Genomic DNA, 53,634 nt, shown 5'->3' with positions numbered 1-53,634 from the left:
ACTTCCGACGAACCTTCTCGTCGGGATGGTTCGCCGCGCGGGCCCGGTGGTAGGCGAGGGCCTGCACCACGTCGGCGGCGTGCGCTTCCGCTTCGGCGTCGCGGCCGTCGCGGTAGACGACGATCCGCCGGGCGAGGAACGCGGCGCCCTCGGCGGACGCGGTCATGCCCATGGGGGTGAGGGCGTAGATGACCATCTCGCCCGGTGTCTTGGCGGCGGTGGCGGACATGGCGGACGCGGCGGCGGGAAGAGCCCACAGCCCCGCCCGGATCACCTTCGGGGAGGACTGCCCGAGCATCGTCAGCCCGAGCAGCACGATCGCCAGCACGGCGGTCGCACCCTCACCGGCCGCGACCGCACCCACCGCCGTCCCCGCCCCGAAGACGGCCTTGATGTTCGTGTAGGTGCCGTACCCACCGGCGACACCGGTACCGAGCATCGGCACGAACGCCGCCCCCAGTACGACCTTCTGCGCCCGCCTCAGGGGCTTGCCGGTCACGCTCACGACGCCTCGCCACCCTCGCACTCGTCGGCACGGACCAGAAGGCGGTGGACGCCGAGCACGCCGACTTCGGCGAAGAAGCCCAGACCGAAGAGGTCCCAATTGCCGACGAGCGCTCCCCAGACCACGGCGGCGACGCAGGGCATCAGGAGCACCCAGTAGACGACGGGGTTCATGCGGCACCCCCCGGCTTGGGCGGGTTGGTCAGGCCGGTCATGGCGGCGATCTGGTCGCCGGTGAGCTTGGTGTTCTCGTCCATGGCGTGGGCGACGGTGCGGATCTCGCGCCACAGTCGGCCGACCTTGAAGCGGGCCATGCCCCGGACCATGCCCCACGACTTCCCGCCGGCCGGGACGTGGTCGCGGCCGAGCAGGTAGCCGAACTGGGCGAGGACGTCGACGGCCCGCTCGCGGTCGTGATCCGCGGCGCAGGCGAGCGCCCGTTCGGGCGTCCACAGGCCGTAGGCCATCAGGTACTGCACCTGCGCGATCTCTCCGGCGGCGCACTGGGCGGCGTAGTGCCAGGCATCAACGCAGTCGACGTCGAAGGTGGTCAGGCCGCTGACGGTGTACCGGTCGGGTTCCGGGAACCAGGCCACGACCTCGCTGGACACCACGTGCACGCCGTAGGTCATCGCGAGCACCGCGTGACCGGCCTCGTGGAACGCGAGGCCGAGTCGGGCCTGCTCGTAGTCGAGCGGCATCTCGAAGGTGGGGCGGGTGTTGCCCCGGTGGTCGAGCAGCAGATCCGAGGTGGGGGCGGTGGCCATCACGCGGCACCGCCCGTCAGCATCACGCCGGCGCGGTTCGACAGGTCCCGGCGCTCCGCGAGGACCCGGTTGCGGGCCCGGCGGATCCGCCGCTCGTCCAGCTCGGTGGCGGCCCGGTCGAGGGTCATGATCTGCGCGTCGAGCAGGGCGACCTCCGCCAGGATCAGCGGCATCTCGGCCTCGATCGCGTCCAGCTCCGCGTCCGACGGCTCACCGCCGAACCCGGTGGCCGTAACAACGGCCTGAAGTGCAACGATGGACTTCATTGGGTGGTTCCTCTCACTCAGGAACGGCCCGAAACGACCCCCCGGTGTTCCAGCACCGGGGGGTCTCGCCGTTGTGGCGCGGGCCAGCGCCCCGACCGGGAGTCGAACCCGGCCTTCGACCATCAGGGCTAAGGGGTTACAGCGCGGCACCGGCCGCATGAACGAGCCGATCGGCCGCTTCGATCGCCGCGGCGCGGCGGGTGTTGAGGGTCTCGGCGTCCGCCGCGTTCCGCAGGGCGTAGGCGGCGCGGGCGGCGGTCGACGCGGACTCGGCCAGCGAAGGGGCGAGGATCTGCACGGCGGTGAGCGGGGCGGTGATCGCGGCCCGCGTGGCGTGACTCTCGGCACGCGCCTGCTCGTAGGCAGCCGACGCGGCGCCGGACAGTCGCAGGTCCTCGCGGACCCACATCGCCCGGCGGTGCTCGGACAGTGCCGCGACCAGGCTCGTGATCGCGGCGAGCCGCTCACGGCGTAACTCGCCGGCCTGCACCTCGGTGCGCTCCCGACGGGTCAGACGCTGCTGGAGCAACCCGGCGACGACCGCGCCGAGCAGGGTGCCGAGAACGGCGATGACGCTGGCGATGGTTTCCATGACTCTCCTTCGAAGATCGTGTGGAGCGTTCCGGCTCCCCTCTGCCCTGCCCGTACGGAACCCCGCGTACGGGGCCGGACGGGCAGGGGAGGCAACCGGCCGCAGCAACCGCTGCGCAGGTGACCTGACATCCGCGAATCACCGGATAGTCCTGTGCGCCGAGACGGCGGCGGATCAGGGGGACGCGGTGGGCGCCGCCGCCGTGCCGGTCCAGCACTGGCGGCGCGCCCAGAGTCTTCGTCGGTACACATCAGCCTCCCGATTTCGGTCGGACGGGTGCGGGTGGTGCAGGTGTCTCGCCTTCGGGAACACGAGCTCCCGGTTCAGGCATGCGAGACGGCGACCTTTCGGTCTCGCCCTCCGGTTGACCAGGGATCCGGGGCCCTCAGCCCCGTCTCTCAGGGGCTCCTTGTCGAACACACCAGCCAGACCCTTTCGGGACTATCTGGTGCGCACCAATAGATTGGCATCTGGTGCGCACCAGATGCAACCCCCAATGTGGATTGCGTGTCGGTGTGCTCTTCTAGAGAACGGCCGAAGTCGGGTGTCTCGGTAGCCAACTGGGGTTAACCTCAGGGGTGTTAACCGGCTCTCACCTGGGGCTTTGCAGGAGGCGGCGTGGCTATGGGGTTAAGGTCCGTCAGGAACGCGCGAGGTTGGTCGCAGGACCGATTGGTCTACGAGATGCGGCGGTTCGCGGAACAGCGACTGCTCGACATTGCGTCGGCAGCGAGCCTCAAGACCTACATCTCGGAGTGGGAGAACGGGCGCCGGAGCATCACGGACCGGTACGCGACGATCCTCCGGCCGCTCCTCGGCGTCACGGACGCCGAACTGCGGGGCGCGGCCGAGTCTCAGGAGCCACAGGCGGATGGGTACGCGGACCTGCTGAGTCGGATCGATGCCGCGAGCAGCCTGAGTGAGTCCGTGGTTCCGTCGTTCCTGGCCCAGACTGAGCTGCTTCGCACCATGGACCGGCAGATGGGCGCGACGGGCTTGGTCGACCAGATGAACGGCCACCTGGCCGCGATGGAAGACGCACTGACTTTCGCTGTGCTTCCAGGTGCACGCCGGCCCATCGCGACGGCCCTCGCCGGAGCGTCGACCCTCGCTGCCTGGCAGGCGCTGGACGCCGGTGCGGTGGACAGGGCATGGCGACGGTACGAGCTGGCCAAGAAAGCCGCTCAGGACGCCGAGTCGCCGCTGTATCTGGCGCACGCCATGGGGGAGCAGGCGTACGTACTCGCGGACGCCGGCCGACCGCAGCTCGCGGTCGAACTGGTGCGGGACGCGCAGCGCACCCAGCCTGAACGGCAGTCGCCGCGACTACGGGCATGGCTCGCGGCTGCCGAGGCGGAGCTTTGCGCCGCGGCCGGTCCCGACATGGAGTCGCCGGCGCGGTCGGCCCTTGAGCGCGCTACCGCGCTCCTTCCGGACGACGGCGAGACGCGCGACGCCGACATGCTGAGTATCTTCCTCAACACCGGACACTTGGCGCGGTGGCGTGGGAACGTCCTCGCCAAGCTCGGAGACGCCTCAGCCATGGAAGAGCTGTACGCGTCACTCGCCAGCGCTGACGCGTCCTTCGTGCGCGCGAACTCCGGCCTTCATTGCGACCTCACTCAGGCGCACCTCGCCCGGGGGGAACTGGAGGACGCGCGGTCCCATCTTCAGCAGGCCAGGCTGCTGGCGAACCGCACGGGATCCGTGCGGTTTCGCCGTCGCGTGGAGATGCTTACCGGTCGCCTCTAGTGCGGGACGCCAGGATGTGGAGCAGGGCCACGAGTGTGCCCGAGCCCATGAGCTTACCCTCAGACATAAGCCGGGGGATCTGGTCGAGGGGGATCCAAGCAATCTCGCCCGCCTCCTCGGCGTCTGTCGGCTCGCCGATCTTCTCGGCTCCACGGGCCACAAAGATCTCGTGCGGCGAGTCAACCATGCCGATCATCGGCTGGTAGCTGACGACGTGTTCGACGGCGCTGGGGCGCCACCCAGTCTCTTCCTCGGTCTCGCGGGCCGCCGTGGTCGCAGCATCTTCGCCCGCGTCCACGATTCCGCCCGGCAGCTCCCAGCCCCACTGCTCCGGCACGAAGCGGTAGCGCCACAGCATGAGCACACGGTCTTGGTCGTCGATCACAGCAGTGATGGCTACGCGGAAGAGCCGAACGACGTGGTGCTCGAAGCGGTCAACGCCGGGCGGTTCGACGTCGACCAGGTCCAACGTCACCCAAGGGTTTTCATAGACGTGGCGGGAGCCATAGATCTTCCACGGTTCCATCTCTGCCGGCATAGGAATACTTTCGCCGCCAAGAACACGGTAGGAACTGCGGTCGTAGGCCTTGATGAAGCGCTCGTTCGCGAGTCGATTCAAGACCTGCCGGAGGGCAGTACGGCCAATCTCCAGCTCTGCACTTAGCGTGCGCTCTGAGGGCAACTTGTCGCCCGGGCCGTACTGTCCCGCTTCAATCCATGACCGGATCTGCTCGTAGACCCTCTGTGTCTTGGGTCCCATTAGTGGCGTGCTCCTGACTCGTTGATTTGGCGATAAATTCTAGATCCCGATGAGCAGCAGGTTTCCGCGATCCGTGGACTTTAGCGCGAGCAGGTCTTGCCTGTCGCACAGAGCCTTGAATGCGGAGGTGGCGATCTCGATCGACCTGTCTTTATGATTCGAGGACTCGAAGAAGTCAGGCTCCTTGGTTCCATGGACCAAGTTACTGCGAACGGAGTACATCTTTTTGACTTCGTTGAATAGTTCTCTGCGTGCTGACGAGTCGTGGGGCTCCAACACGTGGGCGATCGACCCTGCGATTCGGAAGCCCACCTCTCCTTGGTTTGTGCCAAATAGATTCTCCCAGCAGATGACCGCATCTACGAAGGAGTCCATAGGGTCGAACCTTTCAGACGCAGCCGACAGGATACGCCTCATCCCCATGTCCAAGTTTGCAGGATTCTTGCTGACCTTTGTGGACCACTCTGCAGCTCTGACTGCCGTTTCTGCGTCTATTTCGATGGGTGGGTGGTGGCTTGAGATCGAGTGATGGATTGAGAAGCTCACCGAGTTACCGGCTTCGATGGGATTTACAACGGTCGTTGCGACACCAATGGGTGCCTGGGGTGAGCCTTCGCGCGCGAATAGGATTGCAAGCCGCTCAAGGTCGATCATGCGGCGCAGTTCCGTGTTGGACTTGATGAGGCGACTTCGGAATTGCTCCCAATGGGAGTCGGGGTCCGTGGCAGGAAAAATATCCAGAATCTCGATCTGGTAAGGAATTTCCAGGACAGACTGGATTCCGGCGGCATCAATGAAAGATTGATGGTCGCTCGGAGTGAATGGGCGAATCGTGCCGCTGTGAAGGCTGACTTCGGAGCCCTCTGGGATAACTACATTGCTCAATCCGACCAGTGCTTTGGTGTTTGCCTTTCGCGTACGGGCTAGTTTGCGGGCGTCCTGAAGTGACTGTCGAACTAGATCGAAGAATCCTGTAGGTGTGCAATCATTTGTTGACTTCTTGAGTGCAGCGCGCAAGAGCGCCCCGGCGAGAGTTGCTAGTTGAAGGGTCGAGCCCGACCCCGTCGACCAGTAGATCATTGACGAGATTTCAATGCCGACCCCATCATAGGTTTTCGGATCGGGTGCGTGCGGGAACAGCTTCTTGAGGTCGGAATCCTCTAGGATCAATCTACTCAGGTCTTTTGTCGATTGAGTGCCACGAAATGCGATACCTCCCGTCATCGCTGACGACATCCCTCCAGGGTCGCCCAGGGGGAGGGTTGTGAAAAGAGTGGCAGGGTAGGCGTCGCTGGCGATCGTAAACAATGCTGCTTCGATAGGGTCGGAGCTTTCCTTTGTTTCGATTCTCCCTCCGCAAAACTTGCGGAGGGCATTAGCGATGGATGATTGTGAAGACTCGTCGTACTGCATCACGTGCATCCTGGCCATGAAGGCCTGGTAATCATCGCTGCTGGACTGGGCAGCCCGGCAGGTATATTCCAGGGTTTCGATGACTTCTTGCTGGTTCCGTGAGAGGTTTAGTGACGGCATCTCTTCTGCTGGCGCATTAATGCAGTAGCTGATGAATCGATCGCCGAAGAACTCCCTGGCAGTCTCCATGGTGCGATCATAGTGGTGGCTGTCCCCAGGGGGCCGCTGAACAGCCGTAATCAATGGGGCAGTAGATCCCTGCGGCGTTGCGAGAGCCAGGCCACTTTCCACCTCTGCGGTCGTGTCGACAGTGAGTGGGGCCGTCCCTGGGCCGTCCGAAGACGGCCAAGGGACACCATCGGCCACCGAGAACCACCACTTGTGTGACGCTTCCACCTGTGACGACAGGGATCGGGAGAGGGAAGCGGGGCACCCCGTCACTTCCTCCGCAACAAGAAGCAGCGGACAGCCGTCAACGTGTTGCCCCTGCTCCCGAGCCGGCAGGCTGGCGATCCCGTACCCGCCGGCCCCTGCCAACAGGGGGAGCCACACGGGGAGCCACAGGCGGCGACACTCGGCGGACGTAGGCGGACTTCGGCGAACGTTGTGGCTCCCTGTACATGGGGGAGCGGGTGGGTTGAGCGAGGCCGCAAGACGGCCCGCATTACCTCACGGGTAATCGACCCCCTCCGCGGCGGACGGCATGCTCGGAGACACCGGAACCCGGGCGGCGCACTCCGTCCGGGCTCCGGGAACACCATCGGTTCGAACGTCCCCCATGGAGGGTGATCCGCCATGTCCCAGGCCCTGCTCGCCGGTCTCGCCCGCACCACGCGCCCCCAGGAGGCGGTGCGCCGGTTCCTCGCCCTCGACGCCGTCGTGACGGGGGCGAACGGGATCGCGTACCTGACCGCGTCCGGACCGCTCGGAGAGCTCCTCGGGGTCGACGCGGGGCTGCTGCTCGGACTCGGCGTGTTCCTGACTGTGTTCGCGGCCGGGGTGGCGTGGCTGGCGAGCCGCCCGCAGCCGCCGGTGGCGGCCGTGAAGCTCGTGGTGGACGCCAACGCGCTGTGGGCGCTGCTGAGCGTGGTGGCGCTGGTCGCCTGGCTGGAGCCGACCGCCGCGGGTCTGGTCTGGACGCCGATGCAGGCGGCCACCGTCGCCGGGTTCGCCGGCCTCCAGTGGGCGGCGCTGCGGGCCGCTACCCGCTGAGCGACCTGAGGTACGCGACCGTCGCCGCGTCGGCCGGGAGGAGCGTCTCGATGGCCAGCTCGGCGACCGTCACGTCCAGCGGGGTGTTGAACGTCGAGATCGACGACACGAAGGACAGCACCCGCCCGTCGTGCGCGATCCGCAGCGGCAGCGCGAAGTACGGATACGGCTCCTCCGCCGGGGAGTCGTCGGCCTCCGCGCCCGGCGGCAGCGGATACGCCGCCACCTCCTCGTACAGCGCGCGCAGCGACTCCGAGCGCGCGAGCGCGATCTGACGCTCCATCTGGGCGAGCAGGTGGCCGCGCCACTCCCGCAGGTTCAGGATCCGCGGCGCGAGGCCCTCCGGGTGCAGGGTGATGCGCATCGCGTTCAGCGGAGGGGTCAACAGGTGCTCCGGCAGCCCGTCGAGGAGCAGTCCGATGCCCTGGTTGGCCGCCACCACCGTGTACGAGCCGTCCACCACGAGCGCCGGATACGGGTCGTACCCCTGCAACAGCCGTTCGATGCCCTCCCGCAGCGCCTCCAGGCGCGGGGCGTCGAGCGGCGACTCCGTGTAGCGGGGGGCGTATCCGGCGGCGAGCAGCAGCGCGTTCCGCTCCCGCACCGGCACCTCCAGGTGCTCGGCGAGCTTCAGGACCATCTCCTCGCTCGGGCGGGAGCGGCCCGTCTCCACGAACGAGATGTGCCGCGCCGACGAGTCGGCGCGCAACGCCAGCTCCAGCTGGCTGAGCCGCCGCTGCTCACGCCACCCGCGCAGCAGCGGCCCTACCCCCGTGTCGCTCACGACAGTTGTCATGGTCAGACGGTATCCCAGAGGGGGACCCGGGTAGCTTTCTCCCGGGGGCCCGTCACCCGTCATCGCACCGCTCGACCGGAGGGAACACCACCGTGGCCACACAGCCGTTGTCGCAGAAGGAGATCGAGGACCGACTGCGGGAGCTCCCCGGCTGGTCCGTCGAGGAGGACCGGCTGACCCGGACCTACCGGCTCGGCGACCACTTCGCGGCGACGGCGCTCGTCGTGCACGTGGCCCAGATCCAGCAGGAGCTGGACCACCACTCCGACCTCACGCTCGGCTACAACACGGTCGCCCTCGCCGTGAACACCCACTCCGCCGGCGGCACCGTCACCGAGAAGGACTTCGAACTCGCCGAGCGCGTCGAGGGGATCGCCCCGGGCCACGGCGCGCACTGACCCCGGCGACACGGCCTCTCATAGGATCATCCGCATGGGTGAGACCGTGCTCGACTACGAGGCAGAGGCAGCGCACTACGACCGGACCCGGGGCGGAGTGCCCCGGGCCGAGGCGGCGGCCCGGGCCGTCCTGTCCCTGGTGCCGCCCGGCGCCCGCACCCTGCTCGACCTGGCCTGCGGCACCGGCCTCGTCACCGAACGGCTCGCCAGGCCGGGCCTGAGCGTGTACGGGGCAGACGCCGCCCACGCGATGCTGCGGGCGGCCGCCGGACGCGTCCCCGGCCGGACCGTGCGCGCCGACGCCCGGCGGCTCCCGCTGGCCGACGCCTGCGTGGACGCGGTCTCCGCCGTCTGGCTGCTGCACCTCGTCCCCTTCGCGCCGGACATCGTCGCCGAGGCGGCCCGGGTGCTCCGGCCCGGCGGCGTCCTCGTCGCCACCGTCGACAAGGACGCCGCCCACGACGTCGGCAGCGACATCGACGACGTCCTCCGCCCCCTCCGCTCGGCCGCACCCGCCTCCGACCGCGCCGACCTGATCACCGGCCACGCCGCGGCCCACGGCCTCGACCCCGCGGCCGGCACCCGTTTCACCGGCCACGGACAGGGCGCTACCCCGCGCGCCACCGCGAGCAAGCTACGCGCCGGCTACTTCGCCTCCTGGTTCGACGGCGACGCGGCGACCACCGAGACCCTCGCCGCCGCCCTCACCGCCCTCCCCGACCAGGACCACCCCCGCCCCGACCCCCGCTACCGACTGGCGTCCTTCGTCAGGCGCGGCTGAGCCCCCACGCGTCGTCGGGCCGAGCCCTCGCGTGTGGGCGGGGCGAGCCCTCACCGTCGGCGCGGTCGAACTCCATCACCCAGTTCGTCACCCACTGCGCCCCGTCTCCGGGCTCGTCCGGCGCGAACGCCTGCTCCCAGCGGGCCGTGTCCGGACCGATCCCGGACCAGCGGAACCGCACCCGGACCGGACGTCCCGCGTAGCTGTCCGTCCCCTCGAAGACGCCCGTCCCGTCCTCGGTGAAGCGGCCCCTGACCGGTGGGAAGAGCGTTCCCGTACGGTTGTCGGACCAGTTCAGCGTCCACTCGCCGGTGTCCGGCTCGTACAGACGCAGCGTCAGCCCGCTGAACCCCTTCGACGGGAAGACGATCTCGTCGACGTGGGCGCGCCCGTCCCAGAACAGCCGGCCCGTCGTGTGCCCTTCGAACTCCTCCCAGCCGCTGTCCGGGTCGAGGAAGTCGGCGAGGCGCCGGTTGCGGACGGTCCAGGCCCCGTCGAGGAAGTCGAAGCCGCCGTGCGTCACGAGCCCGCCCCCGTGTCCGTCGTGCCGGAGGGGAACGCGTCCCCGAGGTAGGCGGCCAGGTCAGGGGTGCCCGGCGCGAGCACGTGCCGTATCCAGGCGTCCCGTTCGTGGCCGAGCGGTGCCAGCTCCCAGACGCAGCCGATCCAGGGGCGTTCGGTCGGGACGAAGTGCGCGGGGTCGGTGTCGGGGCAGTCGAGGGCGGGCTGGCCGGCGGCCGCGCCGCGGAAGTGGAGCACGTTGTCCCAGACCCAGCTGTACGTGTTGAGGTAGGCGCCGGTGTCGCCGCCGCGGTGCAGCACGACGAAGCCCGCGGCCGGAGTGCCGTCCGGCTCCGGCAGCAGCTCCGGCAGGAGGGCGTACGCGGCCCGCTCCACCTCGGGTTCGATGCCCGCGGGGTCGGAGGTGACGTGGTAGCGCTTGAGGTGCCGACCGGCGATCGCGACCGGCGGCAGCGTGAGGAGGGTCTTCTCTGCGAATGCCATGACTGGACCGTACGAACCCTTCACTGACACCTTGTGTCAGTGAAGTCCAGCCGTCTCCTCTCGATCCTCCTGCTGCTCCAGACCGGCGGCCGGATGACCGCCGGCCGGCTCGCCGAGGAGCTGGGCGTCTCCGTCCGCACCGTCTACCGGGACGTCGAGTCGCTGCACGCCGCCGGCGTCCCGCTGTACGGGGACGCGGGGCACCGCGGCGGCTACCGGCTCCTGCCCGGCCACCGCACCCGCCTCACCGGCCTCTTCGCCCCCGAGGCCGAGGCACTGGTGCTGGCCGGCATGCCCGGCGCCGCCGAAGGCCTGGGGCTCGGCCCGCACTTCGCCGACGCCCAGCTGAAACTGCGGGCGGCCCTCCCGGACGCCCTGCGCGAGCACGTCGACCGGCTGCGGGCCCGCTTCCACATCGACGCCCCCGGCTGGTACGACGAGGACGACGAGACCCCGTTCCTGCCCGAGGTCGCCGACGCCGTCCGCACCGGCCGCGTCCTGGAGGTCCGCTACCGCCGCTGGAAGGAACCGACCGACGTCGACCGGCGCCTGGAGCCGTACGGCCTCGTGCTCAAGGCCGGCCGCTGGTACCTCGTCGCCGGACCCGAACCCGGACCCCGTACCTACCGCGTCGACCAGATCCTCGCCCTCACCGTCACCGACGAGGAGGCCGTGATCCCGGAGGGCTTCGACCTCGCCGCGCACTGGCGGGCCGGCCGGGCCGACTTCCACCGGCGGCTCCACCAGGGCGACGCCGTCGTACGGATCTCCCCGCGCGGCGCCGCCCGGCTCACCGGCGCCGCCGCCCGGGCACTCGCCGCCACCGGCACGGCGGAGCCGGACGGCTGGACCCGCGCCACCCTTCCCGTGGAATCGCCGCAGCACGCCCACGACACCTTCCTCGGACTCGGCGCGGAGGTGGAGGTCCTCGCCCCCGAGGACCTCCGCGACCGCATCGCCGCGACCGTGCGGACGCTGGCGGACCGGTACGCCTGAGCCCCCGGGCCCGTGCGCCCCAGGAGCCCGCGGCCGTACGCGTCAGGCACCCGGCCCGCCCCACGCCTCCGTCGCGAAGTCCGCGAAGGAACGCGGCTCGCGGCCCAGGATCCGCTTCACGCCGTCCGCCGCCGAGGAGTTGTGGCCGTCCAGGAGCGTCGCGAACAGGGCGGCGAGCCACTCCGCCTCGGGGGCGGGAAGCCCGAACCCGGCGAGCAGCCCGGCGTACTCGGCCTCGGACACCGGCTCGTAGACCACCGGGCGCCCCGAGGCGCGGGAGATCTCGGCGGCCACCTCGGCGAAGCCGACCGGCCGGGGGCCCGTCACCTCGTACACCCGCCCGGCGTGACCATCAGCCGTGAGGGTCTCGACGACGACGTCCGCGAGGTCGTCCGCGTCGACGAACGGCTCGGCCGTGTCACCGGCCGGGAAGACGACCGCGCCTTCGGCGACCCCCTCCGCGAGCAGCCCCTCCGAGAAGTTCTGCGCGAAGAACGAGGCCCGCACGACGGTCAGTTCGACCCCGGACGCCGAGGCCCGCAGGGACTCCTCCGCCAGGACCGCCGCCGGCTCCCCGCGCCCGGACAGGAGCGTGATCCGCCGTACGCCGTTCTCCGCGGCCAGCCGGCCGAAGGCCTCCATCGCCTCCACCGCGCCCGGTGCGGCCAGGTCGGGGTAGTAGGCCACGTACGCGGTGTCGGCGCCCCGCAGGGCCGGGGCCCAGGTGTCCGGGGCCTCCCAGTCGAAGGGGGTGGCGCCGGTGCGGGACCCGGCGCGGACCGTGGCGCCGCGCGCCGCGAGCCGTTCGGCCACGCGCCGCCCGGTCTTGCCGGTGGCGCTGGTCACCAGGACCGTCGAGGTGCGGGCGGTCGATGCGGGCTGCGTGTTCTGCGTGTTCTGCGTGTTCTGCGTGTTCGTCGTCATGTCTCAAGACTCCCGGCCGGGGGCCGCCCCGCCCATGCTGCGCCGTCTCACGGACCTACGCCTCCGTCTCACCCGCACGCACCCCCTCGAACCCGTCCCGCCCTTTCCGCCGGGCCCGGCGCGAAGGGCCGGACACGCCCTACCCTTGCCCACCATGGACGCACTCGCCGGACTCCTCGACGGGCCACGCGCCAAGGGCGCCTTCCTGCTGCGCATGATCATGGAGCCGCCGTGGTCGGTACGGATCGAGGACGAGGCACCGATCTGCCTCATGTGCGTCACCGCCGGAGAGGCGTGGATCGTCCCCGACACCGGCGAACCCGTCCTCCTGCGCCCCGGCGACATCGCCATCGCCCGCGGCCCGGAGCCGTACACCGTCGCCGACACCCCCGACGCGCCGCCCCGCGCCCGGATCGGGCCCGACGGCACCTGCACCACCCTCAGCGGCGAGCCCCTCGCCCAGTCCATGCGGCTCGGCGTCCGCACGTGGGGCAACGCCCCGGACGGCGGCACCACGGTCCTGGTCGGCACGTACCTGATGGACGGCGAGGTCGGCCGGCGGCTCCTGGACGCCCTGCCGGGGCTGGTGCACCTGCCGGCCGAGGTGTGGAACTGCCCCCTCATGCCCTTCCTCGACGAGGAGATCTCCCGCGACGAGCCCGGCCAGTCCGTCGTCCTCGACCGGGTCCTCGACCTGCTGCTCATCGCCGCCGTCCGTGCCTGGTTCGCCCGGCCCGGGGCCGAGGCACCCGCCTGGTACCGCGCCATGGGCGACCCCGTCGTCGGCCGGGCGCTCCGGCTGCTCCAGAACGACCCCGCCCACCCGTGGACCGTCGCCTCGCTCGCCGCGAAGGCGGGCGTGTCCCGGGCCGCGCTCGCCCGCCGCTTCACGGCCCTCGTCGGCGAGCCCCCGATGGCGTACCTCACCGGCTGGCGGATCGCACTCGCCGCCGACCTGCTGCGCGAGCCGGACGCCACCGTCGAAGCCGTCGCCCGACGGGTCGGCTACAGCGGCGCGTTCGCCCTGAGTGCCGCCTTCAAACGGGTGCGGGGGGTCAGCCCGCAGGAGCACCGGGCCGCCCGGGAGTGACGTGGGCGGTCGCGCGGCGCGGCCGGTCCGCTTTGCCGAACCGGCAACATTTCTCGCACCGACGGCCACCCCGGCGCACCCTGGACGCATGAGCCAGCATCGCGGATCCCACCAGGGTCACTCGCACGGCGAGGGCCACGGCACCCAGCACACCGACGCGCACACCGACGCCGCCGACCGGCACGCCGCCGGGCACACCGACGGCCACCAGCACGGCCACGGCGGTCATCACCACGACGGCGCCCACCTGGACTGGTCCGAGCTGGCCCCGCTCCTGGAGCGTCAGGCCGAGGTCGCGAGCCAGGCCTACACGGACGCCGCCGCATGGCTCGGCACGCTCGCCCCGGTGCCCGGTGTCCGCCGGATCCTCGACATCGGCAGCGGGCCGGGCGTCATCACGAGCCTGCTCGCCGAGGCGTTCCCGGCCGCCGAGACGGTCGCCGTCGACGGCAGCCCGGAGCTCCTCGCCCTGGCGACGGCACGCGCCGGAGCCCGCGGACTCGGCGCCCGCGTCTCCACCCTCCACGCCGAACTCCCCGAGGAAGTCGCCTCCTTGGGGCGTGCCGACGTCATCTGGGCGGGCAACTCCATGCACCACATGGGCGACCAGGGCGCCGCGCTCGCGGCCTTCGCCGAACTGCTCAACCCCGGCGGCCTGATGGCACTCGTCGAGGGCGGACTGCCCACCCGGCACCTGCCCTGGCACATCGGGATCGGCCGGCCGGGCCTGGAGGCCCGGCTCGATGCCCTCCACGCGGACTGGTTCGGCGAGATGCGCGCCGACACCCCCGGCGCCAAGGACGAGCCGGACGACTGGCGGGCCCTCCTCGCCGGTGCCGGACTCACCCCGTCCGGGACCCGCACCTTCCTCACGGACGTGCCCGCCCCGGTGTCCCCGGTCGTACGGGAGCTGGCCGTCGCCCACTACACGCGCCTGCGGGAGGGCGTCGGCGCCCGCCTCGACGCGGAAGACAAGGCGACGCTCGACCGGCTCCTCGACCCGGCGGACGAGCTGTCCCTGCACCACCGCCCCGACCTGTTCCACCTCACGGCCCGCACGGTCCACACCGCCCGCAAGGGCTGACCGCCCCGGCGCGCCGCGTCAGGACACCGGCTCCAGCCGCCACCACTGGAACGGGGAGTCGGTGTCCTCCCACTGCCGCACGTCGCCGCCGTCCTCCTTCGACTCGTCGGCGACCTCGAGGAACAGCCCGCTGATGAAGCTCACCAGGGCCACCGTCCCCGGCGACTCCAGGTCCTGCTCGATGATCCACTCCTGCGCGCCGAAGTTGTTCGCCTTCCACTGCTGGATGTTCGCGCCGTTCTCCGTGGACGCGTTCGCCACGTCGAGACGCTTCCCGCTCGCCGCGTTGACCAGGTGGTGCAGGCCGCCGCCGTTCGGCACGGGAGCGATGTGCCAGTGCTGCCCGGCGGTGCCGTTCCCGATGCCCTGCTGCACGTTGGCACCGCTGCGGCTCGACCCCTGGTACACCTCCAGGAGCAGCCCGCTGGCCACGTTCCGCACCCGGTAGAGGCCCTCCTCGACAGGACCCGGAGAACCACTCACCGTACAGACTCCTTCGATTCGCCTGGCTGTCGGACGCGCGGCGCGCGGGCCGCGGGGGCCGCCCCGCCGGGCCGTCACCGACTCTACGTCGCGGGTACGACAACGGGCCGGGCCCGACACCATGGGGGCCGGTGACCGATCCCGATCCCCGTTCCCTGATCGACGACCCCCGGGAGGTGTTCCTGCACCCGGTGACCGGCGCTGTCGGCATGCGGCAGCCGGACGGCAGCCACGGCCCCGGCGGCGACGCCGCCTTCCCGCTCGTCCGCGACCTGGACTCCTTCGTCCGGTTCCTGGAGGGCGTCCGCCGGTACATGGGCGCGTGCTGGGATCCGTACGAAGGGGAGGACGGGGAGAAGGCGTTCCTCCGTGCCATGGCGGAGACGGACGCCGGGGCGCCGGCCGAGGGCGCGCCCGGCGCGGAGGTGTGGGAGCACCTCTTCGCCTCGATCACCGAGTCGGGCGTCGACGGGTACTGAGCCCGCGTCACCGGGCCCGCCGTCGAGGGGTACTGAGCCCGCGTCACCGGGCCCGCCGTCGACGGACGCCGGGCCCGGCACCCGCGGTCACCGGGCCCGGCGTCCGTACCCGAGGCGCCGCCGCACCGCCGAGGCGGCGCGGTGCGGCAGGCTCCTCCGTGTCCTTCAGGCGCCGACGTTGAACTCCGCCGGGTCCGGGCCGAGACGGCGGCTCTCGTCGAGCGCGGCGATCGCGGCCAGGTCCTCGGCGTCCAGCTCGAAGCCGAAGACGTCGATGTTCTCCCGGATGCGCGAGGGGGTGACCGACTTCGGGATCACGACGTTGCCGAGCTGGAGGTGCCAGCGCAGCACCACCTGGGCCGGCGTCCGGTCGTGCTTGCGGGCGATCGCGACGATCGCCGGGACCTCCAGGAGGCCCCGGCCCTGACCGAGCGGCGACCAGGCCTCGGTCGCGATGCCGAGGCGGGCGTGCGCCTCGCGGGACGCCTGCTGCGGGAGCTGCGGGTGGAGCTCGATCTGGTTGACGGCGGGCACGACCGAGGTCTCGCCGGTCAGCCGCTCCAGGTGCTCGGGCAGGAAGTTCGAGACGCCGATCGCCTTGGCGCGGCCGTCCGCGTAGATCTTCTCGAAGGCGCGGTACGTGTCCACGTACGCGTCCTTCGCCGGCACCGGCCAGTGGATCAGGTACAGGTCGACGTAGTCGAGGCCGAGCTTGTCGAGCGAGGCGTCGAAGGCCTTCAGCGTCGAGTCGTAGCCCTGCTCGCTGTTCCACAGCTTGGTGGTGACGAACAGTTCCTCGCGGGCGATCCCGGAGGCGGCGACGGCCTGGCCGGTGCCCACCTCGTTCTGGTAGATCGCGGCGGTGTCGATCGAGCGGTAGCCGGCCTCCAGGGCGGTCGCCACGGCCGTCGTCGCCTCGGCGTCCGGCACCTGCCAGACGCCGAAGCCCAGCTGCGGCATCCGGACGCCGTTGTTGAGGGTGACCGAGGGAACGTTGCTGTCCGTGCTCACGTCGGATGGATCCTTACGTCGTCGTCACTGGCTGTACGGAGGTACTCCCAGCGTCAACGATCACGGACCGTTCTGCATTCCTGCCGCCGGTCAGCCGTACAGCGCCTCGACCTCCGCCGCGTAGGCCCGCTCGATCGCCTTCCGCTTCAGCTTCAGCGACGGGGTGAGCAGCCCGTGCTCCTCGCTGAAGGGATGGGCCAGGATCCGGAAGGTGCGGATCGACTCGGCCTGCGAGACCAGCGTGTTCGCCGCCACCACGCCCCGCCGGATCTCCGTCTCCAGGGCCGGGTCGCGCACCAGCTCGGCCGGAGCGAGCGGCGCCCGCCCCTGCATCGCGAGCCAGTGCTCGACGGCCTCCTGGTCGACGGTCACCAGGGCGGCGACGTACGGCCGGTCGTTGCCGACGACGATGCACTGGGCGATCAGCGGATGCGACCGCACCCGCTCCTCGAGGCCCGTGGGCGCGACGCTCTTGCCGCCCGACGTCACCAGGATCTCCTTCTTCCGCCCGGTGATCGTCAGGTAGCCGTCGTCGTCGAGGGAGCCGAGGTCGCCGGTGGCCAGCCAGCCGTCGTTGAGGACGGCGGCGGTCGCCTCCGGGTCGTTCAGGTAGCCCGAGAAGACCTGGCCGCCGTGCAGCCACACCTCGCCGTCCTCCGCGATGTGCACCGTCGTGCCCGGGACCGGCTGCCCGACCGTGCCGTACCTGGCCCGCTCGGGCGGATTCGCCGTGGCGGCCGCCGACGACTCGGTCAGCCCGTACCCCTCGAAGACCGTGATCCCCGCGCCGGCGAAGAACAGGCCCTGCCGGCGGTCCATCGCCGACCCGCCCGACATCGCGTACCGGAGCCGTCCGCCCAGGGCGGCGCGAACCTTCCCGTACACCGTCTTCTCGAAGAACTGGTGCTGCACCCGCAGCGCCGCGGACGGCCCGGGGCCGGTCCCGAACGCCTTGTGCTCCAGGGCCTCCGCGTACCCGACCGCCACCTCCACGGCCTTGTCGAACGGGCCGGCCCTCCCCTCGCTCTCCGCCTTGCGCCGGGCCGCGTGGAAGACCTTCTCGAAGACGTACGGGACGGCCAGCACGAAACTCGGCCGGAACGCCGCCAGGTCCGGCAGCAGTTCCGCGGCCGCCATCACCGGCTGGTGCCCCAGCTTCACCCCGCCCCTGACCGCCGCGACCTCCACCATCCGCCCGAAGACGTGCGCGAGCGGCAGGAACAGCAGCGTCGACGCCTGATCCCCGGCCCGGGAGCGGAACACCGGCTCCCAGCGGCCCAGCAGCATGTCCGTCTCGAACATGAGGTTGGAGTGGGTGATCACACAGCCCTTCGGGCGGCCGGTCGTCCCCGACGTGTAGATGACCGTCGCCACCGTCTCGGGGGTCACCGCCCGCCGGTGCCGGTGCACGACCTCCTCGTCGATGTCCGCGCCCGCCGCCGTCAGCTCCGCCACCGCGCCCGCGTCCAGCTGCCACAGTCGCTGGAGCCGGGGCAGCCGGTCGATCACCGAACCGATCGTCATCGCGTGGTCCTCGTGCTCCACCACGCACGCCGTGACCTCGGAGTCGTACAGCATCCAGAAGACCTGCTCGGCGGAGGAGGTCGGATAGACCGGCACGGGCTGCGCGCCCACGGCCCACAGCGCGAAGTCGAACAGCGTCCACTCGTAGCGGGTGCGGGCCATGATCGCGACCCGGTCGCCGAACCGGACCCCCTCCGCGAGCAGCCCCTTCGCGAGGCCGAGGACCTCGTCACGGAACCGCGCGGCGGTCACGTCCCGCCACTCCCCGCCCGGCCCCGGGCCCCTCCTGCCCAGCACGATCCGGTCGGGCTCCGCCACGGCGCGGTCGAACAGGGCGTCCGCCAGGCCGCCGACCTGAGGCGCCGCCTCGACGGGCGGCACGGTGAACTCGCGCACTGACCTGCTCCTCGACGGCTCGATGGCTGGAAAGCCCCTTGTCGCACTCCGTACGGCGCGGGTGACGGTACCCCACCCGCCTGCCCGGCGGGAGGGCCTTCACCAAGCCGGGACATTCCGCGTTCCCACAGGTCAGGCCAGGTGAGGCGGTCAAGTCGCGGGCGCCCCGAGGCGGTTACCGACCGGACGGTACGTCCGTCGGGCCCGAATCTCCACGGAATCTGTACCGACCGCTCACGCCCCGAACCCCCAGGGGTCGCCGCGCCGCCCCCACGGCCCGCACGCCCCGACCGCCGACCGGTCGCCGCGCCGTCCCGTACGGCCTCCGCGCCCGACCGCCGCGGGGCCGCCGCGGGGCCGCCGCGGGGTCCCGTTGAGGGCCCGTCAGCGCGGCCGGTGCAGGCGGTCGCCGCCCGCGAGGATCGCCTCCGCCAGCGCGTCGGCCGCCTCCTGTACGGCCCCGCCCCGGCGGCCCGCCCGCAGCACGAAGCCCACCTCGCCGAGCTCCGGCAGCCCGGCGCGGGCCGGCACGGGCACGAGACCCGGTGGCACCAGGCCCCGCGTGTGGGCCATCACCCCGAGGCCGGCCCGGGCGGCCGCGACGTTCGCGCTGAGGCTGGAACTCGTACACGCGATCCGCCAGGCCCTGCCCTGTGCCTCCAGGGCCTCCAGGGCCCGCGCCCGGGTGATGCCCGGCGGCGGGTACAGGATGAGCGGCACCGGCCGGTCCGGGTCGAGCCGCAGGTCCGGCGCCCCGATCCAGATCAGCGAGTCCTCCCAGACGAGCCGGCCCCCGCTCTCCGCTCCGCGCCGCTTGGCGAGGATCAGATCGAGCCGACCGGCCGCCAGCCGGGCCTGGAGCGTGCCGGACAGCTCGACCGTCAGCTCCAGGTCGACCTCCGGATGCTCGCGCCGGAACGACTCCAGGATCTCCGGCAGCCGGGTCGTCACGAAGTCCTCCGACGCACCGAACCGCAGCCGCCCCCGCAGCCGTGTCCCGCCGAAGAACGCCGCCGCCCGCTCGTGCGCCTGGAGGATCGTGCGGGCGAACCCGAGCATCGCCTCGCCGTCCTCCGTCAGCTCCACCCGGTGCGTGTCCCGGGTGAACAGCGGCCGGCCCGTCGCCTCCTCCAGGCGCCGCACGTGCTGGCTGACGGTCGACTGGCGCAGCCCGAGCCGGTCGGCCGCCCGCGTGAAACTCAGCGTCTGGGCCACGGCGAGGAAGGTGCGCAGCTGCGTGGGCTCGTACACGCCACGACGTTATCGCGAACCGCGATGACAGTCAGAGCGCTGTACGGGATTCCCGATCACCGGGCGCTGGAGCAGGATGGACCCGCGCGACCGCTCACCGGTACAGCGCGCCCGTACCAGCGCGGCACCACGCGCGCCCCCGCAGTGCAGAGCAGTGGAGCCATGACCCGCGACACCCCACGCCGTGCCCTTCGCCCCCCGTCCCGGCTTCCCGTCGACGCGTACGTCCTGGCGCTGCTCGGCACGGTCGTCCTCGCCGCGCTCCTGCCCGCCTCGGGGACGGCCGCGAACGTCGCCGAAGGCGCCTCGACCGGGGCCGTCGCCCTCCTCTTCTTCCTCTACGGCGCCCGGCTCTCCACCCGCGAGGCCCTCGACGGCCTCAAGCACTGGCGGCTCCACCTCACCGTCCTCGGCTGCACCTTCCTGCTCTTCCCCCTCCTCGGACTCGCCGCGCGAGGCCTGGTGCCCACGCTGCTCACCCCCCAGCTCTACGGCGGACTCCTCTTCCTCTGCCTGGTGCCGTCCACCATCCAGTCCTCCATCGCCTTCACCTCGATCGCCCGGGGCAACGTGCCCGCCGCGATCTGCGCCGGCTCGTTCTCCTCGCTCGCCGGCATCGTCCTCACCCCGCTCCTCGCGGCGCTGCTCCTCGGCGGCAGCGCGGGCGGACTCTCCGCCGACGGCCTCCTGAAGATCGTCTTCCAGCTGCTCGTGCCGTTCCTCGCAGGCCAGTTCCTGCGCCGCTGGGTCGGGGGGTTCCTCGTCCGCCACAAGAAGGTCCTCGGGTACGTCGACCGGGGCTCGATCCTGCTCGTCGTCTACACCGCTTTCAGCCAGGGCATGGTCGCCGGCGTCTGGCACCTGGTCACCCCGGCCCGGCTCGGCCTGCTGCTCGCCGTCGAAGCCGTCCTGCTCGCGGTGATGCTGGCCCTGACCTGGTACGGAGCCGGCCGCCTCGGCTTCGACCGGGCCGACCGGATCGCCATCCAGTTCGCCGGCTCGAAGAAGAGCCTGGCCGCCGGACTGCCGATGGCGAGCGTCCTGTTCGGCCCCCAGGCAGCCCTCGCCGTGCTCCCGCTGATGCTCTTCCACCAGATGCAGCTGATGGTCTGCGCGGTCATCGCCAAGCGCCGCTCACGCGACACGGAGACCGGCGGTACGGAGACCGGCGACACGGAGACCGGCGGCACGCAGGCCCCCGCCGCCGGGACCGCCGCGCCGGAACCCGGCACGGTCGCCGGGGCCGCCGCCGGAGAACCAGGGGCCGCCGCCCCGAGACCCGCACGCGCCCCGGGGGCCGCGGCCGGCACGTGACCCCGCGCGCCCCCGGGAACGCGGCAGGCGAGTGACCCCGTGCGCCCCCTCCGGCGGCCGGATCACACCCCCGGCCGCCCCGGGATGATCATCCGGGCCGCTACGGTGCTCCCATGCCCGCACTCGATCCCGGCCGCACCGCGCTCGTCCTCGTCGACCTGATGGAACGCATCGTCGCGCTGCCCCTCGCCCCCCGCCCCGGCACCGACGTGCTCGCCGCGTCCGCCCGGCTCGCCGACACCTTCCGGGACGCCGGCGCGCCCGTCGTCCACATCCGCGTCGAGCGGCCGAACGTCGACCGGCAGCCGCCCGGCAGCGAGCTCGTCCCCGACCTGGTCGGGGAGGGCGAGCCCGTCGTCGTCAAGCGGAGCATCGGAGGCTTCCAGGACACCGGACTCCACGAGCTGCTCGCGGGCTTCGGCGCCACCACCCTGGTCTTCGGCGGCATCGCCACCAACCTGGGCGTCGAGTCCACCGCCCGCGCCGCCGCCGACCTCGGCTACGACCTCGTCTTCGCGGAGGACGCCATGTCGGCCCTCACCGCCGACGAGCACCGCGCCTCCGTCGACCTCGACTTCCCCCGCCTCGGCACGGTCGCGCCGGTCGCCGCGATCACCCTGGACGGACCGCGATGACGCCCGTCCCGATACGTTACGGGGCCCGCCCCTGCTCGCTCGTCGTCTGTCGCGGCTGCTGCTGCGGCGACGACCGCAAGAACCCCGGCACCGACCACGCGGGCCAGCTCGCCCGCCTCCGCGAGGCGGCCGCGGCCTCCGGGGGCCGCCTCGTCGTCCGTACCAGCGACTGCCTCGGCCCCTGCGCCCAGGCGAACATCGTCGTCGTCCAGCCCTCCACCGAGGGCCGGCGACGCGGCGGACGGGCCGCCTGGGTCGGCTTCACCCTGGACGAGGACTGCCTAGACGACATCCTCGCGTGGACGGCGGCCGGCGGCCCCGGTCTCGCCCCGCCCCCGGCCACCCTCGCCCTCCAGCTGATCGACCCCCCGAAGAACTGACCCCGGCCCACCGCCGCCGGGTCAGACGGCGATCCGGTGCTCGCCCGCGTACACGTTCATGTCCGGTCCTCGCAGGAAGCCCACCAGGGTCAGGCCCGTCTCGGCGGCCAGGTCCACGGCGAGCGAGGACGGGGCGGACACGGCGGCGAGCACCGGGATGCCGGCCATCACGGCCTTCTGCGCCAGCTCGAACGAGGCCCGCCCCGACACGAGGAGCACCGCCCGCTCCAGCGGCAGCAGCCCCTCCCGCAGGGCCCGCCCGACGAGCTTGTCCACGGCGTTGTGCCGGCCCACGTCCTCCCGTACGTCGAGCAGTTCGCCGTCCTCGGCGAAGAGGGCCGCCGCGTGCAGGCCGCCGGTCGTGTCGAAGACCCGCTGCGCCGCCCGCAGCCGTTCGGGCAGCGCGGACAGCAGCGCCGGCGTGAGCCGTACCGGGGGAGTGTCGGCGATCGGGAAGCGCGCCGTGGTGCGGACGGCGTCCAGGCTGGCCTTCCCGCACAGGCCGCACGACGAGGTCGTGTAGACGTTCCGCTCCAGGCTGATGTCCGGGACCGCGACACCGGGCGCCAGCTGGACGTCCACCACGTTGTAGGTGTTGCCGCCGTCGTCCGTGGCGCCCGCGCAGTACACGATGTTGCGCACGTCCGAAGCGGCCGCGAGGACCCCCTCGCTCACCAGGAAACCGGCGGCCAGCGCGAAGTCGTCACCCGGGGTGCGCATGGTGATCGCGATCGGGCGTCCGTTCAGCCGGATCTCCAGCGGCTCCTCCGCCACCAGGGTGTCGGGCCGTGCGTTGACCGCACCGCCGCGGATCCGCAGGACGCGCCGTCGCTCGGTGACCCGACCCATCGTGACCGTTCTCGTTTCTCTGTGCGGGAGGCCGGGAGCCCCCGGCGGGCCCATTCTCCTCCACGGGTCCCGGCGCGACATCCGGGTCCTGGGCGGTACGGGACCCCGGCCCACCAGGGCCCTTGTCACGGTCGGCCAAGCGGTACGGGTGAATCTTGGTGGTTTACGTCACCTGTTACCGATCAGTCGCTGGCAAGACTGGGGGGTCCTGCCGGACGAACGAACCACCTAGGGGGTCCCGAGTATGACGGGCACTCGCATCGCCGCGCTCGGGCACTACCAGCCCGCCAAGGTGCTGACCAACCACGACCTCGCCGGGATCGTCGACACCGACGACGCGTGGATCACCAGCCGGGTCGGCATCCGCACCCGTCACGTCGCCGGGCCCGACGAGCCGGTCGACGAGCTCGCCGCGCACGCCGCGGGCAAGGCCCTGGCCACGGCCGGCCTCACCCCTGACGACATCGACCTGGTCCTCGTCGCGACCTCCACCGCGATCGACCGCTCGCCGAACACGGCCGCCCGCGTCGCGGCCCGCCTCGGCATGACGTCGCCCGCCACCATGGACCTCAACGTGGTCTGCGCCGGCTTCACCCACGCCCTGGCCACCGCCGACCACGCCGTACGGGCCGGCGGCGCCCGCCGGGTCCTGGTGATCGGCGCCGACAAGATGACCGCCGTGACCGACTGGACGGACCGCACCACCTGCGTCCTCGTCGGCGACGGCGCGGGCGCCGCGATCGTCGAGGCCGTCGAGGACGCGGGCGACGAGCCCGGCATCGGTCCGGTCCTGTGGGGCTCGGTCCCGGAGATGGGCCACGCCGTCCGGATCGAGGGCACCCCGCCCGTCTTCGCCCAGGAGGGACAGGCCGTCTACCGCTGGGCCACCCAGCAGCTCCCCGCGCTGGCCCGCAAGGCCTGCGAGCGCTCCGGCATCGAGCCGGAGGACCTCGCCGGCGTCGTCCTGCACCAGGCCAACCTGCGGATCATCGAGCCGCTCGCCGCGAAGATCGGCGCCGTCAACGCGATCGTCGCCCGTGACGTCGTCGACTCCGGCAACACCTCGGCCGCCTCCATCCCGCTGGCCCTCGCCAAACTGGTCGAACGCGGCGAGCTCCCCTCCGGCGCCCCCGTCCTGCTCTTCGGCTTCGGCGGCAACCTCTCGTACGCGGGCCAGGTGGTCCGCGTCCCGTAGGAGACGTCCGTGAACCGTGCCCTCCACCCGGAGGACCCGGCGCGTCGGGCGTGCCCCCGTTCGGCGGAGCCCGGTGGCGGCGTGCCGGGGGCGGACCTAGCTTCGATCGCGGTGAGGGTCGTTTCGCAGCGGCCACGGAATCGCTCCGTGTCCGACCCCTCCCGTGAACCGGAGGACCGTCCATGCGCGCGATACGTGCCGCTTCCGCCGTCCTGCTCAGCGCCGTCGCCGCGGTGACGGTCGCCCCGAGCGCGCTGGCGGACGATGTCGACCGGAACATCACGTCGTTCGGCTTCTCCGTCACCCCGGCGACGGTCGCCCCCGGCGGCACCGTCACCCTCACCTCCGACGGCTGCGAAGTGCCGTCCGTGACCGTCACCTCCGGCGTGTTCGACACCGTGACCCTCACCGAGGGCCGCTCGGGCAGCGCGACCGTGGACGTCGACGCCAAGGCCGGCACCGAGTACGAGATCACCTTCGACTGCAAGGGCGAGCGCGGCACCACCAAGCTGACCATCGCCCAGGGCGAACCGCGCCCGGAGCCGGACGCCCACGACCAGGGCCTGCCTCCCGGAGCGCACAAGGGCGTGAAGGCCGGCTTCGGCACGGCCGCCGCCTCCGGCGCCGACGACGGCGGCCTCGTGACCACCGAGGTGGTCACGGGCGTCCTGCTCATCGCCGGCGCGCTCGGCGCCGCCGTCGTGCTGACCCGGCGCCGCGCCACCGGCGGCCGCGCCTGACGGCCGGGACCAGGGGGGCCTGAGAACGGCCCCTCCTTCCCGGTGTGACGAGGTCCGGGACGGAGGGGCGCCAGCAGAGGGCGGGATCGCTGCCGAGGAGGGCGGACGTGGGGCGGTCGGGCGGTACGGGAGGGCCGGACGGCGCCGTCCGGTCGCGGGCCGAGCGGGAGGCGGACACCGAGCGGGCGGACCGTCACGCGCGGCGCGGCGCCTGGGGCGTCGTCGCCGTCGTCCTCCTCGTCGGCGTGCACCTCGTGCGCGGCGGTACGGGCGCACTCGACGCCGACGGCCCGCCGCAGCCCCTGGCCGTGGCCGCCCCCGACGGCACCCGCGCCGACGCCTCCGCGTTCGGCCCCGCCTCCGTACCCGATCCGCTGCCGTCCTCGACCCCGCTCCGGGTCCGCGTCCCCGCCGTCCGTATCGACGCGCCCGTCACGGACGTCGGGCTCGACGCCGACGGCTGGATCGAGGCCCCGCCACCCGAGGACGACCGGGTCGCGGGCTGGTTCACCGGCGCGGTCACCCCCGGCGAGCGGGGCACCGCCGTCGTCGTCGGCCACGTCGACACCCCGAACGGCCGCGCCGTCTTCTACGACCTGGGCGCCCTCGCCAAGGGGGACCGCGTCGAGATCGCCCGCCGCGACGGTCGGACCGCCGTCTTCGCCGTGTACGGCGTCGAGGTCGTCCCCAAGGACGCCTTCCCCGCCGACCGCGTCTACGGCGACTCCGGGCGTCCCGAGCTGCGCCTGATCACCTGTGGCGGCGCGTTCACTGAGGACGACGGCTACGCCGGCAACGTGGTCGTCTCGGCCCGGCTGGTCGAGGTCCGCCGATCCGGGACCTGACGGACTCCCGCCGGGGTATTGGCCCGGACCGCACCGCGGTCGTCACTGTGGCCCCCACGGAGCCGGCGTCGGGGGGCGCCGGGCTCCCCTTTCCAGCGGTTTCTCCGCCTTGTGGGCTCACGATCGACGGTCGAACGCATGCATAACCGGACAAGGGCGGTCGAAATCCAGGCGACGGTGCCCCCGCACCCCACTGACCACGGAAAACGCTGGTGAACGGCACCTCAAACCCCTGGTAGAGTTACATCTGTCGCCGCGAGGGAAACCACAAAGCGACAGACACCTTGTCCGGGTGGCGGAATGGCAGACGCGCTAGCTTGAGGTGCTAGTGCCCTTTATCGGGCGTGGGGGTTCAAGTCCCCCCTCGGACACCACACGGAAGTGCCGGTCGATCTCGAATCGACCGGCACTTTTCGTATGCCCGGAAACGGCGCCCCGGGCCGGCCGCCCTGGGGCGGGGGCCCCGGGCGGGATCACCCGGCGGGATCACCCGGCGGGCTTGCGCGCCACCACCAGTCTGCAGACCGGGCTGCCGTCCTCTCGGCGGCCCAGGGACTCGACCGCGGTGAGGGAGACGTCGAAGCCCGCTTCCCGCAGCCGGTCGTGGACGTCGGTGAGGCGGAAGGTCCGGTAGTACATGACGAACGGGGGACGCCAGAGGGCGTTCCTGACGCGCATGGCCGCGTCGAACCCCCACAGGACCCAGTAGAGGCGTGAACCGACGGGCGGCGGGGCCGCAACGGGGAAGGCGAAGGCGCCGCCGGGGCGCAGGGAGGCGTGGACCTGGGTGAAGAGGGTGCACTGGGCGGCCGGGAGGAAGTGGCCGAAGGCGCCGAAGCTGACGGCGAGGTCGAAGACCGGGGCGAAGGGCAGTGCCAGGGCGTCGGCGCGGACGAGGTCGGCGGCCGGGTGGGCGGCCCGGGCCCGGGCCAGCATCCCCGTACTGAAGTCGACGCCCGTGACGCGGCCCGCGCAGACCGAGCGGAGCACGTCGAGTCCTGCGCCGGTGCCGCAGCAGACGTCGAGTCCCGAGTCGAACGGGCCGAGCGTCTCCAGGGTGCGGGTCACCCCGGCGAGGAGGCGGTCGGAGGTGCGGAACGGGGTCGCGTCGAACTTGTCCGCGAGCAGGTCGTAGCCGTGCTCGACGGAGGAGAGGGCCTGGACGGTCAGCTCGCGGAGGCTGGGGCCCTGCGGGGTGAACATGTCCCCGACCCTATGCCGCGGCGGCCCCGGAAGCGCCCTGATCCGGCCCGATCGGCGAGACCCGCCGCGGCGCGTCAGAGCGCGCTGCCCACCGGGGGTGCCGGCCACGCGGGGGCGATGCCCGTGAGCTGGCAGACCAGCAGGTAGAGGGGGATCGGCGGGGTGTAGGGGGAGGTGCCGTCGGGGTGGTGGATGAGGCGCGGCCCGCGGTCCGGGATCTCGGCGCCGGGGGCGTAGCAGGCCGGCAGCGGCCAGCAGAGGTCGAGGTCGGAGCGGGCGGGGACCAGCCACCACCACCAGTCGGAGTCGGCGTAGACGCAGCCCTTGGCGGGGAGCCGGGAGAGGATCTTGAAGCCGAAGCGGGCGGGGACGCCGACGGCGTCGCAGCCGAGGCCCGTGTGGAGGCCGACGGGGACGGCGAGGCGGGTGGAGCCGAGTTCGGCGGCGTCGAGGGCCGGGGACCCGGGGAACGTCGAGCCGATCTTCCTGGGCTGCGGTCCGCGGGGGTCGAAGGTGCCGCGCTGGCGCGGGGCGGCGGGGGGCTCGGGCGGTTTGCGGGCCGACCGGGGGGTCAGCAGGGTGGCCATCGACCTCAGCATGGTTCCCCCATGCCGTGGGCGAGCTCCGCCCAGACGATCTGTGCCGTGCCGTGGCCGGTGCGGTCGGCGCCCCAGGCGGTGCAGAGGGCGTCGACGATGAGGAGTCCGCGGCCGCGTTCCTCCTCACCGCAGTCGCGTATCCGCGGCCCCGCCGGGCCGCCCTCGTCGCGGACGGCTATGCGCAGGGTGTCCTCGCCCTCGCGGAGTTCGCAGATCACCCGGTCGCTGGCGGTGTGCACGACGGCGTTGGTGACGAGTTCGGAGACGACGAGGGCGACCGTGTCGCGTATGTCGGGGCCGCAGCCCCAGATGATGAGCCGCTCCTCGGCGAGCCGGCGGGCCCGTGCGACGGATCCGGTGAGGGCCGGGAGCTCGAAGGCGAAGCGGCGGACGGGATCGGTGTGCTGCGGTGGGCGCTGGGCCATGACCCGAGGGCTCATGAGACCTGAGGGCTGCGCGTTACCAGAAGCCACGACCGGTTCCTCACAACAGTGGGCAGGACTGCCGTACGGCGCTGTCGCCGTGGCCTGACGGCGCACGGCGGCAGCGTGTACTGGTTCACCGGAACACTGTCCTCCTGAGTCGGACACTTGGCAAGTGGCACTCTGAAAATTGCAGAGTGCCTTGTTCTCACTGGCCCGGCTTCGTGGCACACTCATCGAAACAGTGCGTCGGGGAGGTCTGAGAGTGAGCGAGCCGCGGTCCGCCCCCACGGTGGGACAGGTCGTCCTCGGCAGGCGTCTGCAGGATCTGCGGGAGCGGGCCGGCCTGAAGAGGGAAGAGGCCGCGAAGATCCTCCGGGTGGCCCCGGCCACCGTCCGGCGGATGGAGACCGCCGAGGTCGCGCTGAAGATCCCGTACGTACAGCTCCTGCTGAAGGAGTACGGGATCTCGGACTCCGAGGCCGAGGGCTTCATCGCCCTCGCGGAGGAGGCCAACCTCCCCGGCTGGTGGCAGCGGTTCCACGACGTGCTGCCCGGCTGGTTCTCCATGTACGTGAGCCTGGAGGGGGCCGCGAGCCTCATCCGGGCGTACGAACCCCAGTTCATCCCCGGTCTCCTGCAGACCGAGGCGTACGCCCGTGCCATTCTGCGCAGCGGGGCGGTCGGTGGCGGCAGCGATGCCGGCAAGGACGAGGACGCCGAGCGCCATGTAGCCCTACGGATGGAGCGCCAGTCCCTGCTGACCAGGGAGGACGCCCCGAAGTTCTGGGTGATCATGGACGAGACGGTGTTCCGCCGACCGGTCGGCGACGGGCCCGAGGTGATGCGCGACCAGCTCGACCGGCTGCTCGAAGCGTCCGAGTCGCCGAACGTCACCCTGCAGATCGCGGAGTTCGGGTCCGGCCACCATCCCGGCACCTACGGACCGTTCGTCCTCTTCCGCTTCGCCATGCCCGAACTGCCGGACATGGTCTACAGCGAGTACCTGACCGGCGCCGTCTACCTCGACGCGCGCCCCGAGGTGGCATCCCACCTGGAGGTCATGGACCGCATGGCGGCGCAGGCCGCGACTGCACAACGCACGAAGGAGATTCTCCTGAATCTCCGCAAGGAGCTGTGAATGGATCGCATATACAACGGCATGCCCGCCGCGGAGCTCGGTGCCGAGGGTTGGCACAAGCCCTGGAGCGGCGGGAACGGGGGCAACTGCGTGGAGGCCATGAAGCTGGCCGACGGCAGAGTCGCCGTGCGACAGTCCGCAGACCCTGAAGGACCAGCGCTCATCTACACCCACGGGGAGATCGCCGCTTTCATCCAGGGCGCCAAATCCGGTCAGGCTGACTTCCTGCTCACCTGACCCCTTCCGTCACGCCGCTACCATCGCGTAACTCTTGCTGTAGTGCCAGCCGTTCGTCCCGACCAGGAGAGCCGATGACCCAGGACCCCGCATCGCCGCGGAGTGAGATACGCATCGACACCAGCAAGCCTCATCCCGCGCGGATGTACGACTGGTTCCTGGGCGGCAAGGACAACTACCCGGTCGACGAGGCGATGGCACGCCAGCTGCTCACCGTCGACGCCCGGGGCCGCGACATGGCCCGCGTCAACCGGGCCTTCATGCACCGCGCCATCCGCTGGCTCAGCGCCCACGGCGTCCGGCAGTACCTGGACGTCGGCACGGGCATCCCGACCGAGCCCAACCTGCACCAGATCGCGCAGGAGGCCGCGCCGGAGTCCCGCATCGTCTACTGCGACAACGACCCGATCGTGCTGGCGCACGCGGCCGCCCTGCTGCGCTCGACCCCGGAAGGGGCCACCGAGTACATCCAGGCGGACGCCCGCGAGCCCGAGATCATCCTCGAAAGGGCCGGAAAGGTCCTTGATTTCGACCAGCCCATCGCGCTGTCGATGCTCGCCCTGCTGCACTTCGTCGGGGACGAGGACGGCGCGTACGAACTGGTCTCCAAGATCGTCGAGAAGCTCGCGCCGGGCAGCTACCTCGTCCTCTCCCACGTCACCGGGGACTTCGACCCCGAGGGCGCGGCGAAGGCGAGCGCCATGTACAAGGCGCGCGGGCTGACCCTGCGGCCCCGCTCGCGCGACGAGCTGGCCGCCTTCTTCGAGGGCATGGAGTTCGTCGAGCCCGGTGTGTCGCTCACCGCCGAGTGGCACCCGGAGCTGGGCGAGCCCGTCCCGGTCCAGGGCGACGACCCCATCCCCGGGTGGGCCGCCGTGGCCCGCAAGCTCTGACCCTGGACGTACGGAGCGAGGAGAGGGCCCGTGGACCGGCATCCGGTCCACGGGCCCTCTCCGTCCACCGCGCGCCCTACGGTCTCCTCACCAGCGTCACCAGGAAGGCGCGCGGCCGGCTCACGTTGCCGGCCGCGTCGACCGTGCGGTACTCGATCGTGTGCGTGCCGTAGTCCGGGGTGGCGTCGTCCCACGGCACCGCGCGGCTCCGGCCCAGCTTCCCGTACACGAGATCGTCGATCACGGTGCCGCCCGGCGTGAACCGGAACGGCGCGTCCGCGTCCGTCGGCCAGCCGTAGTACGTGTACCAGCCGTCGCCGTCCACCCGGAACTGGCTGACGACGGCGCCCTCCTGGTCGTCCCGGGCGCTCAGCCGCATCGTGAACGGGCCGTCGTAGACGTACTCGACGGGCCGGTCCGGGCGCCGCACCGTGCGCAGTGGCGCGGACAGTTCGTACGAGGCCGTCGCAGGCCGGGCGTCCACCGTCCAGGCCAGCTCCTCGGACGTGGCGGGGATGCGCGCGGTCAGCGTGTGCGTACCGGGGACGAGGCGGATCGAACCCAGGTCCAGATCACGGTCGTTGCGGCCCGCCGGGCGGACGGGGCGGCCGTCGAGGCGCCAGTGCACGGCAGGGGTGCGGTCCGCCGGGTGGGTGGTGTCCGCGTGGACGACCGACCGGGCGCCGACCGGAACCCCCGTGGGCGTATGACCGGTGAACGCGGGCTTCACCGGCTCCTCCCGGGTCGTGAGCGCGGCGTCCACCGTCCATTCGACGGTGCGGGTGAGCGCGGTCGACGCGCGGACCGCCGGGTCGCGGACGAAGGGCGTCGGATCGGTGACCGTCGCCGTCAGGGTGTGCGCGCCGGGGGAGACACCGAGGCGCCGCAGGTCGACCGTGCGGGCGCCGCGCGTGGGCAGGGCCCGGCCGTCCAGCCGCCAGGTGACGGCGAGTTCGCCGCCGACCGGGTGCAGGGTGTCGACCCACACGGTCCGGTCCGCGCCGATCGCCGCGGTGTTCGGCGTGTGGCCCTGGACCAGGTTCACCTTCGCGGAGATCGCCTTGACCATCACCTCGCGCTCCACCTGGTCGAAGGCGTAGCCGAGGGTCTTCATGAGGGAGTGACGGCTCGGGCGCCAGACGCCCTCCGTGCTGTACAGGCCGCCCTCGAAGCGCCCGATCGTGCCGCCCGCCTCGCTCTCCTCGCCGAGCCAGCGCCACCACTTGGCCTGCTGCTCCCGCAACTGCTCCTCCGTCAGGAGGGTGTGGTGGGCGGAGGCCGGCTCGGGCCCCGAGTAGGCCTCGCCCGGGACCCCGCGGGCGTAGTAGTCGTACTCGTCCTGGAGGCCGCCGAGCGAATGGCCTATCTCGTGCGGGGTGATGAGGGAGGAGAGCGCGTTGCCGCCGGACGCGGTGGCGTAACCGCCGCCCGCCCCGCCGTAGGTGGAACTGTGGGCGAGGGCGACGACCTGCCGGTTGGCGCGGCTCGTGCCGGGGACGAGGTCGGCGAGCGCGGCGGCCTTGCGGCTGTCGACGGTGAGCAGCCGCTGCACGCTCCCCGGGTTGCAACCGCCCCAGAAGCCCATGTCGAGCGCGGTGTCACGGGCCGGGGCCGTCAGCGCCGGGTCGCAGTCGACGCCGGACTCCGCCGAAGGGACCTCCACCGCCCACACGTTGACGTACGAGCGGTACGAGGCGAAGGGCTCGATGCTCCACAGTGTGTTCAGGTGCCGTTCGAGGTCGGCCCGGAAGGCCGGCATCTCCGCCGCGGTGTAACCGTCGCCCATGAACACCAGGTTGAACCGCCGGTCCGCCGGCCCGGTCGTCTGCACGGGAACGACGACTGGACCGTCACCGGTCGTCGGGGTCTCCGCGGCCGCCGGTCCCGCTCCCACGAGTCCGGCGGCCAGCAGACACACCGCGGCGAGTCGGGCCAGGCCTCTGCGTGCTCCATTGCGCTGTGAGGTCATGGGGCGCGAGCCTAGGCCGCACCCCCCTCCCCGTAAAGATGTTCGCCGGCCGTACGGCTCCGCGCCCGTTCAGTGCCGCAGATACGCCAGACCGGGGTGCTCCGTCCGGTAGCCCTCGACCAGTCGGCGGGCCACCGCCACCGAGTCGACCAGCGGGTGCAGCGCGAAGGCCTTGACGGCCGTCGCCCGCGAGCCGCTCTCCGCCGCCGCGAGGACCTCCCGCTCGACGGCCTTCACCGCCGTCACCAGACCGACGGCGTGGTACGGCAGCGGGGCCACCGACACGGGATGGGCGCCGTTCGCGTCGACGGAGCACGGCACCTCGATCACCGCGTCCGCGTCGAGCGCGGCCAGCGTCGAACCGTTGCGCACGTTGAGGATCAGGGTGGCCCGCTCGTCCCGCGCGATCGCCCGCATGAGCGCGAGCGCCACCTTCTCGTAGCCGCCCGACTCCAGGTCCTCCTCGTCCCGGTCCCCGGTCCCGGCGGCCTCCCGGTTGGCGGCCATGTAGGTCGCCTCGCGGTCGGCGAGCGTGCGGTGCCAGGTGGCGAGCGCGGACGTGCCGGGCTTGGCCGCCTCGTCGTAGAAACCGGCCTGCTGGTCGCGGAGGTAGGCGCCGCGCGTCCGCTCGGCCGTCCGGTAGGCGTGCACCGCCTCCCGGTTGAAGTAGTAGTAGTGCAGGTACTCGTTGGGGACGGCACCGAGCGAGCGCAGCCACTCGGGGCCGAAGAGCCGGCCCTCCTCGAAGGAGCCGAGCGCCGCCTCGTCGGCCAGTAGCCGCGGCAGCTCGTCCCGGCCGCCGATCCGCAGACCGCGCAGCCAGCCCAGGTGGTTGAGGCCCACGTAGTCGATCCACGCCTCGTCCGGATCCGCGCCGAGGACGCGCGCGACCCGGCGGCCCAGGCCCACGGGGGAGTCGCAGATGCCGATGACCCGGTCGCCCAGGATCCGGGACATCGCCTCCGTGACCAGGCCCGCCGGGTTGGTGAAGTTGATGACCCAGGCGTCCGGGGCGAGTTCGGCGATCCGGCGCGCCACGCGCACCGCGACGGGCACGGTCCGCAGCCCGTACGCGATGCCGCCCGCCCCGACCGTCTCCTGGCCGAGCACTCCCTCGGCCAGCGCGATCCGCTCGTCGGCCGCGCGGCCCTCCAGACCTCCGACCCGGATGGCGGAGAACACGAAGTCCGCCCCGCGCAGCGCCTCGTCCAGATCCGTCGTCGCCGTCACCTCGGGCGCGTCCGGCACCCCCGCGCCCTGCTCCGCCAGGACCCGGGCGATGGCCGACAGCCGCGCGTCGTCGAGGTCGTACAGCGTGACACGGGTGATCCGCCCCTCGGCGTGGTCGCCGAGCAGGGCGCCGTACACCAGCGGCACCCGGAATCCGCCGCCTCCGAGAATCGTCAGTCTCATGCTCGTACGCTACTCGGGCGAGCTCTCTGAACAGCGGGATCCCCGGCCGCCGTCCACGCGGGCGTCCACATGCCGGGCGCCGCCGCGACCCTCCGGGTGGGGGACAATGACGCCATGTCCCGACGCAAGACCCGCTCCCGCACGCCCGCGGCCGCCGCCGCGCCCGCCGTGACCGCGACCTCGCCCTGCCCCTGCGGACTCGACGCCGCGTACGGCGCTTGCTGCGGCCGGTTCCACTCGGGAGCCGGCGGTACGGCACCCACCGCCGAGCTCCTCATGCGCTCGCGCTACAGCGCCTTCGTCGTCCGCGACGAGGCCTACCTGCTGCGCACCTGGGCGCCGGAGACCCGGCCGGACGACGTCGACTTCGACCCGGGCATGCGATGGGCCGGCCTGGAGATCGAGGCCGCCACCGAGGGCACCGCCTTCCACCAGCACGGCACCGTCACCTTCACCGCCCGCTTCGCGCACGGCGGCGAGCCGGGCGCGCTGCACGAGCGGAGCCGGTTCGCCCGCCACGAGGGCGCCTGGGTGTACGTGGACGGCGACTTCGTCGACCAGGCCTGAACCCCCGGGTCACACCGGCCCTTCCTGCGAGGTCCGTTCGAGCAGCGCCTGCCCGAGCTCGCTGGCCCGGTAGTACACCTCCCGCCGGTACCGGTGCGAGGTCACCAGACCCGCGTCCCGCAGGACCGCGAGATGCTGTGAGACCGCGCCCGGGCTCAGCCCCGTCTGCAGGGCGAGGCCCGTGGTGGTGGCCGGGACGCCCGTCCGCCCCAGGAGCCCCGCCCGGCTGCGCCCGAGGAGCCGCGCGAGCCCGTCGCCCGGCTCCGCGCGCCGCTCCCACAGGGTGCCGACGCCCCGCGCGGGATACACGAGGCACGGCGGCGTGCCGGGCCGCCCCGGCTCGGCGTCCCGTCCCGGGAGCAGGACGCAGCGGGTCGTGAAGGCGCTCGGGACGAGGGTGATCCCGCCGCCGTCCAGTTCGACGCCCCGGGCCGGGAGGCCGGCCCCGGTGAGCCGGTCCTCCGCCCACCGCAGGCTCGGGTGGAGGTGGGCGAAGACCTCCTGGATGCCGTCCTCGGCGAGCTGCCGGGTGCGGTAGGCGAGGTCGGCTTCGAGGACGGCCCTGATCCGGGGCCAGTACGGGCGCACACCCGCCCGCCACCAGGCGAGCAGGGCCTCCGCGCGGTCCGGCGGGCCCGTGAACGCGGCGAGCTCCTCCTCGATCTCGGCGAGGGGGCAGCGCGGCGGAGGGGCGAGGGACTCGAGCTCCGGCAGGTGCGGGAGGAGGTCGGTGCGCTCCCGGCCGACGGCCAGCGCCGTCTTGATCCAGGGGAGATGGAGGGCGTGCCGCCCCGGGTCGACGGAGCTCCGCAGGGCGGCGACGGACTCCCAGAGGGGCGACACGGCGAACCGGAGCTGCGCCAGATCGTCCACCCCGAAACGTATCTGTCCCACCGTCACCCCCGCCCACGAGCTTTTCGCCCAGACTAAAACATTGGTCGGCCACGGCCGAGGGTGATGGTGTTCGCCGACATGACCACCACCTCTCCCGCCCCTCCCCCTCCCCGTGCCCGTCCCGGGCTCCTGCGGATACCGGACTTCCGCCGGCTGTGGATCGGCGACACCGTGAGCCAGGCCGGCACCGCCGTCACCGTCCTCGCGCTCCCGCTCGTGGCGATCGGCCCGCTCGACGCGTCGCCCTTCGAGGCGGGGCTGCTCGTCATGTGCGAGTACCTGGGCTTCCTGCTGCTGGGACTGCCCGCCGGGGCGTGGGTGGACCGGATGCGCCGCCGGCGCGTGATGATCGTGGGCGATCTCGGCCGGGCCGCCCTCCTCGCCACCCTGCCGCTCGCCGCCTGGCTCGGGGTGCTGACCCTTCCCCAGCTGTACGCGGTGGCCTTCGGACTGTCGGTCTGCACCGCCTTCTTCGACGTCGCGTACCAGAGCCATCTGCCCCGACTGGTGGACGAGGACCGTCTGGTGGAGGCCAACGTGGCGCTGGAGGCGTCCCGTACGGTCACGGCGGCCGGCGGTCCCGGAGCGGGCGGCGCGCTCGTCGCGGCGGTGACGGCCCCGGTGGCGCTCGCCGTCGACGCCGTCAGCTTCCTCGTCTCCGCGCTCCTCCTCTCCCGGATCCGCCGTCCCGACCCCCGGCCCGTGCGCGCCCCCGGGGCCCGGCTGCGGGACGAGATCGCGGAGGGGCTGCGGTTCGTGTTCCGCGACAGGCTGCTGCGGGCGCTGACGCTCACCGCCGCGATCTCCAACCTGTGCGGCACGATCGGCACCTCGATGCTCCTGGTGCTGCTCGCGGGAGACCTGGGCCTGTCGCCGTTCCTGTGCGGGCTCGTGTTCACGGCCGAGGCGCTCGGCGGCCTCCTCGGCAGCCTCCTCACGACCCGGATCGCCGCCCGCCTCGGCGAGGGACGCGCGATGTGCGCCTCCGTCCTGGTCAGCGGGGTGCTGTGGCTGCTCGCCCTGCCGTTCTTCCAGGCGGACGGGCGGTACGCGCTGGCGTGTCTGCTCCAGGGTCTCGGATGGACCGTCTTCATGACCTTCAAGATCAATTCGGTGGCCCTGCGTCAACGCCTCACCCCCGCCCCGCTCCTCGGCCGCGTGACGGCGACCTTCCGCTTCCTCGTCTGGGGCTCCATGCCCCTCGGCGCCCTGGCGGGCGGCCTCCTCGGCCAGTACGCGGGCGTACGGACGGCCCTGTGGACGGGCGCCCTGGGCGAACTGCTCGCGGTGCTACCGCTGCTGCTGGTGGTACGAGGAGGCCGAACCCGTCTCTGAAGGGTGTCGTTGCCGATCAGGGCGGGCCGGCGGTGTCCGGCACCGGGACCTCTCAGCGGGTGCCCACGCTCGCCGGCACCCGGTCTCGCGGGATGCCCTGCGCGAGGTCCTCGGCGACGACCTTCTTGGCGATGGCGTCCGTCGCGACCCGCAGCTCGGGCCCGCTGGGGCGGCCGCGCTCCTGCTCGACCTGGTCGGCGAGCCAGTCGCCCCAAGCGCTCGTGATGACGTCGGCCTCGCGCCTGCCCGCCGTCGTGTGGGAGAGCAGGTTGCCGTCCCGGTCCAGGAAGCCCTCGTCGACCATCCGGTCGAAGACCGGCAGGAGCACTTCGGGCGGCACCCTCCGCCCGGCCGAGATCAGGCCCAGGCTGGCGTGCCCGACGGTCCGGGTGTAGAGCTCGACCTGCATGACGGCCCAGGCCCCCGCGAAGTCGAGCCGGGTGTCGGAGTCGCCCACGATGCGGCGGGCCGTGTCGATGTCCTGGCGCCGCAGGATCCGGCCGACGGACAGTTCGAGGAGCTTCTCCGAGTCGCCGGACATGGTGGGGGAGCCGAAGCCCTCGCCCATGTCGGGGGCGGCGGCACGGGCGGAGTCGCGGAGCGTCACCTGCTTGAGGAAGAGGGCCACCACGAAGCCGACGGCGGCGACGGGCACGGTCCACAGGAAGACGGTGTGGAGGGTGTCGGTGTAGGCCTGGACGATGGGCTCCGCGATCCGGTCCGGCAGGGCGTGCACCCCGGCCGGGCTCTGCGCGGCCTGCGCGATGCCGGCCGGGGGGACGCCCAGGCTCCCGGCGACGGCCGCGGCCTCGGCGACGCCCGCCGCCAGGTTGGGCTTGAGGGAGTTGACGTAGATCGTGCCGAAGACGGCCGTTCCGAACGAGCTGCCGAGCGTGCGGAAGAAGGTGACGCCGGAGGTGGCGGTGCCGAGGTCGGCGTATTCGACGGTGTTCTGCACGGCGATGGTGAGGACCTGCATGCACAGGCCGATGCCGACGCCGAGGACGAACATGTACAGCGACTCCAGCCAGGTGCTGGTCTCCGGTCCCATGAGGGAGAGCAGGAAGAGGCCCACGCCCATCACCAGACAGCCGACGATGGGGAAGATCCGGTAGTGGCCGGTCTTGCTGACGACGTTGCCGCTGAAGATCGAGGCGATGAGCAGGCCGATGACCATGGGGAGGGTGCGGATGCCGGACATCGTCGCCGACTCCCCGTCGACGTACTGCAGATAGGTCGGCAGGAAGGTCATCGCGCCGAGCATGGCGAAGCCGACCACGAAGCTGAGGACCGAGCAGACGGTGAAGACGGGATTCCCGAACAGCCGCATGGGCAGCATGGGTTCGGCGGCGCGGGTCTCCACCCAGCAGAAGAGGGCCAGGGCGATCAGGCCGCCGGCGAAGAGCCCGATGATGACGCCGGAGCTCCAGGCGTACTCGTTGCCGCCCCAGCTCGTGGCCAGGATCAGGGCACTGGATCCGGCGGCGACGAGGGCGATGCCGGCGTAGTCGATGATCGGGCGGCTCGCGGACCGCACGGAGGGGATCGTGCGCGCGGCGGCGATGACGACGAGGATCGCGATGGGCACGTTGACGTAGAAGGCCCAGCGCCAGGTCAGGTGGTCGGTGAACAGACCGCCGAGGAGCGGGCCGATGACGGTCGAGACGCCGAACACCGCCCCGATCGCGCCCTGGTACTTGCCGCGTTCGCGCAGTGGGATGACGTCGGCGATGAGCGCCATCGAGGTGACCATCAGCCCGCCGGCGCCGATGCCCTGGAGGCCGCGCCAGACGATCAGCAGCGTCATGTTGGTGGCGAGTCCGCAGAGGAACGAGCCGGTGATGAAGACGACCGCGGAGATCTGGAAGATCACCTTGCGGCCGAAGAGGTCGCCGAACTTGCCGACGAGGACGGTCGCGACCGTCTCCGCCAGCAGGTACGCGGTGACCACCCACGACATGTGGGCGGCGCCGCCCAGGTCCGAGACGATGGTCGGCAGGGCGGTGCCGACGATCGTCTGGTCGAGGGCGGCCAGGAGGACGCCCAGCATGATCGTGCCGAAGACGATGTTGCGGCGGCGGCGGTCGAGCAGGGGTGGCTCGGTGGAGGCCGGGGGCGCGGGCGCTGCGTCGCTGGTCGTGGTCACTCTCGCAGGGTCACACCGGCACCGGCCGCATGCATGCGGGGGACGGCCGAACAGGTTGACCCCGTCGGCGGTCCGTCAGGGAGTGACGGGCAGCTGCGGGTGGTGCTTGGCCAGGATCTTGTTGGCCCGTGCCAGCGCGGCGAGGGCGTGCTCGCGGTCCGCCCGGTCCTCCGCGCACAGCGGCCCACGGAACCGGTACACCTCGCGCGCCGCGCAGTCCGCGTCGACCTCGGCCTGGAGGACGTGCAGCGGGAGACAGGAGCCGATCATCGCGGCCACGCGGTCGGGGATCGGTACGGGGACGAGGGGCGAGGGCGAGGTGATCACGGGTCAGTCCTAGTCGGTCCGGGAAGGGTGCGGAAGGTTCTCTTCTCCATACGTACCGGATCGCGGTACAGGTTCCGGCACGGGCCGGTCGCGGGGGAGCGACGGCGCACTGGGCGTCCGGTCGAACACGGCGGCGCCGGGTGAGCCGACCGCGTGCCGGCACCGGCCGGGGACGGTGGCGTTCCCGCAGGTGCGGGGGTGCGCGGGCGGCCCGGGCCTTTCGCACCGTCCTTGCCGATCTCCCGGAATGCCGTCGAACGGGATCTCGATATGAGGGTGTTGAAGCCCATTGATCATCGAGGGAATGTGAAGGATCTCACTCCCCGGTCCAGAGGCTTCCGGTCGGCCCGGACCTGTGCCCCTGGTGGCTCTGAGGCTCCCGGGGCCCGCGGGGCGCGAGGAATCGCGCGGGGTCAGACGAGGATCTCGGACAGGTCGTACGAGACCGGCTCCTCCAGCTGCCCGTAGCCGCAGGACTCCGGCACCCGGTCCGGGCGCCACCGCTTGAACTGGGCCGTGTGGCGGAAGCGGTCGCCCTCCGTGTGGTCGTAGCCGACCTCGCAGACCCGTTCCGGCCGCAGCGCCACCCATGACAGGTCCTTCTTGCCCGACCAGCGGCTCGGCGCACCCGGCAGTCGTGCCCCCTCGTGCGCGGCCTCGTCGGTCCACGCCGCCCACGGGTGCCCGTCCGGCGGGTCCATCCGGAGCGGCTCCAGCTCCTCGACCAGCTCGGCGCGCCGCCGCGCGGTGAACGCCGCGCACACGCCGACGTGCTGGAGGACGCCCCGGTCGTCGTACAGGCCGAGCAGCAGCGAACCGACCACCGGCCCGCTCTTGTGGAAGCGGTAGCCGGCCACCACCACGTCGGCCGTCCGCTCGTGCTTGATCTTGTACATGAGGCGGGCGTCCGGCCGGTACGGCAGGTCCAGCGGCTTGGCGATGACGCCGTCCAGGCCCGCGCCCTCGTACTGCTCGAACCAGCGGGCGGCCAGTTCGGCGTCCCGGGTCGCCGGGGCGAGGTGGACGGGGGCGTCGACACCGTCGAGGATCCGCTCCAGCGCCGTGCGCCGCTCGCTCAGCGGGACGTCGAGGAGTGCGACCTCACCGAGGGCGAGCAGGTCGAAGGCGACGAACCTGGCCGGGGTGGTCTCGGCCAGCATCCGGACCCGGGAGGCGGCCGGGTGGATCCGTTCGCCGAGCCGGTCGAAGTCGAGGTGGCCGTCGTGCTCGATCACGATCTCGCCGTCGACCACGCACCGCTGCGGCAGCCGTTCCGCGAGCGCCTCGACCAGCTCGGGGAAGTACCGCGTGAGGGGCTTGCCGGTACGGCTCCCGATGACGAGTTCCGGCCCGTCCCGGTGCACGATCGCCCGGAAGCCGTCCCACTTCGCCTCGTACTGCATGCCGGGCGGGATCCGCTTCACCGTTCTGGCGAGCATCGGTTTCACGGGCGGCATCACCGGCAGATCCATGGGGCGATTGTCTGGTATGCGCGTGTTGTCGGCGAGCCCTAGGCTGACCCGCATGGCAGGCAAGGCGGCAGCGCTGGAACTGGAAGTCGGCGACCGGACCGTACGGGTCTCCAGCCCCGACAAGGTCTACTTCCCCGAGCCCGGCTACACCAAGCTCGACATGGTCAGGTACTACCTGGCCGTCGGCGACGGCATCACCCGTGCCCTGCGGGACCGCCCCACCACCCTGGAGCGCTACCCCGACGGGGTGACCGGCGAGTCCTTCTTCCAGAAGCGCGCGCCGAAGTACCTGCCCGACTGGATCCCCACGGCGCGCATCACCTTCCCCGGCGGCAGGTCGGCCGACGAGATGTGCCCCACCGAGCCGGCGGCCGTGCTCTGGGCCGCCAACCTCGGCGCCGTCACCTTCCACCCCTGGCCGGTGCGGCGCGACGACACCGACCACCCCGACGAACTCCGCATCGACCTCGACCCGCAGCCCGGCACCGATTACGCCGACGCCGTCCGCGCCGCCCACGAACTCCGCGCCGTCCTCGACGAGCACGGACTGCGCGGCTGGCCGAAGACCTCGGGCGGCCGCGGCCTGCACGTCTTCGTGCCGATCGTGCCCGAATGGACCTTCGTCCAGGTCAGGCGGGCGGCCATCGCCTGCGGCCGCGAGCTGGAGCGGCGGATGCCGGACCGGGTCACCATGCGGTGGTGGAAGGAGGAGCGGGGCGAGCGGATCTTCGTCGACTACAACCAGACCGCGCGTGACCGCACGATCGCCTCCGCCTACTCCGTACGCTCCCGGCCGCACGCCCCCGTCTCGGCGCCGCTGCGCTGGGAGGAGATCGACGACGCCGTGCCGCGGGACTTCGACATCAGGACGATGCCCGTCCGGTACGCCGAGGTCGGCGACGTCCACGCGGACATGGACGACGAGCGCTTCCGCCTCGACTCCCTGCTCGACCTGGCCCGCCGTGACGAGTCGGAGCACGGCCTCGGCGACCTGCCGTATCCGCCGGAGTACCCGAAGATGCCGGGTGAGCCGAAGCGGGTGCAGCCGAGCCGGGCGAAGAAGGAGCCCGCGGAGGACGGGGCCGAGGGGGCGGGCTGACGGGCAGAGGTCTGTGGACCGGCAAGGGCGGGGCGTCGGTGGGGGCGGGGCGTCGGTAGTGGCGGGGCGGCGGCTTCCGGGTGGGCCCCGCCCCGCCTCTTTCCCGAGCTTAAAACAACACGAACGGTCGTGCTAGCATTTTTTGCGTATCCAGGACGACCGAGGAGAACCGGCATGTACCCGATGGCTCCGCTCGTACGCACCACCCTGAACACCGCCGCCCGCGTCGCCCCGGGCCGACCGGCCGCCTCGCCTTCCACCTCTTCGTGCGCCCGCTCGGCCGGGCCCGGCTCAAGCCCGAGGAGCGGGAGCTGTTCGCCGCCGCGCGGACCGGACGCCTCCGGGTCCGGGGCAAGGAGGTCGTCACCTACACGTGGGGAGACGGCCGGCGACCCGTCCTCCTCGTCCACGGCTGGTCCTCGCGCGCCTCGCGCCTCACCGCCTTCGCCGAGGCGCTGCTCGCCCGCGGCTACAGCCCGGTCGCCTTCGACGCCCCCGGCCACGGCGAGGCTCCGGGAAGGGCCAGCAACATCCTCGAATACCGCGAGATCATCCAGGAGTTGCACGCCCGCCACGGCGACTTCGACGCCGTCGTCGCCCACTCCTTCGGCGCCCTCGCCTCCCTCTTCGCCCTCCGTGACGGCGTCCGCACGGCCCGCTTCGTGGGCCTCGGGAGCGTCGGCTCCTTCGACATGCTGCTCGCGGGCTTCCGGGCCGGCCTGGGTGTGGACGAGCGGGTGATCCGGTGCATGCGCGACCACGTCGAACGTCGCCTCGCACCGGACGAGCCCGGCGTCTGGGACCGCTTCGGCGCCGACCGGAACCCCGGCGAACTCGCCGCCCCCGTCCTGCTGTTCCACGACGAGACCGACGACATGGTGCCCCTCGCCCAGTCACGGCTGCTCGCCCGGGCCCACGGCGACCGGGCCCGGTTCGTCGTGACCAAGGGCCTCGGTCACCGCCGCATCCTCAAGGACCCCGAAGTGGTCGCCGCGGCCGTGGAGTTCGCGACCGCCGTCCCCGTCGCGGAGCCTGCGGTCACCAGACCCGAGGGCCGCGTCGCGGCGGGTTGAGACCGCGGGACCCCGCGGGCGTGACGCGGGAAGCACGACGCCGGTCGGCCCGGAGACGGGCCGACCGGCGCGCGGTCAGCCCACCGGCGTGGTGATCGCGGCCGAGTTGTTGACCGGCCGGGGATCGGGCGTGGTGCCGGTCGCGGAGACCACGTTGGTGACGGACCCCGTCGAGCGGACCCTCACCGCGATCGTGACGGTGGCGGCACCGCCCCTCGCGAGGGTGCCGAAGTGGCAGGTCACGGTGTTCGTGGTGCCGGTCGGCGGGGTGTCGCAGTGGCCCGTGGAGGGCGTGGCGCCCGCGTAGCGGACGGTGGTCGGCAGGTGGTCGGTGAGGACCACGTCCTCCGCCGATGTAGGGCCGTAGTTGTGGACGCGCACCGTGTAGGTCAGGGTGCCGCCGTTCGCCACCGGCTCGGGGCTCGCCCCGATCGACGTGGCCAGGTCGGCGAGCGGCCTGGACACGGCGATGGTGTGGCTGTCGCCCGCCCCGATCGACGTGACCCCTTCGAGGAAGCCGGCGCACGGGGCGGTCCGGCCGGGGGCGCAGACCCGGACCGGCGTCAGACGACTCGTCGTGGTGCCGTCGCCGAGCTGACCGGAGCTGTTGAAGCCCCAGGTGCGGACGGAGCCGTCGGAGCGCAGCGCGACGCTGTGGACGCCGGTGGTGCCGCCGGCGACGGCTGTGACGCCGGTCAGGGTGCCCGAGCAGCCGCCCGGGGCGCAGACCTGGACGGGGGCCTTGCGGGTGGTGGTGGACCCGTCGCCGAGCTGGCCGGCGAAGTTGTCGCCCCAGGCGAGGGCGGTGCCGTCGGAGCGGACGGCCAGGGTGTGGAAGCCCCCGGCCGCGACGGACTTCACGCCGGTCAGGAACGAGGCGCAGGGCGCGGTCTGCCCGATGGCGCAGACCCGCACGCGGGTGGTGCTCTGCGCGCCGCTGCCGTCGCCGAGACCGGCGCCGACGCCCCAGCTGTACGCGGAGCCGTCGGCCAGTGCCGCCACGCTGTGGAACTGCCCGGCGGCCACGGAGACCGCATTCGACAGGCCGCCCACCTGCACCGGAGTGGTGCGCAGGAGGGTCGTCCCGTCGCCGAGCTGACCGTTGCCGTTGTAGCCCCAGGAGGCCACGGTGCCGTCCGAGCGCAGCGCCAGGGTGTGCTGGAAGCCCGCGCTGAGGGCGGTGACGTTGGTCAGGAACGAGGTGCAGGGCGCGACGGCGTTCAGAGCGCAGACCCGGACGGGCGACGGCTGCTCCGGGGCGGCGGAGCCGTCGCCGAGGCGGCCGACGCTGTTGGAGCCCCAGGACACGACCGTCCCGTCGTTGAGCAGCGCGAGGCTGTGGAGGTCGCCCACCGCGACGGAGACGACGCCCCTCAGGACGGACGCGCAGGGTGCGGGCTCGCCGACGGCGCAGACCCGGACCGGTGTGGCGCGGTCGGTCTTGGTGCCGTCGCCGAGCTGGCCGCTGGCGTTGTTGCCCCAGCCGAGGACCGTACCGTCCTCGAGCAGGGCGATGCTGTGGCCGTCGCCGGCCGCCACCTGCACGGCCTTGTCGAGCGGCGCGGTGCAGGTGGCGTTCCCGCAGACCCGGCCGGGGACCGTGGCCGACCCGGCGGTGTTGCCGTCGCCGAGCTGGCCGCGGTGGTTGCTGCCCCAGGTCAGCGCGGTGCCCGGAAGGCCCGTACGGATGTCCCGCCCGCCCGCGCTGTCGGCGTACGCGGGGGACGGGACGGACAGGCCGAGGCCGGGCAGGACCAGTGCGGCCGCCAGCGAGATGACCAGGGCGGCCACGGTGGCGAGCCGTCTTCGCGGGGCGGGTCTGCGGCGGGTTCCGGGCGGGGTGTCCGGGACGGACATGCGCGCTCCTCTCACGGGGAGGACCGGACCGGGGCGGGATCGCCGCCGGTTCCGGTCGACGCGCCCACCATGCGTGCGGGCCCTGATCCGTCCGCGTGAGCGACACCGCGCCTTCACCCGGTCAGAGACCGCGGCGGCACCGGGCGGACCGCCCGGGGTGCGGCGGCTGCCGGGACGTGAAAGGAAGGAGCCTTGGGGCCGTGCCGGTCAGGCCTTCTCGTCGAGCGCCGCACGCCCCCGGTCCGTCGCCTCGGCGCGCAGCCTGGCGGTGATCCCCCGATCGGCCCGGGCGTACGCCGAGGTCTCGCCGAGCAGGACGGACTTCGCGTTCGCGGCCTCCATGAGGGCGATCACCTCGAAGGCCAGCTGCTCGACGTCCAGGTCCTCGGTGAAGTCGCCCGCGGCGCGCGCCTCCGTCAGGGACTGCTCCACGTACGCGTTCCAGTCGAGCCGGGTCCGGGCGACGGCGTCGTGGACCGGCCCGGTGCGGGCGTCGAACTCGGCCGCGACCGCGTAGAAGAAGCAGCCGCCGGCGAAGACCCGCCCCGAGGAGTACGCGAGCCAGTTCCGGCACAGGTCGCGCACCCGGCGGGCGCCCGGCGGCACGTCCTGGAGGGGGGTGACGACCTCGCGGGCGAAGACGGCGACGGCGGCGCGGATCGTGGCGAGCTGGAGCTCCTCCTTGGACCCGAAGAGGGCGAAGACGCCGCTCTTGCTCAGCTGGAGCTCGGTGGCGAGCCGTCCCAGGGACAGCCCTTCGAGGCCCTCCACGGAGGCGATGTCCATGGTCCGGCCGAGCACCAGGCGCCGGGTCTGGTTCCCGCGCTCGACGCGCCCGTCCGTCTTGGTCCCGGTGTCGCCGCTCATCCCCCCATCGTACTGAACGCACGACCGTGCGGAAATCCGTCCGCCGTCACCGCCCTACCCGGCCCGCTCCGCGGGATCCCGGCGCTCCGCCGGGGCCAGCAGGAGCACCTCGAGGGCCCGCGCGCAGGCCCGGGCCTGCGCCAGGTACCGGTCGAGCCGTGCGTCGGTGAGCAGGTCGGGGTGCGTGCGGAGAGCCAGCGCGAAGCGCGCGTGCCCCGCCCGCGCCAGGACCGGTACGGCCACGGTCCGCACCCCGTGCGCGCGCTCGCCGTCGTCCAGCGCGTACCCGGCCTCCCGTACGCGTGCCGACTCGGCGTCCTGCGCCGGAGGTTCGGCCTGCGGCCGCTCCGCCGCCGCGTACGGCGACGGGGGCGTCCGCGCTCCGGCCCCGTCCGCCGGCGGCCAGGCGAGCAGGACCCTCCCGGGCGCCGTCGAGTGCAACGGCCGGCGCAGCCCCACCTTCGGGGTCACCGGGCCTCCCGCCACGATCACCACGTGCGAACCGCTGCGCAGCGCCAACTCGGCCGTCGCTCCGGTCCGTTCGGCCAGGTCGGACAGCTCGGGCGCCGCCAGGTGCAGCCCCCGCTGGTGGTACGAGAGACGGCCCAGCTCGGTCATCGCGGGGCCCAGCCGGTAGCGGGCGGTCCTGGCGTCCTGGTCCAGGAAGCCCGCGCCGAGCAGGGTCCGGGCCAGCCGGTGCGCGGTCGAGGTGGAGAGCCCGAGCCGGCGCGCGAGGTCGGAGGCGCTCAGATCGGGCCCGTTGTCGTGGAAACAGTGCAGTACGTCCAGTGCGCGGCGGACCGCCTGGGCGCCCGCCGGGGGTCGGACGATGCCGGCCTCGGTCGTCATTGGGTTCGCTCCCCGTGGGTGATCGGGCTCCCACGCTGCCATATGGCGGGAGTCGGCACGGGGCTTCCGGCAGGCCGGAAACAAGGCGTTCATACGCGGTCCCACACCGTGGGAGCCGCCGCGGGAACGGGCTCCGGGGGAGTCGTACCGGGGGCCTGAACGCTTCTCGGGGGCGCCGGGTATCCGCCATTGATCGAACGTTGATGGCTCGTTTACGGCGTCGCGGCACCGTAGGGGGCATGCAGACGGACACCGACACCCTGACCGCTCCCGACCTCACCTGGCGCGAGAACGCCCTGTGCGCCCAGGCGGGACCCGAGTTCTTCTTCCCGGCCCCCGGCTCGTCGACGCGCGAGGCGAAGCAGCTGTGCGGGGCGTGCGAGGGACGCCTGGCCTGCCTGGACTACGCGCTCCGCCACGACGAGAGGTTCGGGGTCTGGGGCGGGCTCTCGGAAAAGGAGCGCGGGCGGCTCAAGCGGCAGAGCCGCTGAACCGCCCGCCCCGGAGGTCCTCCGGGTGTGGTCAGCCGGCGGCCCGGGCCGCCATGCGGGCCTTGCGGGCCGCGAGCTTCTCGTCGAACTTGCTCGCCTCGCTGTCCAGGCCGTTCATGTAGAGCCCCAGCTCCTCCTGGGCGCGCAGGCCCTCGGGGCCCAGGCCGTCGATCTGGAGCACCTTGAGGAAGCGGAGGACGGGCTGGAGGACGTCGTCGTGGTGGATGCGCATGTTGTAGATCTCGCCGATCGCCATCTGCGCCGCCGCCCGCTCGAAGCCGGGCATGCCGTGTCCGGGCATCCGGAAGTTGACCACGACGTCCCGCACGGCCTGCATGGTCAGGTCCGGGGCGATCTCGAAGGCCGCGCCCAGCAGGTTGCGGTAGAAGACCATGTGCAGGTTCTCGTCGGTGGCGATGCGGGCGAGCATCCGGTCGCAGACCGGGTCGCCGGACTGGTGGCCGGTGTTGCGGTGCGAGATCCGGGTCGCGAGCTCCTGGAAGGCGACGTACGCCACGGAGTGCAGCATCGAGTGCCGGTTGTCGGACTCGAAGCCCTCGCTCATGTGCGCCATCCGGAACTGCTCCAGCTTGTCCGGGTCGACGGCGCGCGAGGCCAGGAGGTAGTCGCGCATCACGATGCCGTGGCGGCCCTCCTCGGCGGTCCAGCGGTGCACCCAGGTGCCCCAGGCGCCGTCGCGGCCGAAGAGGCTGGCGATCTCGTGGTGGTAGCTCGGGAGGTTGTCCTCGGTGAGCAGGTTGACGATGAGGGCGATCTTGCCGATCTCCGTCACCTTGGACTGCGACGGGTCCCAGGCCTCGCCGTCCTCGAAGAAGCCGGGGAAGTTCCGGGCGTCGGACCACGGCACGTACTCGTGCGGCATCCAGTCCTTGGTGACCTTCAGGTGCCGGTTGAGCTCCTTCTCCACGACCTCTTCCAACGCGTAGAGCAGCCGTGCGTCGGTCCACCCTGCCGAGCTGCCGAGGGGGGGAGAGGTGAGCGTCACGGGGACTCCTGGGGACGGAGAAGGGCATACGGGCGTACCTACGTATTCGTAGGTTACGAGACCGTAGGTTAAGGCTCCGTAAGGCGTCGGCCAAGCCCGCCCCGGCGATGTCCGGTTACGTTCCGTTATGTTCGCTGCTGGGGCGGGGTTCCGGAGACGCAGGTCACGTCCCGGGCGGCACGCACCGGCCACGCGGCCGACTACACAGCGCAGACGTCCGGCCGCTCACAGCAGGTGGTCGGCGGCCCCGGCCTTCACCGCGGAGATCAGCGCCCGCAGCGCCTCCACCGAGTCGCTGACGTACGCGCCGGGGGCGAGCGTGGAGCCGATGTACGCGTGGCCGGAGTCGTCCAGGCCGAAGCGGAAGCAGTTCGCCCCCTCGCTGCAGAAGGGGGCGTTCCAGTCGATCTCGACGGCGGGTGCGGCGGTGGCCGGGGCGGTGGTGGCGTCGGTGGTGGTGTTCATGATGAGGGGGTCCTCACAGATCCAGGGCTATGGCGCGGATGAACGCACGTGATTCGGTCGCCGAGAGCGCGAGTCCGCGCAGTCGGTCCAGCAGGCCGCGGTACCGGCGCAGTTTCATGTCGGCGTCGAGCAGGAGCGAGCCGTGGGAGGAGTCGAGCTGGACGGTGTCGAGCTGCGGCACGGGCGCGGACACATAGGTGAACGACTGGCCGGCACCGGGGAAACCCCCCGCGGCGAAGGGGATCACGCGGACGGAGACGGTGTCCCGGTCGGAGTGCTCCAGGATGTGCTCCAGCTGGCCCCGCGTGACCTCGGCACCGCCGAACCGCATCCGCAGCGCCGCCTCGTGGATCACGGCCTCGTAGGGCACGGGCCGGTCCCGCTCCAGGACCTCCTGGCGGCGCAGCCGCAGGGCCAGCCGGGCTTCCAGGTCGGGTTCGGGCAGTGGGGGGACGGCGGTGTCGAAGACGGCCCGCGCGTGCTCCTCGGTCTGCAGGAGTCCCGGGATGTGGGTGGTGACGGCGGTGTGCAACTCGGAGGCGTGGTATTCGAGTTCGGCGATGTCGATCAGGGCGGGCGGCAGCAGTCCGCGGTGCCCCTCCCACCAGCCGCGGTCCCGCTCCCGGGCCATCGCGGCGAGCTGGTCGACGAGCGCGGTGTCCGGGCAGCCGTAGTTGAAGGCGAGGGTGCGGACGCGTTCGGCGCTGATCCCGAAGCGGCCGGCCTCGATGTTCGGGATCCGGGTGCGGTCGACTCCCAGGAGGGCTGCGGCCTGCTGGGTCGACATGCCGGACTGTTCGCGTAGTTTGCGCAGTTCGCCCCCCAGTCGCTGCTGTCGCGCGGTCGGGCTGCTCCTGGGTGGCACGCTCCGTCTTCCCTTCGCTCCGTGACCGTGACGGCCCGGCGGGGCGTCGATTTGGCCGAAATGGCATGAGTACCCGCAAGTAGTAGCACCGTGCTCCGGTCGTACGCTACGGTCGGTAGCGCAAGTCTCACACGGGGCTACCGAGACCGTGTGCAGGAATCCCCCCATGCACAGGAAATGTGAGCAACCCGATGAAGGGCGCCCTGCGTTGCCTCCCGTCCGCCGCCGCGGCCGGGCCCATACCTCCCGCCACGGAGAACCTCAGCTACTCGATGCTCCTCCCCGGAGGCGCCTACTGCGCCGGACTCGCGCGCGAGTCCGTCACCTCGCTCCTGACCCGCCACGGCCTGTCCGAGCTCGGTGATACCGCCGCCCTCGCCGCCTCGGAACTCGTCGCCGCGGCCTACCGGTTCACCCCCGACCGGGAGATGATCCTGCGCGTCCGCTGGCAGTACGAGGCCCTGCGGATCGTGGTCTACGACCAGCATCCGGCCCACTCCGCACCCGCCGCGGCCGAGGAGTGCCGCGACCGCCGCAGCCGCAGCATGTGGCTGCTGGCCGCGGCGGTCGACTCACACGGCGGCGACTGGGGACTCGCCCCCGTCCTCACTCCCGGCGGCGGCACCAAGTCCTGGGCGTTACTCCACCGCTAGCGCGGCCCGACGCGCCCCCGCGACACCGCCCGCCCACGCGGCACCGACGCCGCCCGGGCAGCACCGACGCCACCCACGCCACCCGCGACGCCACTCGCGCCGCACCGCACGCGAGGGCCCCGGCACCGTACGATCCCCGACGCCGCTAGCGCGGCACCGCCACCGTCCCCCGTACCTCCTCCGCCGTCGTCGGCCGCAGCTCACCGTCGAGCAGCAGCCACCGGGTGATCCCGAGCGACTCCAGGAACGCCACGTCGTGGCTCGCCACGATCAGCGCACCCTCGTACGCGTCGAGGGCCGCCGTCAGCTTCCTCACGGACGCCATGTCCAGGTTGTTCGTCGGTTCGTCCAGCATCAGCAGCTGCGGAGCGGGCTCCGCCAGGAGCAGCGCCGCCAGCGTCGCCCGGAACCGCTCCCCGCCGGACAGGGTGCCCACGGGCTGATCGGCCCGCGTGCCCCGGAACAGAAACCGTGCCAGCCTCGCCCTGATCGCGTTCCCCGTCGCCGTGGGCGCGAAGCGGGCCACGTTCTCCACCACGCTCAGCCCGTCGTCGAGGACGTCGAGCCGCTGCGGCAGGAAGCGGAGCGGTACCCGCGCCTCCGTCTCCCCCGACAGCGGCTCCAACTCCCCGGCGATCGTCCGGAGCAGCGTCGTCTTGCCGGCCCCGTTCCGGCCGACGAGCGCGATGCGCTCCGGACCGCGCAGCTCGAAGTCGCCCGCGACCCGGGCCCCGTACCGCAGCTCCAGGTCACGGAGGAACAGGACCTCGCGCCCCGGCGGAACCGAGGTGCGGGGCAGTTCGACGCGGATCTCGTCGTCGTCCCGCACCGCCTCCACCGCGGCGTCCAGCCGCTCCCTGGCCTCCGAGAGGCGCTCGGCGTGCAGCGTGCGCTGCTTGCCGGCCGTGACCTGCGCGTCACGCTTCCGGCCGTTCGCCACGATCTTGGAGGCGACCTTGTTCTCGAAGCTCTTCTGTCCGTACCGCTTGCGCCGGGCCGACTTGACCTGGGTGTCGACCAGTTCCCGCTTCTGACGCTGCACGTCGGCCTCGGCGACCCGCACCATCCGCTCCGCCGCCTCCTGTTCGGCGGCGAGCGCCGTCTCGTACGCGGACCAGTTGCCCCCGTACCAGGTGACGCCGCCGTCGCGCAGGTCGGCGATCTGGTCGACGCGGTCCAGGAGTTCGCGGTCGTGGCTGACCACGACGAGGACGCCGGACCAGTTCTCCACCGCCTCGTACAGGCGGGCCCGGGCGTGCAGGTCCAGGTTGTTGGTCGGCTCGTCGAGCAGCAGGACGTCGGGACGGGCGAGCAGCAGCGCGGCGAGGCGCAGCAGCACCGACTCGCCGCCCGAGATCTCGCCCACGGTCCGGTCGAGGCCGATGTGTTCGAGCCCGAGCTGGTCGAGGGTGGCCCGGGCCCGCTCCTCCACGTCCCAGTCGTCGGCGAGGGCGGTGAAGTGCTCCTCGGCCGGGTCGCCCGCCTCGATGGCGTGCAGGGCCGCCCGCTTCGCGGCGACGCCGAGGATCTCGTCGACCCGGCGCGCGGTGTCCAGGACCAGGTTCTGCGGCAGGTGGCCGAGTTCGCCGGTGACCCGGACCTCTCCGGACACCGGCGTCAGGTCACCGGCGATCAGCTTGAGGAGCGTGGACTTGCCGGAGCCGTTGAGGCCGACGAGCCCGGTGCGGCCGGGGCCGACCGTGAGCCGGAAGTCGTCGAGGACCTCGGTGCCGTCCGGCCAGGAGAAGGAGAGAGAGGAACAGGTGATGAAGGTGGGGTGATGCGCCATGGAGGCCTCCCGGTCGCGTGAGCGTGGAAATGGGGCAACGCGAGAGACACCGGGGCGCGGGCAGTGTGAGGAACGGCTCGTACGCCGAGGTCGAGAACGGCACACGCGGCACAGGGGGCACGCGCGGCTCGGTGTCTCGCAACCTCAGACGAGCAACGTCCTTCTCCGATCGGGTGACGACAAGGTCGGTATCGACCGTAGGGCCCTGACCGGGAGAGGGGCAAACGATTTACGGGGCGGTTCCCCTACGGATGCTCGCGGAGCAGTTCCGCCAGGTCCTGCTCCCAGTCCAGGTACTGGTGTTCGCGCCCCGCCGGCACCAGGTCCTGGGACCGTTCGAGGAACCGGCGCAGTTCCGACGTCCGCACGTGGACCATGGCCACCCCCTCAGGGGCGTGGAACTCGACCACCGTCCGGTCGTACCCGTACGGACGCAGGCGTACGTCCCCGACGCCGGCCGGCCGCTCGACCCCCTGGACGAGCAGCTCGCGGGCGAACGCCCAGGACACCTCGACGCCTTCCAGGGTCGCCGGCGGAGGGAACGCCATGCTCACGGCGTACGGATCCTCGCGGTCGTACCGCAGGGTGGCGGGGACGGTCTCCATACGGGGAGCGGATGCGACCAGACGGGCTTGGAGGGACTGTTCGATGACGGCGGACAAGACCGGTTCCTCTCACGCGGGCTTCGGGTCCTGTGCGTCTCCCCGACACCAGGGCACCTGACACAGGGAAGGACGAGCGGGACGGCCGGAACGTGCACTCCGCTTCCACGTGAGCTGCGTCACGGGACCGGGCGGTCGGGGTTCAGCGCTCCTCGGCCACGTCGTCGTCCGGTTCCGCGCACGGCCCGGAGTGGTCGCAGTACGGCTGGTTCCCCGAGGCCCCGCAGCCGCAGAGCGTCACCCGGGTCTCGTGCCGGTCGCCGTACGGCCCGGTCACCAGCAGGTCCCCGCGGAGCACGAGCTGCCCGGAGGCGGTGCGGCGGACGGTGGTGGGGGCGTCCGGGACCTCGGGCGGACCCTCGGCCGGGCGGTGACGGTACTGGAGCGCCCCGGAGGGGCAGCGGCGGATGACCTGTTCGACCTGGCCGGGCTCGGCCGCGTCGGGAAGGATCCAGGGACGCCGGGAGAGGTCGAAGACCTGCGGCAGGCCGTGGACGCACTCGGCCGCGTGCAGACAGCGCCGGGGTTCGAAGGTGACGGTGATGCCCTCGCCCTCGTACTCCTTGAGCTTCGGCGGCTCGTCGCCCGCTCGCTCGTCCTTGACGTCGGTCATGCGACCCAGCCTAGGAACGTCCGGAGCGGGACGCACCCTGGACGGGCACCGGTCCGGGGCACTAGCTTCCGGCGCCATGACGTCCAAGGGGAAGACGAGACGAATGATGTCGGTGGGGCTGATCGGGGCGGCGCTCGCGCTCACCCTCGCGGCACCCGCGCGCGCCGGGGAGACCCCCACGGCGGCGGCCGGCTGGCAGCTGACACCCACCGGCACCGACGCCCGCTTCCGCGGACTCGACGCGGTCGACCGGTCCACCGCCTGGGCCGCGGGTTCCCGGGGCACGGTGCTGCGGACCACCGACGGCGGCCGGAGCTGGCGAAACGTATCGCCGGCCGGTGCGGGCGACCTGGAGTTCCGAGACGTGGAGGCCTTCGACGCCCGCCGGGCCGTCGTCCTGGCCATCGGCGAGGGCGAGGCCTCGCGGGTCCTGCGCACCGAGGACGGCGGCGCGACCTGGACCGAATCCTTCCGCAACACCGATCCGCGCGCCTTCTACGACTGCATGACCTTCTTCGACCGCCGGCACGGCCTCGCCATGAGCGACCCCGTCGACGGGAAGTACCGCATCCTCGCCACCCGCGACGGCGGCCGCTCCTGGCAGGTCCTGCCGAGCGCGGGCATGCCCGACGCGCTCCCCGGCGAGGCCGGCTTCGCGGCGAGCGGCCAGTGCCTGGTGTCGTCCGGACCCCGGGACGTCTGGCTCGCGACCGGCGGCGGGGCGGCGGCCCGGGTGCTCCACTCCGCCGACCGGGGACTGACCTGGACGGCCACCACCACGCCGATCCCGGCGGGCGACCCGGCCCGGGGCGTCTTCGGACTCGCCTTCCGCGACCGCGCGCACGGCATCGCGGTCGGCGGCGACTACCGCAAGGACCAGCCGTCCCCGCAGGCCGGCGCCGTCACCGACGACGCCGGGCGCACCTGGCGCCCCGCGGCCACGCCGCCACCCGCCTACCGATCCGGCGTCGCGTGGCTCCCGCACAGCAAGGCGGCCGCCCTCGCCGTCGGCCCCACCGGCACGGACCTCACCACCGACGGCGGCCGCACCTGGCGGACCGTCGACACCGGCTCGTACGACACGGTGGACTGCACCGCCGACGGATCCTGCTGGGCCTCGGGCGAGAAGGGCCGCGTCGCCCGGCTGGTCACCAAGGACAAGGACTGAGGAGGGACCAGGGAGGGACTAGGTGTATTGACCCGCGGCGTTGTTGACACGGCTGATCGGCGGGTGTCCGTCGAGTGCGGTGTGGCAGCGGTGGTGGTTGTAGGTGTGGAGGAAGTC

At 72.3% G+C, this 53,634-nt stretch carries 58 protein-coding genes, 1 tRNA gene and 1 pseudogene (1 of these 60 only partly in view); 25 read left to right on the top strand and 35 right to left on the bottom strand.

Annotated elements, in window-relative coordinates; translation table 11 throughout:
- The 5 genes from OO54_RS12530 to OO54_RS12515 all read right to left on the bottom strand — a co-directional run.
- A protein-coding gene (locus tag OO54_RS12530) for a hypothetical protein (RefSeq protein ID WP_033202927.1) crosses the window boundary here: on the bottom strand, positions 1-505 show its 5' end (the start). 644 nt of this gene lie to the left of the window's left edge; only the first 505 of its 1,149 coding nucleotides appear in the window; its start codon is at positions 503-505; its stop codon lies beyond the left edge, outside the window.
- Complete coding sequence (locus tag OO54_RS45835; protein WP_157856464.1) at positions 502-678, bottom strand: hypothetical protein; 177 nt, start codon at positions 676-678, stop codon at positions 502-504. Before OO54_RS45835 ends, OO54_RS12530 begins: the two co-directional genes overlap by 4 nt.
- A complete protein-coding gene (locus OO54_RS12525) occupies positions 675-1,271 on the bottom strand; it encodes a hypothetical protein (RefSeq protein WP_033202926.1) in 597 nt (198 codons plus the stop codon). The genes OO54_RS45835 and OO54_RS12525 overlap by 4 nt, the downstream gene beginning before the upstream one ends.
- Positions 1,271-1,537: a DUF6284 family protein gene (locus tag OO54_RS12520; protein ID WP_033202925.1), complete on the bottom strand. Its 267-nt coding sequence runs from the start codon at positions 1,535-1,537 to the stop codon at positions 1,271-1,273. Before OO54_RS12520 ends, OO54_RS12525 begins: the two co-directional genes overlap by 1 nt.
- Positions 1,538-1,673: 136 nt before the next feature.
- Positions 1,674-2,129, bottom strand: coding sequence for a hypothetical protein (locus OO54_RS12515; protein ID WP_033202924.1), 456 nt, complete (start codon positions 2,127-2,129; stop codon positions 1,674-1,676).
- A 618-nt stretch (positions 2,130-2,747) separates the two neighbouring features.
- Between OO54_RS12515 and OO54_RS12510 the strand changes: the two genes are divergently transcribed.
- A complete protein-coding gene (locus OO54_RS12510) occupies positions 2,748-3,881 on the top strand; it encodes a helix-turn-helix domain-containing protein (protein ID WP_200146707.1) in 1,134 nt (377 codons plus the stop codon).
- Here the strand turns inward: OO54_RS12510 and OO54_RS12505 are convergent.
- A complete protein-coding gene (locus OO54_RS12505) occupies positions 3,865-4,641 on the bottom strand; it encodes an NUDIX domain-containing protein (protein ID WP_078905168.1) in 777 nt (258 codons plus the stop codon). The genes OO54_RS12510 and OO54_RS12505 overlap by 17 nt on opposite strands.
- A 39-nt stretch (positions 4,642-4,680) precedes the next feature.
- Positions 4,681-6,243 carry a HEPN domain-containing protein gene (locus OO54_RS45830; protein ID WP_157856463.1) on the bottom strand — a complete coding sequence of 521 codons (1,563 nt, stop codon included), beginning with the start codon at positions 6,241-6,243 and terminating at the stop codon, positions 4,681-4,683.
- 606 nt (positions 6,244-6,849) lie between these two features.
- Between OO54_RS45830 and OO54_RS12490 the strand changes: the two genes are divergently transcribed.
- Entirely contained in the window at positions 6,850-7,266 is a 417-nt protein-coding gene (locus OO54_RS12490) for a hypothetical protein (RefSeq protein ID WP_017236755.1), read from the top strand.
- On the opposite strand, the gene OO54_RS12485 is transcribed toward OO54_RS12490, so the two are convergent.
- Positions 7,256-8,062, bottom strand: coding sequence for a helix-turn-helix domain-containing protein (locus OO54_RS12485; protein ID WP_033202922.1), 807 nt, complete (start codon positions 8,060-8,062; stop codon positions 7,256-7,258). The two genes, OO54_RS12490 and OO54_RS12485, sit on opposite strands and share 11 nt — an antisense overlap.
- 92 nt (positions 8,063-8,154) lie before the next feature.
- Here OO54_RS12485 and OO54_RS12480 point away from each other — a divergent pair, with 92 nt between their 5' ends.
- Both OO54_RS12480 and OO54_RS12475 read left to right on the top strand, forming a co-directional pair.
- Positions 8,155-8,460: a 4a-hydroxytetrahydrobiopterin dehydratase gene (locus OO54_RS12480; protein WP_033202921.1), complete on the top strand. Its 306-nt coding sequence runs from the start codon at positions 8,155-8,157 to the stop codon at positions 8,458-8,460.
- A gap of 34 nt (positions 8,461-8,494) precedes the next feature.
- Entirely contained in the window at positions 8,495-9,241 is a 747-nt protein-coding gene (locus OO54_RS12475) for a class I SAM-dependent methyltransferase (protein ID WP_245236720.1), read from the top strand.
- On the opposite strand, the gene OO54_RS12470 is transcribed toward OO54_RS12475, so the two are convergent.
- Together OO54_RS12470 and OO54_RS12465 are read right to left on the bottom strand one after the other, a co-directional pair.
- The gene (locus OO54_RS12470; RefSeq protein WP_051786887.1) at positions 9,228-9,764 is read right to left on the bottom strand and encodes a hypothetical protein; all 537 of its coding nucleotides are present in this window, start codon (positions 9,762-9,764) and stop codon (positions 9,228-9,230) included. The genes OO54_RS12475 and OO54_RS12470 overlap by 14 nt on opposite strands.
- Positions 9,761-10,246: a hypothetical protein gene (locus OO54_RS12465; RefSeq protein ID WP_033202920.1), complete on the bottom strand. Its 486-nt coding sequence runs from the start codon at positions 10,244-10,246 to the stop codon at positions 9,761-9,763. Before OO54_RS12465 ends, OO54_RS12470 begins: the two co-directional genes overlap by 4 nt.
- A 39-nt stretch (positions 10,247-10,285) precedes the next feature.
- On the opposite strand from OO54_RS12465, the gene OO54_RS12460 reads away from it, so the two are divergent.
- The gene (locus OO54_RS12460) at positions 10,286-11,242 is read left to right on the top strand and encodes a helix-turn-helix transcriptional regulator (RefSeq protein WP_033202919.1); all 957 of its coding nucleotides are present in this window, start codon (positions 10,286-10,288) and stop codon (positions 11,240-11,242) included.
- Positions 11,243-11,284: 42 nt separating this feature from the next.
- On the opposite strand, the gene OO54_RS12455 is transcribed toward OO54_RS12460, so the two are convergent.
- A complete protein-coding gene (locus tag OO54_RS12455; RefSeq protein ID WP_033202918.1) occupies positions 11,285-12,166 on the bottom strand; it encodes a Rossmann-fold NAD(P)-binding domain-containing protein in 882 nt (293 codons plus the stop codon).
- Between the two features lie 154 nt (positions 12,167-12,320).
- Between OO54_RS12455 and OO54_RS12450 the strand changes: the two genes are divergently transcribed.
- Both OO54_RS12450 and OO54_RS12445 read left to right on the top strand, forming a co-directional pair.
- Positions 12,321-13,256, top strand: a complete 936-nt coding sequence (locus tag OO54_RS12450; RefSeq protein WP_017236748.1) for an AraC family transcriptional regulator — start codon at positions 12,321-12,323, stop codon at positions 13,254-13,256.
- 88 nt (positions 13,257-13,344) lie between these two features.
- Positions 13,345-14,340 (top strand): class I SAM-dependent methyltransferase, encoded by a 996-nt coding sequence (locus OO54_RS12445; protein ID WP_033202917.1) that lies wholly within the window; start codon positions 13,345-13,347, stop codon positions 14,338-14,340.
- Positions 14,341-14,358: 18 nt separating this feature from the next.
- Here the strand turns inward: OO54_RS12445 and OO54_RS12440 are convergent, their stop codons facing one another.
- Positions 14,359-14,823: an RICIN domain-containing protein gene (locus OO54_RS12440; protein ID WP_033202916.1), complete on the bottom strand. Its 465-nt coding sequence runs from the start codon at positions 14,821-14,823 to the stop codon at positions 14,359-14,361.
- A 131-nt stretch (positions 14,824-14,954) separates the two neighbouring features.
- On the opposite strand from OO54_RS12440, the gene OO54_RS12435 reads away from it, so the two are divergent.
- Positions 14,955-15,302, top strand: a complete 348-nt coding sequence (locus tag OO54_RS12435) for a hypothetical protein (protein WP_033202915.1) — start codon at positions 14,955-14,957, stop codon at positions 15,300-15,302.
- A 165-nt stretch (positions 15,303-15,467) separates the two neighbouring features.
- On the opposite strand, the gene OO54_RS12430 is transcribed toward OO54_RS12435, so the two are convergent.
- The 3 genes from OO54_RS12430 to OO54_RS12420 form a co-directional block, all read right to left on the bottom strand.
- Positions 15,468-16,262: an aldo/keto reductase gene (locus OO54_RS12430; protein ID WP_051786896.1), complete on the bottom strand. Its 795-nt coding sequence runs from the start codon at positions 16,260-16,262 to the stop codon at positions 15,468-15,470.
- 141 nt (positions 16,263-16,403) lie between these two features.
- Positions 16,404-18,233 (bottom strand): AMP-dependent synthetase/ligase, encoded by a 1,830-nt coding sequence (locus OO54_RS12425; RefSeq protein ID WP_051786886.1) that lies wholly within the window; start codon positions 18,231-18,233, stop codon positions 16,404-16,406.
- Positions 18,234-18,617: 384 nt separating this feature from the next.
- Positions 18,618-19,484, bottom strand: coding sequence for a LysR substrate-binding domain-containing protein (locus tag OO54_RS12420; RefSeq protein WP_017236742.1), 867 nt, complete (start codon positions 19,482-19,484; stop codon positions 18,618-18,620).
- Positions 19,485-19,646: 162 nt separating this feature from the next.
- On the opposite strand from OO54_RS12420, the gene OO54_RS12415 reads away from it, so the two are divergent.
- The 3 genes from OO54_RS12415 to OO54_RS12405 all read left to right on the top strand — a co-directional run bounded on the left by OO54_RS12415 (position 19,647) and on the right by OO54_RS12405 (position 21,813).
- Complete coding sequence (locus OO54_RS12415) at positions 19,647-20,798, top strand: bile acid:sodium symporter family protein (RefSeq protein ID WP_078905167.1); 1,152 nt, start codon at positions 19,647-19,649, stop codon at positions 20,796-20,798.
- 113 nt (positions 20,799-20,911) lie between these two features.
- A complete protein-coding gene (locus OO54_RS12410; protein ID WP_017236740.1) occupies positions 20,912-21,433 on the top strand; it encodes an isochorismatase family protein in 522 nt (173 codons plus the stop codon).
- On the top strand, positions 21,430-21,813 hold the full coding sequence (locus OO54_RS12405; RefSeq protein WP_033202913.1) for a hypothetical protein: 384 nt from the start codon (positions 21,430-21,432) through the stop codon (positions 21,811-21,813). The genes OO54_RS12410 and OO54_RS12405 overlap by 4 nt, the downstream gene beginning before the upstream one ends.
- 21 nt (positions 21,814-21,834) lie before the next feature.
- Here OO54_RS12405 and fdhD read toward each other — a convergent pair whose 3' ends face one another.
- Entirely contained in the window at positions 21,835-22,662 is an 828-nt protein-coding gene (gene fdhD, locus OO54_RS12400; protein ID WP_017236738.1) for a formate dehydrogenase accessory sulfurtransferase FdhD, read from the bottom strand.
- A gap of 244 nt (positions 22,663-22,906) precedes the next feature.
- Here fdhD and OO54_RS12395 point away from each other — a divergent pair, with 244 nt between their 5' ends.
- From OO54_RS12395 to OO54_RS12380, 4 genes are all read left to right on the top strand, one after another.
- Complete coding sequence (locus tag OO54_RS12395; protein WP_033202912.1) at positions 22,907-23,857, top strand: beta-ketoacyl-ACP synthase III; 951 nt, start codon at positions 22,907-22,909, stop codon at positions 23,855-23,857.
- 182 nt (positions 23,858-24,039) lie between these two features.
- Complete coding sequence (locus tag OO54_RS12390) at positions 24,040-24,597, top strand: cupredoxin domain-containing protein (RefSeq protein ID WP_033202911.1); 558 nt, start codon at positions 24,040-24,042, stop codon at positions 24,595-24,597.
- 107 nt (positions 24,598-24,704) lie between these two features.
- Positions 24,705-25,442, top strand: coding sequence for a class F sortase (locus OO54_RS12385; RefSeq protein WP_033202910.1), 738 nt, complete (start codon positions 24,705-24,707; stop codon positions 25,440-25,442).
- A gap of 286 nt (positions 25,443-25,728) precedes the next feature.
- Positions 25,729-25,816, top strand: a tRNA-Leu gene (locus tag OO54_RS12380).
- 112 nt (positions 25,817-25,928) lie between these two features.
- Here OO54_RS12380 and OO54_RS12375 read toward each other — a convergent pair.
- The 3 genes from OO54_RS12375 to OO54_RS12365 form a co-directional block, all read right to left on the bottom strand.
- Positions 25,929-26,645 (bottom strand): class I SAM-dependent methyltransferase, encoded by a 717-nt coding sequence (locus tag OO54_RS12375; RefSeq protein ID WP_033202909.1) that lies wholly within the window; start codon positions 26,643-26,645, stop codon positions 25,929-25,931.
- A gap of 74 nt (positions 26,646-26,719) precedes the next feature.
- Positions 26,720-27,232 carry a hypothetical protein gene (locus OO54_RS12370; RefSeq protein ID WP_033202908.1) on the bottom strand — a complete coding sequence of 171 codons (513 nt, stop codon included), beginning with the start codon at positions 27,230-27,232 and terminating at the stop codon, positions 26,720-26,722.
- 5 nt (positions 27,233-27,237) lie between these two features.
- A complete protein-coding gene (locus OO54_RS12365) occupies positions 27,238-27,669 on the bottom strand; it encodes an ATP-binding protein (RefSeq protein ID WP_033202907.1) in 432 nt (143 codons plus the stop codon).
- Positions 27,670-27,931: 262 nt separating this feature from the next.
- On the opposite strand from OO54_RS12365, the gene OO54_RS12360 reads away from it, so the two are divergent.
- The 3 genes from OO54_RS12360 (at position 27,932) to OO54_RS12350 (ending at position 29,937) form a co-directional block, all read left to right on the top strand.
- Complete coding sequence (locus tag OO54_RS12360) at positions 27,932-28,807, top strand: helix-turn-helix domain-containing protein (RefSeq protein WP_033202906.1); 876 nt, start codon at positions 27,932-27,934, stop codon at positions 28,805-28,807.
- Positions 28,808-29,044 carry a DUF397 domain-containing protein gene (locus tag OO54_RS12355; protein WP_015037566.1) on the top strand — a complete coding sequence of 79 codons (237 nt, stop codon included), beginning with the start codon at positions 28,808-28,810 and terminating at the stop codon, positions 29,042-29,044.
- 74 nt (positions 29,045-29,118) lie between these two features.
- Entirely contained in the window at positions 29,119-29,937 is an 819-nt protein-coding gene (locus OO54_RS12350) for an SAM-dependent methyltransferase (RefSeq protein ID WP_017236730.1), read from the top strand.
- Between the two features lie 76 nt (positions 29,938-30,013).
- On the opposite strand, the gene OO54_RS12345 is transcribed toward OO54_RS12350, so the two are convergent.
- The gene (locus OO54_RS12345) at positions 30,014-31,906 is read right to left on the bottom strand and encodes a M64 family metallopeptidase (protein ID WP_051786885.1); all 1,893 of its coding nucleotides are present in this window, start codon (positions 31,904-31,906) and stop codon (positions 30,014-30,016) included.
- Positions 31,907-31,975: 69 nt separating this feature from the next.
- Positions 31,976-33,319, bottom strand: coding sequence for a 6-phospho-beta-glucosidase (locus tag OO54_RS12340; protein WP_033202905.1), 1,344 nt, complete (start codon positions 33,317-33,319; stop codon positions 31,976-31,978).
- A gap of 114 nt (positions 33,320-33,433) precedes the next feature.
- Here OO54_RS12340 and OO54_RS12335 point away from each other — a divergent pair, with 114 nt between their 5' ends.
- Positions 33,434-33,886 carry a YchJ family protein gene (locus OO54_RS12335; protein WP_033202998.1) on the top strand — a complete coding sequence of 151 codons (453 nt, stop codon included), beginning with the start codon at positions 33,434-33,436 and terminating at the stop codon, positions 33,884-33,886.
- Between the two features lie 9 nt (positions 33,887-33,895).
- On the opposite strand, the gene OO54_RS12330 is transcribed toward OO54_RS12335, so the two are convergent.
- The gene (locus tag OO54_RS12330) at positions 33,896-34,780 is read right to left on the bottom strand and encodes an ArsR/SmtB family transcription factor (RefSeq protein ID WP_033202997.1); all 885 of its coding nucleotides are present in this window, start codon (positions 34,778-34,780) and stop codon (positions 33,896-33,898) included.
- Positions 34,781-34,858: 78 nt separating this feature from the next.
- Between OO54_RS12330 and OO54_RS12325 the strand changes: the two genes are divergently transcribed.
- Entirely contained in the window at positions 34,859-36,115 is a 1,257-nt protein-coding gene (locus OO54_RS12325; protein ID WP_234439470.1) for an MFS transporter, read from the top strand.
- A 52-nt stretch (positions 36,116-36,167) separates the two neighbouring features.
- On the opposite strand, the gene OO54_RS12320 is transcribed toward OO54_RS12325, so the two are convergent.
- The 3 genes from OO54_RS12320 to OO54_RS12310 all read right to left on the bottom strand — a co-directional run bounded on the left by OO54_RS12320 (position 36,168) and on the right by OO54_RS12310 (position 40,060).
- Positions 36,168-38,261: an MDR family MFS transporter gene (locus tag OO54_RS12320; protein WP_033202904.1), complete on the bottom strand. Its 2,094-nt coding sequence runs from the start codon at positions 38,259-38,261 to the stop codon at positions 36,168-36,170.
- Positions 38,262-38,336: 75 nt separating this feature from the next.
- A complete protein-coding gene (locus OO54_RS12315) occupies positions 38,337-38,531 on the bottom strand; it encodes a hypothetical protein (protein WP_051034050.1) in 195 nt (64 codons plus the stop codon).
- 470 nt (positions 38,532-39,001) lie between these two features.
- Positions 39,002-40,060, bottom strand: coding sequence for an ATP-dependent DNA ligase (locus OO54_RS12310; protein WP_033202903.1), 1,059 nt, complete (start codon positions 40,058-40,060; stop codon positions 39,002-39,004).
- 52 nt (positions 40,061-40,112) lie between these two features.
- Between OO54_RS12310 and ligD the strand changes: the two genes are divergently transcribed.
- Both ligD and OO54_RS41480 read left to right on the top strand, forming a co-directional pair.
- Positions 40,113-41,159, top strand: a complete 1,047-nt coding sequence (ligD, locus tag OO54_RS12305) for a non-homologous end-joining DNA ligase (protein WP_033202902.1) — start codon at positions 40,113-40,115, stop codon at positions 41,157-41,159.
- 266 nt (positions 41,160-41,425) lie between these two features.
- Positions 41,426-42,232 (top strand): alpha/beta hydrolase, encoded by an 807-nt coding sequence (locus OO54_RS41480; RefSeq protein WP_234439317.1) that lies wholly within the window; start codon positions 41,426-41,428, stop codon positions 42,230-42,232.
- 75 nt (positions 42,233-42,307) lie between these two features.
- Here OO54_RS41480 and OO54_RS12295 read toward each other — a convergent pair whose 3' ends face one another.
- The 3 genes from OO54_RS12295 to OO54_RS12285 form a co-directional block, all read right to left on the bottom strand.
- Positions 42,308-44,089: an RCC1 domain-containing protein gene (locus OO54_RS12295; protein WP_051786883.1), complete on the bottom strand. Its 1,782-nt coding sequence runs from the start codon at positions 44,087-44,089 to the stop codon at positions 42,308-42,310.
- 207 nt (positions 44,090-44,296) lie between these two features.
- Entirely contained in the window at positions 44,297-44,956 is a 660-nt protein-coding gene (locus tag OO54_RS12290; RefSeq protein WP_033202901.1) for a TetR/AcrR family transcriptional regulator, read from the bottom strand.
- A gap of 54 nt (positions 44,957-45,010) precedes the next feature.
- Positions 45,011-45,805 carry an IclR family transcriptional regulator gene (locus tag OO54_RS12285; protein ID WP_033202900.1) on the bottom strand — a complete coding sequence of 265 codons (795 nt, stop codon included), beginning with the start codon at positions 45,803-45,805 and terminating at the stop codon, positions 45,011-45,013.
- A 239-nt stretch (positions 45,806-46,044) separates the two neighbouring features.
- Between OO54_RS12285 and OO54_RS12280 the strand changes: the two genes are divergently transcribed.
- Positions 46,045-46,296: a WhiB family transcriptional regulator gene (locus OO54_RS12280; protein WP_033202899.1), complete on the top strand. Its 252-nt coding sequence runs from the start codon at positions 46,045-46,047 to the stop codon at positions 46,294-46,296.
- Between the two features lie 31 nt (positions 46,297-46,327).
- On the opposite strand, the gene OO54_RS12275 is transcribed toward OO54_RS12280, so the two are convergent.
- The 3 genes from OO54_RS12275 to OO54_RS12265 form a co-directional block, all read right to left on the bottom strand.
- On the bottom strand, positions 46,328-47,302 hold the full coding sequence (locus OO54_RS12275; RefSeq protein WP_033202898.1) for an acyl-ACP desaturase: 975 nt from the start codon (positions 47,300-47,302) through the stop codon (positions 46,328-46,330).
- Positions 47,303-47,527: 225 nt separating this feature from the next.
- Positions 47,528-47,767 (bottom strand): hypothetical protein, encoded by a 240-nt coding sequence (locus OO54_RS12270; RefSeq protein ID WP_051786882.1) that lies wholly within the window; start codon positions 47,765-47,767, stop codon positions 47,528-47,530.
- Between the two features lie 13 nt (positions 47,768-47,780).
- Complete coding sequence (locus tag OO54_RS12265; RefSeq protein WP_033202897.1) at positions 47,781-48,632, bottom strand: helix-turn-helix domain-containing protein; 852 nt, start codon at positions 48,630-48,632, stop codon at positions 47,781-47,783.
- A gap of 179 nt (positions 48,633-48,811) precedes the next feature.
- Here OO54_RS12265 and OO54_RS12260 point away from each other — a divergent pair, with 179 nt between their 5' ends.
- Positions 48,812-49,285 (top strand): ATP-binding protein, encoded by a 474-nt coding sequence (locus OO54_RS12260; RefSeq protein WP_234439318.1) that lies wholly within the window; start codon positions 48,812-48,814, stop codon positions 49,283-49,285.
- Positions 49,286-49,430: 145 nt separating this feature from the next.
- Here the strand turns inward: OO54_RS12260 and OO54_RS12255 are convergent, their stop codons facing one another.
- The 3 genes from OO54_RS12255 to OO54_RS12245 all read right to left on the bottom strand — a co-directional run bounded on the left by OO54_RS12255 (position 49,431) and on the right by OO54_RS12245 (position 52,349).
- Positions 49,431-51,074, bottom strand: coding sequence for an ABC-F family ATP-binding cassette domain-containing protein (locus OO54_RS12255; RefSeq protein WP_033202895.1), 1,644 nt, complete (start codon positions 51,072-51,074; stop codon positions 49,431-49,433).
- A 245-nt stretch (positions 51,075-51,319) separates the two neighbouring features.
- Complete coding sequence (gene ssgD, locus OO54_RS12250; protein WP_033202894.1) at positions 51,320-51,736, bottom strand: spore wall synthesis regulator SsgD; 417 nt, start codon at positions 51,734-51,736, stop codon at positions 51,320-51,322.
- A 142-nt stretch (positions 51,737-51,878) separates the two neighbouring features.
- Complete coding sequence (locus OO54_RS12245) at positions 51,879-52,349, bottom strand: (4Fe-4S)-binding protein (protein WP_033202893.1); 471 nt, start codon at positions 52,347-52,349, stop codon at positions 51,879-51,881.
- 76 nt (positions 52,350-52,425) lie between these two features.
- On the opposite strand from OO54_RS12245, the gene OO54_RS12240 reads away from it, so the two are divergent.
- Complete coding sequence (locus OO54_RS12240) at positions 52,426-53,517, top strand: WD40/YVTN/BNR-like repeat-containing protein (protein ID WP_418953253.1); 1,092 nt, start codon at positions 52,426-52,428, stop codon at positions 53,515-53,517.
- A gap of 18 nt (positions 53,518-53,535) precedes the next feature.
- Here the strand turns inward: OO54_RS12240 and OO54_RS45025 are convergent.
- A pseudogene (locus OO54_RS45025) lies at positions 53,536-53,634 on the bottom strand (IS481 family transposase); the annotation flags it as partial.

Origin of the sequence: Streptomyces wedmorensis (assembly GCF_000716445.1) — a bacterium.
GTDB classification, from domain to species: domain Bacteria; phylum Actinomycetota; class Actinomycetes; order Streptomycetales; family Streptomycetaceae; genus Streptomyces; species Streptomyces wedmorensis.
The sequence above is the reverse complement of the archived record's forward strand: the minus strand, read 5'-3'. Positions and strand labels throughout refer to the sequence as shown.

Excerpts from the sequence above, each read along its gene's own strand:
- OO54_RS12240 (WP_418953253.1), top strand. The coding sequence starts at position 52,426 with ATGACGTCCAAGGGGAAGACGAGACGAATGATGTCGGTGGGGCTGATC.
- OO54_RS45830 (WP_157856463.1), bottom strand. The coding sequence starts at position 6,243 with ATGGAGACTGCCAGGGAGTTCTTCGGCGATCGATTCATCAGCTACTGC.
- OO54_RS12325 (WP_234439470.1), top strand. The coding sequence starts at position 34,859 with ATGACCACCACCTCTCCCGCCCCTCCCCCTCCCCGTGCCCGTCCCGGG.
- OO54_RS12255 (WP_033202895.1), bottom strand. The coding sequence starts at position 51,074 with ATGGCGCATCACCCCACCTTCATCACCTGTTCCTCTCTCTCCTTCTCC.
- OO54_RS12375 (WP_033202909.1), bottom strand. The coding sequence starts at position 26,645 with ATGTTCACCCCGCAGGGCCCCAGCCTCCGCGAGCTGACCGTCCAGGCC.
- OO54_RS12245 (WP_033202893.1), bottom strand. The coding sequence starts at position 52,349 with ATGACCGACGTCAAGGACGAGCGAGCGGGCGACGAGCCGCCGAAGCTC.
- OO54_RS12410 (WP_017236740.1), top strand. The coding sequence starts at position 20,912 with ATGCCCGCACTCGATCCCGGCCGCACCGCGCTCGTCCTCGTCGACCTG.
- OO54_RS12485 (WP_033202922.1), bottom strand. The coding sequence starts at position 8,062 with ATGACAACTGTCGTGAGCGACACGGGGGTAGGGCCGCTGCTGCGCGGG.
- OO54_RS12505 (WP_078905168.1), bottom strand. The coding sequence starts at position 4,641 with ATGGGACCCAAGACACAGAGGGTCTACGAGCAGATCCGGTCATGGATT.
- OO54_RS12285 (WP_033202900.1), bottom strand. The coding sequence starts at position 45,805 with ATGACGACCGAGGCCGGCATCGTCCGACCCCCGGCGGGCGCCCAGGCG.
- OO54_RS12280 (WP_033202899.1), top strand. The coding sequence starts at position 46,045 with ATGCAGACGGACACCGACACCCTGACCGCTCCCGACCTCACCTGGCGC.
- OO54_RS12340 (WP_033202905.1), bottom strand. The coding sequence starts at position 33,319 with ATGAGACTGACGATTCTCGGAGGCGGCGGATTCCGGGTGCCGCTGGTG.
- OO54_RS12430 (WP_051786896.1), bottom strand. The coding sequence starts at position 16,262 with ATGCCGCAGCTGGGCTTCGGCGTCTGGCAGGTGCCGGACGCCGAGGCG.
- OO54_RS12475 (WP_245236720.1), top strand. The coding sequence starts at position 8,495 with ATGGGTGAGACCGTGCTCGACTACGAGGCAGAGGCAGCGCACTACGAC.
- OO54_RS12490 (WP_017236755.1), top strand. The coding sequence starts at position 6,850 with ATGTCCCAGGCCCTGCTCGCCGGTCTCGCCCGCACCACGCGCCCCCAG.
- OO54_RS12395 (WP_033202912.1), top strand. The coding sequence starts at position 22,907 with ATGACGGGCACTCGCATCGCCGCGCTCGGGCACTACCAGCCCGCCAAG.
- OO54_RS12295 (WP_051786883.1), bottom strand. The coding sequence starts at position 44,089 with ATGTCCGTCCCGGACACCCCGCCCGGAACCCGCCGCAGACCCGCCCCG.
- OO54_RS12350 (WP_017236730.1), top strand. The coding sequence starts at position 29,119 with ATGACCCAGGACCCCGCATCGCCGCGGAGTGAGATACGCATCGACACC.
- OO54_RS45835 (WP_157856464.1), bottom strand. The coding sequence starts at position 678 with ATGAACCCCGTCGTCTACTGGGTGCTCCTGATGCCCTGCGTCGCCGCC.
- OO54_RS12345 (WP_051786885.1), bottom strand. The coding sequence starts at position 31,906 with ATGACCTCACAGCGCAATGGAGCACGCAGAGGCCTGGCCCGACTCGCC.
- OO54_RS12445 (WP_033202917.1), top strand. The coding sequence starts at position 13,345 with ATGAGCCAGCATCGCGGATCCCACCAGGGTCACTCGCACGGCGAGGGC.
- OO54_RS12290 (WP_033202901.1), bottom strand. The coding sequence starts at position 44,956 with ATGAGCGGCGACACCGGGACCAAGACGGACGGGCGCGTCGAGCGCGGG.
- OO54_RS12405 (WP_033202913.1), top strand. The coding sequence starts at position 21,430 with ATGACGCCCGTCCCGATACGTTACGGGGCCCGCCCCTGCTCGCTCGTC.
- OO54_RS12355 (WP_015037566.1), top strand. The coding sequence starts at position 28,808 with ATGGATCGCATATACAACGGCATGCCCGCCGCGGAGCTCGGTGCCGAG.
- OO54_RS12455 (WP_033202918.1), bottom strand. The coding sequence starts at position 12,166 with ATGACGACGAACACGCAGAACACGCAGAACACGCAGAACACGCAGCCC.
- OO54_RS12270 (WP_051786882.1), bottom strand. The coding sequence starts at position 47,767 with ATGAACACCACCACCGACGCCACCACCGCCCCGGCCACCGCCGCACCC.
- OO54_RS12520 (WP_033202925.1), bottom strand. The coding sequence starts at position 1,537 with ATGAAGTCCATCGTTGCACTTCAGGCCGTTGTTACGGCCACCGGGTTC.
- fdhD (WP_017236738.1), bottom strand. The coding sequence starts at position 22,662 with ATGGGTCGGGTCACCGAGCGACGGCGCGTCCTGCGGATCCGCGGCGGT.
- ligD (WP_033202902.1), top strand. The coding sequence starts at position 40,113 with ATGGCAGGCAAGGCGGCAGCGCTGGAACTGGAAGTCGGCGACCGGACC.
- OO54_RS12365 (WP_033202907.1), bottom strand. The coding sequence starts at position 27,669 with ATGGCCCAGCGCCCACCGCAGCACACCGATCCCGTCCGCCGCTTCGCC.
- OO54_RS12335 (WP_033202998.1), top strand. The coding sequence starts at position 33,434 with ATGTCCCGACGCAAGACCCGCTCCCGCACGCCCGCGGCCGCCGCCGCG.
- OO54_RS12310 (WP_033202903.1), bottom strand. The coding sequence starts at position 40,060 with ATGGATCTGCCGGTGATGCCGCCCGTGAAACCGATGCTCGCCAGAACG.
- OO54_RS12315 (WP_051034050.1), bottom strand. The coding sequence starts at position 38,531 with ATGATCGGCTCCTGTCTCCCGCTGCACGTCCTCCAGGCCGAGGTCGAC.
- OO54_RS12415 (WP_078905167.1), top strand. The coding sequence starts at position 19,647 with ATGACCCGCGACACCCCACGCCGTGCCCTTCGCCCCCCGTCCCGGCTT.
- OO54_RS12390 (WP_033202911.1), top strand. The coding sequence starts at position 24,040 with ATGCGCGCGATACGTGCCGCTTCCGCCGTCCTGCTCAGCGCCGTCGCC.
- OO54_RS12465 (WP_033202920.1), bottom strand. The coding sequence starts at position 10,246 with ATGGCATTCGCAGAGAAGACCCTCCTCACGCTGCCGCCGGTCGCGATC.
- OO54_RS12450 (WP_017236748.1), top strand. The coding sequence starts at position 12,321 with ATGGACGCACTCGCCGGACTCCTCGACGGGCCACGCGCCAAGGGCGCC.
- OO54_RS12515 (WP_033202924.1), bottom strand. The coding sequence starts at position 2,129 with ATGGAAACCATCGCCAGCGTCATCGCCGTTCTCGGCACCCTGCTCGGC.
- OO54_RS12370 (WP_033202908.1), bottom strand. The coding sequence starts at position 27,232 with ATGGCCACCCTGCTGACCCCCCGGTCGGCCCGCAAACCGCCCGAGCCC.
- OO54_RS12525 (WP_033202926.1), bottom strand. The coding sequence starts at position 1,271 with ATGGCCACCGCCCCCACCTCGGATCTGCTGCTCGACCACCGGGGCAAC.